This is a genomic window from Bacillus cereus group sp. BceL220, assembly GCF_051776965.1.
GTDB classification, from domain to species: Bacteria; Bacillota; Bacilli; order Bacillales; family Bacillaceae_G; genus Bacillus_A; species Bacillus_A cereus.
The window spans coordinates 1-57,671 of the sequence record NZ_JBPWBC010000008.1; the positions used below are offsets into that span (position 1 = coordinate 1).

Below are 57,671 nucleotides of genomic sequence, written 5' to 3' on the forward strand. Positions count from 1 at the left end.
CGTTCAAATAACGTAGAACGATTTGTATTTTTTCATCAGCTGTAAATTTAGCCATAGAAAAACTGCACCTCCAATTGTTAGACTGTGTCTAACAATTGGGGTGCAGTTCAATAGTCTGCTCTTTTATGATGCCTCCTTATGTTCCGTGGAATGTTTAACACTCCCCAGTCTCTTTAGTTTATTCCACCCTACCGCTACTCCTCGAAGCGATGAGAATATAGATTTAATGACAACATAAGTCATAAATTGACGATAAATAAAACGTTGTAAAATTAACCATGCTAATGGTTTCGGATTCTCATTTTCTAATTTAAATGCAAACAGCGAAGCGAGAAGATCCATTAAAAAGAATACAAAATAAAATCCTAAAACTTTTAGCGGATTACTACTAAATAGTCCTATAATCATTAATATATCTGCAAAAGGAGCAATGAATTGCAGAACATATTGGAATAACCACATATTAGGCAGTGCAATAAATCCTAATGTTTTATGTTTTGAATTACACAACGCTTTTCGATGTTTCCAAAGACACTGAAGTGTACCATATGACCAACGATATCGCTGTTTAATGAGACTTTTCACATCCTCAGGTGATTCCGTAAAAGCATGCGCTTTTTCTTCATATACAATTCTATGCCCTTGACGTAAAAATGTAATAGTAAGATCGGTATCTTCTGCTAATGTATCTTCGCTTAAATATCCAGATTCAACTACATTCTTCTTGCGCCACGCCCCAATAGCTCCTGGAACTACTGTAATACAATTTAACTCATCAAAAGCTCTACGTTCTAAATTAAACCCTGTAATATACTCAACATGTTGCCAAGTAGTTAACAAATTCCGTCTATTCCCCACTTTGACATTACCTGAAACTGCAGCTACATTCTGATCTTCAAAGTGTCTAACCATTAAAGAAATAGCGTCTTGCGCAATAATAGTATCCGCATCTAAAGTGACAATGATTTCTCCTCGCGATTGTTGAAACCCTAGGTTCATTGCCGATGATTTCCCGCCGTTTTCTTTCTGAATGAAACGAACTTTAGGGTGTTTATAAAATGTTTCTTTCATTACTTTTGACGTACCATCTGTCGATCCGTCATCCACAACAATAACTTCAAATTCTCTATAATTACTATCCAAAATTGAGTGAATCGTCTTGGCTATCACCTTTTCTTCATTATATGCCGCTATGACAACACTAACAAAAGGTTGATAAGACGAATTAATATAGCGAGATAACGTTTTTCTTTTCTGCTTCCATGCAAAATAAATTAAGAATAAAAATCGAAAAATCCCTAATCCAATAGCAATATAAAAAATAGTAGTTAATATATGCTTAAAATATCCAGCTCCTGAAAAGACAGCTTTATTGTAAAGTAAATATTGCTTCCCCTCAGAAGAAACAGGAGGCATAATTTCATCTCGTTCTTTATTCATTAAATCTGAAATTGTTACAAAACTATATCCATGCTTTTTTAGGTCTTTAATAATGATCGGGAGTGCCTCTACTGTATGGGTACGATTCCCTCCCGCATCATGGAGAAGAATAATATTTCCCTCTCCCTTATAAATGGGATTAAGAGCACGTCTTACTAATTCATTTGTTGATGGTGTTGCCCAGTCTTCGGGATCAACTTTTTCCGCTACCATTGTATAGTTCATATTTTGTGCACGTAAAATAGGCAATATTTCATTTGATGAATCCGGGTTAGCATCCGCTTCATATGGCGGTCTAAATAAAACCGTAGAATGTCCAGTTACTTCCTGAATTAAACGTTGCGTCGTATTAAGTTCTACTTTCGTTCGTAGTAAAGACGTATCAGCTATGTTAGGATGCTTGAAAGTATGATTGCCAATTTCATGCCCTTCATCGTATATTCTTTTTACAATACTAGTATTTAGTTGTGCGTTTTCACCAAGTACAAAAAAAGCAGCTTTTATTTGATTCTCTTTTAATATATCTAAAATTTCTGGCGTATATTTCGGGTCTGGTCCATCATCAAATGTTAATACTACTTGTTTCCCATTTGGTTTTCCATATCGTTGCACTTCATATGCAGATGGTAAGGATTGATATACTTCATCTGTAAGGTAACCATCTTTGCCTACTTTAAAATCTCTCAATCCATTTTTTCTTTCATTCTCAATCTGTAAAATTTCACCTTGTCCAGAATAATTTACTTCATCTAAACTATTGATTTTATGTAATACATTAGGATTTTTTTGTGCCTCAATCGGATTTTTTAAAACTTTCCATATTGTAGGGTCTTCTGCTCCTAGTCTCCATAACGCAAATCCCTTTGCATTATTGTCCATTGCGATTTTCACTTGATTATAAAGAGTTACACCGTCTAAGAACCAAGCAGTATGTTCTTTCCCTTCTGTTTTATACCTAAAATAAGGGTTTCCACTCATTTTATCCCATTGAATTTTCATATTTGAATCATGAGCCATTGCCATAACTTCTGAGAAAGTTAAAGACTTCGCAGCTTCTTTACTATTTACTTGCCAATCATATCCATAGTTACCGAAAGCAACTATAAGCTTATTAGACGGAATATTCAGTTCTTTCAATGTATGTTGGAACCATTTATTTGAAGCAATTGGTCCTGGTTCCCCGGCTCCATAGTGCTCATCGTACATCATTACAATCATTCGATCTATTATTTTTGCTAACGCACTATAATCAAAAGCCTTATCATTAGCTGGAACATCTTGTGTAACGAGCAAATCATGTTGATGAAATTCCGTAGTAAGTTCTTTCATAAAATTTGTTAAGTTTTCTCTATCACTTTCAGGTACGGCCTCAAAGTCAATATTAATTCCTGAAAAATGATTCTTTTTAACTTGGCTTACTAAATCATTAATAAACTTTGTCTTTACATCATTTGAGGAATTCAGTAACTTATGAATTAGCCCACTATCAGGACCAGAAGCTTCCTCAGTATAGTTAGTAAGCAAAGGCATAATCTTCACTTGATTTTTTTCTGCCAACTTTACTATCTCAGGTTTGATCTCACTTCTAATCGTTAAATCTGCTTTTAAATGATACCACTCTGGTACTAACGTAGTTAAGGAATCGATATTTTCTTTTAAAGAAGCGGTACTATTTTCATCCCAGTTTACATAAAAACCATACACTTCTTTAGGTTGTTTACTATCCTTCGGCGGATTCACCAAATTTTTATTATCCTTCGTTTCGGTATTTGGGTTAAATTCTTCCTTCTTTAACTGCTGATCACTAAGTTTTTGATTAATTGGTACAAGTTTAGTATCTTGTTGTACAGCGGTATTCATATTTGGAATTTCTGGTGTTGAAAAAATACTTTGAAAGAAAAAATAAAATACAACACCTACACTAACTATTGAGGTACATAGAAACCAAATAAAGGCTATGTTTCTCCTTCCTTTCGGATCATAAAAAACAGGTTTTTCTTTATCTTTCTCTTGTTGAATGTTTTTCTCCATTATATTTTTCACATACTCCTTCTTAATAGAACTATAAAATAATAAAGTGCAACTTTAATCAGCCCTCACCAATTGGGCATTTACAAGCAGCCCAACTCCCACCTAACTTCTTTGCTCCAGCCAAATTTTGAGATGGGAGTTTTACTGCCCACAATAGCGAGAGAAATCCTTTTAGCTTTGAAATGAATCTCTCACTTCCATATTCTATTGATTCTTCTTTTCATTCCCTTGCTGGTGGCCTCTATTTTCTTGTTGAGACCCCCTACCATTATTCCCTTGCTCGTTTCCACCATTTTCTTTCTGGGATCCTCTTCCATTGTTCCCTTGCTGATTCCCATTATTTCCTTTTTGAGATTCTCTATCGTTGTTCTCTTGCTGATTCCCATTATTCCCTTGTTGAGACCCTCTTCCGTTGTTCCCTTGCTCGTTCCCATTATTTCCTTGTTGTGATCCTCTTCCGTTGTTCCCTTGCTCGTTCCCATTATTTCCTTGTTGTGATCCTCTTCCGTTGTTCCCTTGCCCATTTCCATTATTCCCTTGTTGTGATCCTCTTCCGTTGCTTCCTTGCCCATTTCCATTATTCCCTTGTTGTGATCCTCTTCCGTTGTTCCCTTGCTGATTCCCATTATTTCCTTGTTGAGCTTCTCTACTTTTATTCTCCTGTTGATTCCCTCTATTTTCTTGCTGAGATCCTCTTCCATTGTTTTCTTTTATTTGCTTCGATGGCTGTTCCTCTGTTTTCTTTTGTTCTTTCTGCTCTTGCTTTTCATATTTTTTTTCGTCTACAGGAGATAAATCCATTGATGCATCAGGAGATGACTCCGGCTGTGATTGCACCTCTTCTTCATTTTCCACCGGATTAGGCGGCGTGGCAGGAGGAGTAAGCGATTTGTTTTTCTCATTCTCTTGCTTTATATAGACACCTGTGCCAATTCCAGCTTTTCTAGCATTCTCTCGTACTTGCATCGTGCTACTTTGATATTCAACTGTAATATGTTTTAACTCATATTCTTTCTTCAATTCTTTCATTGCCTTTTCTAACTGTGGTTCTAGCGCCTTGTCCTTTGCAACAGCTGTTAGCATAACTTGCTTATCATTCGTTAAATACTTATCCTCTTGACTTTGCTTTATAATAGTACGTATTACTTCTTGTAATTGTTTATTTTCCCATTGCTTCAATTCTTTTAAAATACGCCTTCCATCATCATTACAAGCCTGTAAATCTATAACACGAAAATCCTTCGTTACGCTCACCTCTAAACTTGGATTTATATCAACTGAGACGTAAGCAAATACTTTTTCTTCTGGTTGGTTGTAGAAAAACAGCACTGCAAATAGAAAACAAGCAACAAGTATTGATGCAGGTTTTAAAAAGGAAGGGATCGAAAAATGCGATGCTTTTTGTTCTTGCTCATCAAATGAGATTTCCTCCCCAATCATGCAAGAATCCCCTTTTCTTTTACACGTAATAAACTCTCCATTTGGTGTTAAAACAACTACGCTATGCTTTTTTATATCCATCACAATTCCTTTATTCATCATGCTTTTCCCCTCTTATGTAATCCAGAATATATGTATAGTTGTTTGCAAAAATAATACACATTGCAATAATGTATTTTCTATGTCGTTCCAACGTTTTACGACTTACCCTAACACGCGGTTCAATATGTTTAAGCGGTAACTTTTTCTTTCGGAACAGCTCTTCCATCATTTCCTCTTCTTTTATAATAATTTTTACAATTTCTATTAAGTGCTCACGCGTATCACGATGCTTAGGAGATTCTTTAGCAAGCTCTGAGAATGTGATTTTAAACTCAGCTAGCACACTTTGAAAATGAAGAATTTCCTCCTTACGGTTACTATTTTCCATCTCTTTCATATACTCTGTAAGCGACACTTGCATTTCTAACATTTCCTCTTGCTCATCTTCTTTTAAAAAGACAAAGTTATGTTTAGACTCCTTACGTATATAGTCAATTACATCTCTTTTTATAAGAAGATCAGCAAACGCTAAAAAGGATTTTCCTTTTGTATATGAATACTGTTCAATTGCTTCGTTAAACGCAAACAATCCAATGCTATATTCATCATCCTGTTCTGTAATATACCGGCGGCAGACAGATGAGATTGATTTTCTAATAAAAGGCTGATACTGTACGATAAATGCTTCTTTATCTTCTTCGTTGTTTTGTATGTTACATACGATATCTTCTATTTTCGGTTTTCTTAAGATCTTCATTACTAAACTCAACACTTGTAATCTCCCAGCCTCCTTCAAATAGCAAAATGGCCACTACACAAGTGACCATTTAACCAGATTTTCTTGGTACTTTTCTTCGGTCTTGTTTTCTTGCTGTTAGTTATATTTTTAGAGTCTAACGTTTTCTTAATGATTTTTCCTTTTCTCTCGGCACTACAGTTAAGTTTGTATTTTTATCTACTTTCTTATTTTCTACCGTTCGTTTTGCTTCTTCTCTTTCTATTTTATCTGCAATCCTTGAATAACTCTTCTTTATATAATTGGTAATTTCATCCTTCCATTTTGGATGCCCACTTAATCTAGTAATTTTATTAATGCTTCTATATTCTTTCATAGTCATTTTTCTTCTATTTATTTTCTTCACTATACATATTCGGAGGAATACATAGTTTTATGGGGGTCAAAAAATATTTTCATAAAAAAATACATATTTATTTCAAAAATAAAAACCATCAATTTGAAAAAAGATAATCAAATTGATGGTTTTCTTATAATATCTATTAAATTAAGTTGGATTCTCATTATATCTAAAAAAGTACTAGCTATCCTCTGCCTATTTTCTCCATTTTCATCTTTCTTGGTTATCATAATATGTCTTATCTGCGTATTTTCTATCATTTCCTTTTAGATAAGCTAAAATTACTTTTGGATTTTTAAGTAAAGTCCAGTCTCCATATGTATCAAATCTTCTGCATGAAGTTATCATTCCATTTTTAATAGTACCGAATTTCTTATTATTTTTCTTTCCCCACTCTTTTAAACGTTTAGCGAAATCTGCATCTTCTGCCATAAGCATGTTTTCATTAAATCCGTTGATTGCCATAAAGTCTTTTCTATAGCACCAAAAAATCCCTACAGATATAGCTCCGTACTTAAAAAGTAAGGGGATTATGATTAACATTGCGGAGAGAAATATTCCTAAAGATATTCTTTCAAACTTCCCATTTACCCCACCACCAATGTATTTACCTGAAGCTAAATATTTATCTACATTAGACAACATAGACTCTGTCATTATGGTATCAGCGTCTATAGTGACGATTATTTCTCCATTAGCTATTTTAGCCCCTGCATTTCGAATTTTAGATAAGTTTTTATCGTTATTTTTCAATGTAACACAATTATAAGATTTTGCTATTTCCTCTGTTTTATCTGTGCAACGATTTAAAACAACTATAACTTCCGTTTGCTCTTTATATGCCTCTGATGCCTTTGCAATTGAATCTAAACATTTTCTAATGTACTTTTCTTCATTATGCGCAGGAATTATAATAGAAAACTTCACATCTTTTTTCAAATTAACTCCTGAAGATTCGTTTGTCTCAGTCATAATATTCCCCCCTTATTTTATAAGGTAAATATCTACTATACATAAATTATATTAATATTTATTAGGTTATATTATAGAAACTGACGGTAAAGAGGCTCTTACTGTCGACGTTCAAAAGCAAGACGTACAGCAAGCCCCGTTAAAACACTTGCCATAAACCAACGCTGTACTCGTAGCCACGTCGGGCGTGTGCCAAACCATTTTGCAATTTTACTTGCTGTACATACAATTACAAGGTTAACTATAAAGCTAACAGTGATTTGCGTAAGCCCCAAAACTGCACCTTGAAAAAGCAACGATCCCTTCTCTGGATCTTCAAATTGAGGTAGAAGTGATACATACAAAATAGCAATCTTTGGATTCAAAAGTAACCTATCCGTAGAGCTACTAAAACTACTACGAATAAAGCAAAGCAACATGTAATATTTCGAATCCACTTTTGTATATCACCAAAATACCTTTCTATATATAGCGTTGATAGTAAGCATAAGAAATAAAACAAAGAAAGGCAGCGAGGTATAGGTCCATTTTTATCTTCATGGCTGGAATTATACCCCTTACCAAACTTCTAAATGAAATGTATAGCTGAGTAGTTACCTTATTTTCCAAAAAACATTCTGATTATTTCTTTTTCACTTCTTCTACAAATTCCCATGTCTCTCCGTTATCTTTTGATTGATAAAGTGCACTACTATCGCCATTGTAGTCTCCATCTGCCCCTTGTCCAACTAACATATTAAAAACCCCATCTTTCTCATATGGCATACTAGGTGAATCAAAAGGACTTATTGTGGACTGTGTATGATCTAATTTCACTTCATGCGGCGGATATTCTACCTTTTTGAAAGATACTCCCCCATCATCTGTGCGATATAACTCTCCTTCATTACCAGAAGGCCTAATTGCTCCTAAAAACCCAAGTTTATCATTTATAAAAGTGATTCCTGATACACTACCAATCCCCCCATTAAATGGGTCTGGATTGATAACCTCCCATGTTTTCCCTTCATCACTAGTCTTGCTTAATGAATAAAAGGCGCTCCCTAATGCTTTATCTGTCATATTTAGTTTATAACCAACTTCTTTCGATAGGAAAAACTGTTCTTTTTCATTCTTTAAATCTTGTTGTTTCTTCTCTTTAAGCATATCTTCTTTTGGAGGCGTCTTTGATTTACTCCAACTTGCGTCACTTATTAAATTATATCTAGCAGGGACTAGCTCTTGCTCTTTTCCAGGGACAAATATAGATACAGTATATCCAATGATATCAGAAGCTGCTTTTTTAAGACTCTGCCTCTTACCATCCTCAGTAATATTAATAATTCCCTCTGTATTGGATCCCCAATTTCTTTTTCCATAATAAATCAACCCATACTTACTTTCATTCCATTTTCTAACCGTTTGCTTAACTGGAATTGCCTTAACCGTTTCAATTAAAGGTTCTACTAATTTATCATCATTATAATCAGGCTTTGCGTATCCGTCTCGTATTATAGTAATATCTTCTGACTTCTTCTTATTATAAGAGATTAAATAAGTTTCTTCTTTCCCATCATCATTTTTCCCATAAACAAATGTATCAAACGCTGTGATTGTTCCATCTGAATGAAATGTAAGATCAAAATCAGTTGCCATATACAATTTCTTTGGCAAAGGATATTTTTTATTTATATCTTCAAAAATACCTTCTACTCCAGACTTATATATATTATTATGTTTAAGTTTAACTGACCTTTCATGTTTTAACTTTTCTATAAACCATGCCAATTTACCATTGTAATTTATTGCACTTTTATAAATCTGCATCCCATAAAATGATGTAATTGCAACAATAATGATAATAGAAATGGATCTCCATGCTATTGAATTTGTTAATTTTTTAGATTCATATTCTCTATTTTTTATCACCCGCATTGTAGTAAATGTAGTTATGGATATAAAAAGTACTATACATAATAACAAAATGTAAATATTATAATTCATTCTTCCGTACTTACAGTATAAGGCCAACTCATAACAAAAAATCCCGTATACAATTATTAGTATTGGATTTGTTACTAATGACAGAAGTATCCTTTTTGTATTTTCTCTAAATATAGAAACCACCCCTAATTACATGAATTACTGATATTAAGTATACTTTATGAATATTCACCATTTTTATCATCGAATTTATACACATTCAAATAATATTTTCCTTGTTTCGCTACGAATTTTCCCTTTATAGTATTCCCTTCATCTTTACCACAAACTACGTAATTTTACATGTCTGATTCATGATAAAGTACCCATGTCGTCCCAATATTTTGTTCATTTATCACAGAAATATCTACTTCTTTCGGAACTGTAACATCAAACGTATAAACATCTGTCTGATCAGGAGTAATCAGATTCCCTTTTACAAGCCTATGGGGAGTCCTTCTCCTCTTCGAGGGATTCACCTGTTTGCGGATCTTGTTTTACAGTAACTTTTGTTTGTTCTTTACTATCCTCCACTGTTAGTTCCACAGTATATGTTCCTTTTTCTCCATATACGTGGGTAAGATTCGCTTCTGTACTTGTTGTACCATCACTATGAAATTTAATTTCTTCATAAAAAAAGATTTTCAATTTTTTTAGATACTCTTACTGTCGACGTTCAAAAGCTAAACGTACCGCAAGACCTGTCAAGACGCTTGCCATAAGCCAACGCTGCACTCGCAGCCACGTTGGACGTGTGCCAAACCATTTTGCAATTTTACTTGCTGTACATACAATTAGAAGGTTGACTATAAAACTAACAGTGATTTGCGTAAGGCCCAAAACTGCACCTTGAAAAAGCAACGAGCCTTTTTCAGGATCTTCAAATTGAGGCAAAAGTGATACATACAAAATAGCAATCTTTGGATTCAGAAGGTTGGTCATAAGTCCCATCAAAAATAATTTCCGTGGTGGCTCATTAGAAATCGTACGAGGTTCCATAATAGATGTAGCACCAGGTTTTATCGAATTCCAGGCAAGCCAGAGCAAGTAAGCAGCACCCGCCCACTTTACTGCTTCATAGACAGCGGGAACAGCAAGGAAAAGAACTGTAAGTCCAAACATTGTTGCGATTATATAAATTACAAATCCAAGCATGATGCCCAATAAAGAAATAAATCCTGCCATTCGCCCCTGCGTAATGGAACGGGAAATGAGATAAATCATATTAGGCCCAGGTGAACAAACCATGCTAAGCGAAACAATTGCGAACGCTAACAAAGTACTCAAGCTGACCATAAACCTTCCCCCCTTTATGTTACATAAAATTTCCTATTGTACATTTTATCATGATTGAGGAGAGAAAAGATTAATATAAACCGATGCAGCTAAGTAATATTATCGGATCGAATGTAGTGTAATCACATATTTCTCATTCTCTTAAGTAAGGACTAAAAATAACCTATCCATAGAGCTACTAAAACCACTACGAATAAAGCAAAGCAACATGTAATATTTCGAATCCACTTTTGTATATCATCAAAATACTTTTCTATAAATGCAGTGTAAATAGAAAGCATAAGAAGTAGCACAATGAAAGTAAAAGATCCCAATTTATCGTTAAATTTTTCATTAGTAAATGTACTTACATGAAGGAATAGAAAAACAAACGTTACTATGAATAGCTCAAATAATCTTTTTTTATTCAATCTGCCACCACCTTACAGTAATTCCCTTTTATTCCATTTTATCAGAACATACTGTGTAGCAGTATATGAATATTATATTCATTTCAAAAAGGCCAACAATACAAGATCGTTAGCCTCTACTTTCCATATTCGCACCTTTTATCACTTTACTTCCTAACAACCGGAATCCACATTTCACCAAATACTAAGCCATTTCTCTGTCCCATCTCAACCGTTGTATTCGGTCCACCAACATAGGCAAAATCCTTTGCTTCTGGTAAAGCTTGACCGAAGGCGATGCCAGTAAGCTTATTACTTAGCTCTTTAGCCGTTTTGTCTTCCCCTTTCACTACTAAGTATTCTCCCCTCGGAAACTGAATCACTCTAGATTCTTCTTCTATTTGTGCTTCTGTCATGACACCCGCATAATACATCATTTTGTTATTCACCGCTTCGCTCACGGAAAAAATGTATTCATTTGTAGCTAAAGCTTTTAAAGTGTCCAGCCTTCCATCTTCTTTAACAGCCGACCAAAAGTCTTCCTTTTCTTTATTTATTCCAGCAAAGTCTGTGTATTCACTCTTAATTTCAGTTCCAATACCTAACACAATAAAGCTATCTTTTTCTTCTATAGTATAATTTTTCATATTCAAAACCTGCCTCTTTTTTATTAATCAAACGATTTATCTTTTCATCTGATACGTTTATAATACCTTTAAACCATGTCAAAAAATGATACTGTTTAGGAGACTAAAATGAAAAAAGTTGAACGGATTAATACAATTATGCGGTATATCAACAACCGCTCCCACTTTACAATTTCTGAAATCATACAAGAATTTAACATATCACGGTCGACAGCTATTAGAGACATTAGAGAAATCGAAGCTATGGGAATGCCACTTGTCGCTGAAGTTGGGAGGACCGGGGGATATTTTGTTATGCACAACTCTATCCTGCCCGTTGTTCGCTTTACTGATAATGAAGTGAAAGCTCTTTTTATTGCCTTTATGGCTACGAGGAATCAACAACTTCCCTACCTAAAGAGTCGTCAATCTTTAGCCGAAAAACTACTAGGACTCATCTCAGAAACCCAGCAAGATGATCTCGTTCTTTTAAATCAACTCTTGCTTTTCCAAGGGACTAACCCTCATAATCCCGATCTACTTGAGCTTTCTGATCTCCCCCATCCTATGTTAGAAAAACTCATTCAAATCCTTCTTTTGGATAACCATTTATTGATTACTATGAAAGAAGATGAAGAAATTAAGTCTTATCCAATTTATCTATTGCACCTTTATCAAGAAAAAAGCCATTGGATCATTGAAGGATTTGACTTAAAAAAAGAAAAGAAGATGATGTTTCCTGTCGATGATCTCATTAATATCGAACCATACACGACGAACAAAAGGCTAAATAAGAAAAAGATTTTAGAAAAACTAAGTAAGAAGGACGAAGCAATTAACCTTGTATTTGAACTTGGTCCGACAGCAATTGCCCAGTTCAAAAAATACCATCCTTTAAAAATTTCAATATCTTATACTAATCCTTACCAATCCACAGCCATTTTAAAAACTTTTATCAATGTTAACAATCCCGATGAAATGACGGAAATAATAAATTGGCTGCTTTTTCTAGGGAAGGATATTAAAATCAAAGAAATTCCCGATGAAGTATTAGCAGATTTACAAAAACGAGTGTGCTTATACATTCCATAAGCAGTGAGCCTCAAATATTAAGCTTTATGGACAATTATTCTATTTTTAAATACCATTTCATTTACTACAATGAGAGCATGATAAATAATAAAAGCACGGAAAATCTCCCGTGCTTTTCTAAATATATATTATTCCTGAAGGTTTCGTTTATCTCGTTTCTTACCCTAACTGACGTTTAAATGCTTTACTGGCGAAAAAGTAAGAAATAATCATTATACCTACGCACCAAGCGAGTGCAATCCAAATGTCGTTGCCAACAGTTCCTTCATATAAAAGAGCACGAATCGCATTCACGATTGAAGTTACAGGCTGATTCTCTGCAAACGCACGAACAATTTTTGGCATCGTTTCGGTAGGCACAAAGGCCGAACTAATAAATGGAAGAAAAACTAGCGGGTACGAGTAAGCAGTCGCCCCTTCCATAGACCTCGCTTTCAATCCTGGAATGATAGCTAGCCATGTTAGCGCCAGCGTAAACATCCCAAGTATCCCAGCTACCGCGAGCCAATCTAGAATATTAGCACTGGAACGGAAACCCATTAAGAGTGCAACAAGAATAACCACCACGATAGTAAGTACATTAGCAACCAGAGAGGTTAGAACGTGAGCCCACAATATCGATGAGCGCTTAATAGGCATCGTAATGAAACGTGCCATCAGCCCACTCTTTACATCCGTAAAGAGTCGCACGGAAGTGTAAGCTACACCGGATGCGATAGCCATTAGCAAAATTCCCGGCAATAAATAATTAACGTAGTTTTCCGTTCCAGTTTTTATTGCGCCGCCAAACACGTAGACAAATAATAGCATCATCATAATCGGTGTAATCGCTACTGTAATAATTGTATCCGGACTGCGCATAATGTTACGCATTAAACGACCTAGTAATACACCTGTTTTACTTTTCATTTACATCTCCTCCTTTTTGCCAATGATCGCAAGGAATATTTCTTCCAATGTCGGTTGCTTCTCGATATACTCCACTTTTGCTGGTGGGAACATCTCTTTTAGTTCAGCAAGAGTACCTGTCGTAATAATTTTTCCGCCATGCAAAATAGCGATACGGTCTGCCAGTTGTTCTGCTTCCTCCAAGTACTGAGTCGTAAGCAAAATAGTTGTACCGCTACCAGCAAGTTCCTTGACTGTATCCCACACTTCGATTCGCGCTTCAGGATCAAGTCCAGTCGTTGGTTCGTCAAGAAAAATAACTGCTGGCGCCCCAATCAAACTCATCGCGATATCAAGCCGGCGCTTCATCCCGCCTGAATACTGATCTGCCCTTTGGTTTGCTGCATCAGTCAGGCTAAATCTTGCAAGTAGATTGTCAGCAACTTGAGCGGGATTGGAAACACCACGTAACTTAGCGATCATTATCAAGTTTTCCCTCCCAGTGAGCATACCGTCTAAAGCTGCGAACTGCCCTGTCAAACTGATACTTTGACGAACATGATCTGGTTGACGCTGTACATCAAATCCGCAAATACTTACTTCACCGCTATCTTGCTTCATTAGTGTCGAAAGGATGTTGACCGTTGTCGTCTTTCCCGCTCCATTTGAGCCTAGCAGCGCGAAAATTTCTCCACGCTGCACCTCAAAATCTACCCCTTTTAAAACTTCCTTGTCTTTAAAGGATTTTTTCAAGCCTTTTACAGAAATCGCTGCATGACTCATACTTTTTTCCTCCCTATAAAAATGTTTTGCTAAGATAAGTTATTTACCTCTGTCTATTTAGTATCACTGATATTCTGTATTACTTAGTACCGAGTTAAAAATATAACTGAATAGCTATGATGGCAATTCATATGTGTAACCAGCTAATCAGTTGGTATTACTTATTCCATTTATTTTTTTCTCAATTTCTTCATAATACTTTCATTCAAATCTTCACGATACTTGGAGACGTAAGTTTTAGCATTTGCGACTAGTTCGTCAGCAAAGGAAGCCACGTCATCCCCAGTAATGTCAAGCACTTGTCTTCCTTCTGCTGCACCAGCTTCAAACAAATCGATTAATTCATACTGTATGTGTAACATATCCATCCCGTTACCCGCTGAGAAATTCCACATGTAGTTTTGAATTTTCTTAAATACAAATTGGTAGTCCTCTGGCAGAGCCTCAACTCGGGCCATCATCATTTTGTACTCTTTTTTATCACCAATTAACTTTTTAAACATTTCTAACATCTTATTTTCCTCCTTTTTTATAAAACCGAACAAGAAATTTTCAAAGTATCGGCCGGAACATTTTATCTTATGAACCTATTTTGACTTCAAGACATTAATTTTTGACGATACAAAATCCCATTTTTCCCAAAACAATTCAAGCTCCTGGCGGCCTTCTTCATTTAATGAATAAAACTTACGAGGCGGTCCCATATCTGATGGTTTCTTTTCAATATTCACAAGCTTTTTCTTCTCTAATCGTACAAGGATAGTATACACCGTACCTTCCACAACTTCGGTAAACCCAAGATCATTCAGGTGGCGGGTAATCTCATAGCCATACGTTTCACGGCGACTAATGATTTCCAGTACACACCCTTCCAGTGAACCTTTCAGCATTTCAGTTAAATTTTCCATGTCCTGATCCTCCTTTACCCCCTATTCTGTCTGACTTATATTCAGTAACACAGAGTACTAAGGCGAATTTTTTACTGAGTAGCTTTTGAGTAAAACCACACTATTCAGTATTACTTATTACAACTACATTGTATGACTAAGTAGTTGTGGATGTCAACTTTATTTTCAAAAAAATTAAAAATCCGCTTTATCCTAACCGGATACAGCCTCCTTTTTTGTTGTAAGGGCCATCAAACTAGTAAAACAGAGCTGATTCAAAGTGTAATTTAAATCAGCTCTGCTTTATTGTTTTCATACCGTTATATCTTGTTTTTTCACGATACAAATTGTTTCTCACTACCATTCCCATTGCATATAAAGCATAAAGGCAAGTGCGGTCAGAGAAAATTTCCAGAGATTATCCGTACATGATACGAGCCCCTAAAATACAATTCTGTTAGAAATTTGTTCTCTATATTCTCTTTTATTTTATTTCTGATAGTTGATTAGCAACACTATCTAAAAATTTTTCTACCTTTTCTTTTGATGTATCCGGCGCATGATAACCGATCGTAAATGTAAGCCTTCCATTATAAGAGCTTGCTCCCATTGAAAAGAATGGTGCATACATAATAGGTGATGCCATATACCCGTCCTCAGCTTGAATTTGACCAAACTGAATAGGTTCCTCAGCAATCACTCCCAAATTTGTCAGTAATGGCAAAGCCATCCCCATCTGTACAGCCTGTTCATATTGCTGATTATACATTTCCTTCACTGTAGATAGCTTCATTTCTGCCAGTAACTCCATTCCTGCTGCTGAAGAAAGACCTGGATTTTGAGACTTTATTTTATCCATTGATTGTTTAACTCGAACAAGAGTCTGCTTAAATGTTTCATCGTCTTCCATTTTAATCACTGGCATTTCCATACCGGATAAGTTGCAAATAGCACCAGTTGTATTATTAGGCAGATATCGACGTAAATCAATTGTCAAGCCAATCATTTTTTCTGCAGTGCGAGGTTCTGCATACACAGTGAAATGTGATAGAGCTCGGAAGTAAGCAGTCATGATTACATCATTCAAGGTAACCTGTTGTGCTTTTGTCCATTGGGTTAAACGTAGAGTTTGCTTATGGCTCAATCGCCGTACGGACATTTGGGGAAACTTATTTTTGTTAGGTTGAGATGGAAAAGACCATAACGATGCCTGTTGTTCTTGGTTAGGACGATACGCACTTTTTATGTCCGATATTCCAGCGTATTTGAATACATGTGATTGATCTCGACAACTCTCATTTCCCTCATCAAATTCCTTTATAATTTGCTTCTTAGACCGTCCCAATGAAAGGTGAGTATATATTGTTCCAAGCAATTTAATATATTCCTTGACTCCTGCACCATCTGAACATAGATGAGACAATTTCACAACTAACATATCTGTTGTAGTGCCCCGTAATAATTTCGTTTGAACCATAGGCCCCTGAATACGATCACCAGGTTCCTTAATAAAATCTATTGCCATTATTTCAAGTTCTTGATTATTTCCTTCTGCAAAAAAGCAAATAGATGAGTTAGTGTCAGATGAATGTTCCTCCCAGTAAGGAATATCATTTTCTACAAACCGGCTGTTCAAAACTGGTTGCAATTGCAACGTTATCCTTACAGATTCTTCAAGTATTTCCTTTGATATACCTACAGGAAAATAAAGAACTGCATTAATTTGTTGATCTGCAGAATAAAGACCTAATACATAATTCATTCGATCTTGTGGTGTTACTGAATACTTTCTTTTCTCCATAATTCCGTCCCCCTTTAAGACTTTTTGTATAACCCTATTTTCCATATGCTTGTAATTTTTCTTCAAGAGCTAATAACGCTTATTTTTCGAATTTTTAACGAAATCATCTTCTCCGTATTGGTTTCATTCTTTTTGCAGGTGATATATCCATTATTTCGTTGTTATTAACACTACCTAACCTTCCAATAAAACCAAACAAAAATAGACTAAGTTTGTTTATACATAAACATTTTATAATAATGTCTATAAATTATCAATACGGCAAATAAATCATTTTTATGTCTGTCAATAAAAAACAATATATTCAAGGGCCACTTCATAATAAAAGATTGATGTGCATGTATATGTACCCATATCACTTTCAAAATAAAAATGAGAATTTTTGCAATAAAAATATGCTGCAGTTATTGATTTTACAGTAAAAAAAGCCCCTCCATTTTAAAAATGCGCAATCAAAATGAGTAGGGCTTTTGCCGATTTGAATTTTATAAAAGAATGATTACCATAAATAATATTTTACTTTTTAGTCTACCTTATTATTTTCAATCCATTTTCCTAATATATGAATGGATTTTATTCATATAATTTGAGGTGGTATCGTTGGTTTTTAAAAATAGAAAGCTTATTTTCAAATCAAATGAAAAAGAGGTGAAATTATAGATATTCATGTAGAAATTTCGTTTTGGGGATACTTAAAATCTTAAGGTGATGGGCATGTGGTGTTACACTTTAAAAGCTTTATAAAATTATAAAATTTATAGATATAGCAGATTTTCTTTATTAATAATCATTTGTATGTACGTTTACTCACACACATACAAATGATTTATAAAGCTACAATTAAGTGAAAACTTCTTTTCCGTTACGATAACATCATAGCCATATCTTCTGCTGCATTTGTAATTAGTTTTAAACCAAATGTTTCTTGTAATACATCAAGCACGCCAGGTGAAATAAATTCAGGAGCCTTTGGACCAATGCGAATATCTTGAATCCCAAGACTAAATAGCCCGAGTAAAATGGCAACCGCTTTTTGTTCAAACCATGATAGCACAATACTTACTGGCAATTCATTCACTTCACATTGGAAAGCATCAGCTAATGCAGCTGCTATTTTCACTGTAGAAATGGAATTATTACACTGTCCTAAATCAATGTAACGTGGAATTTCCGTACCAGGTACAACACCGTAATCCACATCATTAAAGCGGAATTTCCCGCAAGAAGTTGTTAAAATAACCGTTTCTGGCGGAAGTGACGTTGCTAATTCACGATAATATTCTCCGCCTTTTCCCGGTGCATCACAACCGGCGATAACAAAGAAACGCTTTATTTTCCCCTCTTTTACTGCATCAATAATTTCTGGAGCTAATGATAATACTGTATTATGATGAAACCCTGTCACTAACTGTTCATCCGACTCCATATGTACTTCTGGAAGTTCTAGTGCTTTTTGAATCAATGGTATAAAATCATCATTTTCAATTTTTTGTACACCTTCTAAACCTGCAATATCATATGAAAAGAATCGATCAGAGTATGATCCTTTAATTGGCATAACACAGTTCGTTGTCGCTAATATGGCACCAGTAAATTTTTCAAAAAGGCGTCTTTGATCATACCATGCCTTGCCGATGTTTCCTTTTAAATGTTTATATTTTTTCAGCTGCGGATATCCGTGTGCTGGTAGCATTTCAGAATGTGTATAAATATTAATGTCTTTTCCTTCTGTTTGCTTTAATAGTTCTTCTAGTGCAAATAAATTATGGCCCGTAACTACAATTGCTTTACCTTCTACACGATTTTGTGTAATTTGTACAGGCTCTGGCACACCAAAATGATTCGTATGTGCCTCATCCAATAACTCCATCACCCGTAAAGCTGATTTCCCAACTTTCATAGCCATATCAATATGCTCTTGTTCGTTAAAGTTAGAATTTGTTAATGTCATATATAAAGCTTCTTGTGTTGTAGCATCTACAAATGCATCCGTATACCCTAGCTGAGCAGCATGTGTGCGATAAGCTGCAATTCCTTTTAGCCCAAACACAATCGTATCTTGTAAACTCGCAATCGTTTCATTCTTGCCACAAACCCCCATTACTTTACATCCGCCTGTTGGCGTTTGTTCACATTGATAACAAAACATATCATCCCACCCTCTCCCAATCATTCATTACACCTTAAGCATAATACCCATTGAAAAAAAGTGATGTGATATCAATCACAATAATATATAAAGATTTGTGACAGTTCATATTGTTGACATAATACTTTTATTGACATCCAAAAAATATACATTAGTGTGCACACATCTTTCGATACTTTTAAATAGCTAAATAATTAATTTGGAGAAATATATACAACGAAAAAATTTTTTTGAATCCCTTATACAAATAATTGCAATTCATCACATATGAAAATAGACATACAAATACGCTATTCTTTCTATCATTCAATAGAAAGAATAGCGTATTTTTTATTTTAAGGAACTATCATTTTTTTATTAAAGCCTTCATTGTAAACCTCTTTATTTACAATACATTTACACTATCTTAACATTACTTACATTATTTATATGATATATTTATATAGAAGCTACTTAAGAAATTTCATATACATTTTATCTTTATGATCTCTAATCTAATCAATAAAAAGATCATGTTATATTTTTATAACAGGGGTGAATTACGATGACTGAAACTTTAAAAACACTTATAATGCTTGATGCTACTTACGTTGTTATTGCAATTATGACAGTACTAGTATTTGTATACTTGGAATTAAAATCTCAGTAATATATGCTGACGTAATCGACAGATTCAGCATTTAAATATAGTTAGAAGAAAGAAAGGAGAAAATTATTTCTCCTTTCTTTTGTATTTCTACAATTTCTTATTTTAATAAATCCAATGTATGTAAAAGTAATCCCTTGTCTCCTACTTCTCCATGACCAGGTACTACCGAATTTATATTTCCATATCGCTTCCGCAGATTTTACTAAACAGCCTCCAGCTAAAATTTGATATTGTGGCAACCAAACAACAATATTATCTTCTGTATGTCCTTTCCCTGGATAGAACGTTTCTACTTTTGTATTGCCAAACTTCAAACTCGTAATTGTTTGTAAATCTCCAAGCGGCTCTTCATATCCACTGTTCTTTGCTAGTTCTGCGGTTAATGCTGTACTATGCGCTTTAATGCCTCTTTCTTTCAACGCTGTTATTCCGCCAATTCGATCAGCGTGCGCATGTGTAATAATGACATCTGTTACGCGCTTCTGAAATTTCTTTTCTACCATTTCTATTAGTTCCTTCGTTAATTTGTTATCCCAAGAAGAATCAACAAGTACTAGCCCTTTAGAAGTATTAAGAACTAGACCGTTCGAAGGAACTGCTTCTCCATTAAAATAACCTAACTCCGTATGAACCCATACATTCTTGTTTAACTGAGATATTGAAATGGTTCCCGTCTCATTTTTGATTACTATTTGCTCTACCTTTTGTGATGCTTGTACAGAAGAAATCGTGCTAACAAATTGAGTTGTTCCTAGTAAACTTACACATAATCCTACTTTTAACAACGTATTCTTTTTCATGTTATCAACCCTTTCTTTCAAGCTAAATAGTTATTACCTATATTAGACAATTCATCTCAAATGTTTGTTCCATCTTCATTTGCATACTTTTATGTAATTAACAAAAAAGCGTACACAATTTTGTACGCTTTAAAACTTAATCTTCCATTCCATAATTCTCAAACTCTTCCTCATTCCCATAAAATACATTCAAATCAATATACTTTTCTTTTCCATTATAACCGCTTAATCTCCCGCGGTTCGTGTATTGCCAAAACGTCCATTTTCTCTCATCAGATAAACTCGGTTTTGTAAGAACACTACGAATCCATATATTACATTTTGGATACGCATCCTTTATATATAAATCATACGCCTCTTGCGTTGCATACAATATTACTTTCTTATCGTAATGTTTTTCTAGCATTTCAATCATGACCGCCAACTCTTTCGTAACATCTTCACGCTTAGGCGGATTATCTTTTTTGTTAGCGTAAAACTCAACATCAATCACGGGTGGCAGTGCTTGTTTATATTTTGGAACAGTTCGTATAAATTGCTCTGCTTGTGTTTCACCCTTACTATCGAAACTAAAAAAATGATACGCTCCGATGCGCATATCTGTCTTATTCGCATTCCTCCAATTTTTCGAAAAGTACTCATCCACAAACGAACTTCCTTCAGTCGCCTTTATAAACGCAAACTTCATATTTTGCTTTTCCAACTCTCTCCAATCTATATCCCCTTGATACGATGCGACATCTACACCTTTTATTTCATACTTATCAGCACTTATTTGATTCGGAATGAATATGCCTTGAAAAACTAAGTAAACGACAACACTTATTACACTAATTAAAGTAAAGATTCCTCCTATAAAAAGCTTCTTTTTCATTCATATCACCCATCTTTACAAATTAAAATTCTACTTACCATTCACGCTTTTTATTAATTTTCATTTTTTCTTTAAACGCCTTCTCTAAATCAATATTTAATTTATTTGCTAAATCACATACATTCCAAATTACATCAAACATTTCTAAACCGATTTCTCTTTTCGCATCTTGTATTGTATCACGCTTTAATATGACTTCCGCTAATTCACCTAATTCCGCCATCGTATATATCGTACGCTCTTCAATTGTTGTATCTTGAAATCCTTTTTCTTTACTGAAATTTGATACATACCTCTGAAACTCCACAATATTCATACTTAATCTCCCCTCATTACCAATACTCCATTTTTCTATTACACTTAAAACCAAAATTATATTTTGTTAAATTATAACATTCGGACTATAATTTATTTATAGCCCATTAACGGAGGTGTTTGCAATGACTCTCTTCGCTTCACCAACATTATTTATAGTAGCAATCATTTCATTTGCACTAGCTTATTTCATCGGAGTAAAGCTGTACACTTGGCTCTTATCAGGATTCAACGAACGCCGCGTGCCTGATAAAGTGAAACTATCAGAAATAGTAGGTCTTTATAATTTAATTGCTGGTGTCATTGCGACAATCGGTAGTGTCTTCACTACGCCTAATGTCACAATCGTTATTCCTATCACTCTAATTGGACACTTTATAATCGCGGCTTATGTAAATACACGCATGGTGCAGTGAAAAAGATCACCCAAATGGATGATCTTTTTTATAATTTATCAACATATTGCTTCGCTTCTAGTAAGGAAAAACCAAAAGCTTCTCTTACTCTCTTAACTGCTGTAATTTTTTTGCCTTCTTCTACAAGCTGGCGTAGTTCTTTATTAATTTCAGTTTCTCTTTCTATAATTCCCATTTCTTTCGTAATTAATTGTAATCTATCTTCAATTCTCTTTAAACGCGCATCATTTTTCTTTTCAATTGTAGTTAATTTTTCAGCGATATAAATGAAACCAACAGCTACTATCAGTATAACCATCCAGAATTCCATGAATGTTCCCCCTTACTAACTTTCATTTGCTTTATTCCACTAACTTATGTAAATTTTACCACAATACACATTTAATGTATAATATCACTATATCAAACTGTTAATAAAACCTATTATTTTAGGGGGACACTTTATGAAAAGATTTTTAAATACGTTACTTCAATTTGTAGTTCTTTCAATCGTGCTACATTTGTTATTTGATATAGTTGGTTGGCTTGTTTTCAATGCACCAATTAAAAACAAACAAATCATCATTTCTTTAATAACAATCTCATGGGTTATGTACATGTACCGAGACAAATTTTTTCAAAAGTTCACTTCAAACTAACTAAAAAAGAAAACACTTCATTGGTGAATGACGAAGTGTTTTCTTTTTTTTACTACTGTATAATAAAAATAATATTCTGTCTTTAAAGAAAGGAGTCACCATGAACTTAAAAAGTAGCAATATATACGAGAAAATGAACCAATATTCCGTTGCAGGTTTAAGCCTCGCTGTTATATGTAATGGCAAACTAGATAAAGCGACTGCCTTTGGAACACTTGAAGCTGGAACAACTAGAGCTGTTACTACAAATTCTCTCTTTAATTCTTGTTCTATCAGCAAATTCATCACTACAATGCTCGTACTAATGTTATCAGATCAAGAAATCTTGCATTTAGACGAAGACGTAAATGATAGACTCACATCTTGGAATATTCCTACCAATCTATTTACTTCACAGAAAAAAGTTACGTTGCGGAACTTATTAAGTCACCAATCTGGAATCATTGATCCTCCTAACAGTTTTGAGCATTATACACTTGCACAAGGGCAACCAAACATGTCTGAACTCCTTGCCGGTAAAACATCATATTGCTCCGTACCTATTGAAGTAACTTACAAACCAGAAAGTGAATTTCGCTACTCAGACGCAAACTTTTGTATAATCGAACTACTACTTGAAGATATTACAGGAAGATCATTTAGTCAGTTATTAGAAGAACACATCTTCCAGCCACTACAAATGAAAAATAGTACACTTTTCTCTCCAAAAGACATAGATAAAACCGATGTTTTTGCTTGCGGACATAATAAAGATAGAACTGTAACAAATGAGAAGTATCCATTTTATCCATTCGCAGCTGCTTCAGGTATTTGGACAACACCAACTGACTTATCAGCTTTAGTTATTGAAATCATTCATTCCTTACAAGGAAAGGGCAAACTAAAACTTTCTCAAAAATTAGTAATAGACATGATTTCTCCTCAAGGTTGCTCAAAATGGACTGGATTAGGTGTTTTTCTAGATGATCCTAATGAAGAATTACAGGTGTATTCACTCGGATGGGGCGTTGGATTTCAATGTATGATGGTTTGTTATCCATACTGCGGGAATGGTGCTGTTATTATGACCAATTCCGATTTAGGTGTTCATCAAATGGAAGGGATCATTGGTGAGGTTGTAAAAACGTTACCCTTATAATGAAAATAAAGAAGCTGTTCCTTCCAGCTTCTTTATCTATATAACATTTTTCGCAACAATTTTTATATGTTCTGGTGCGATAATCTCCGTTATACTTTCTTGGAAATCTTCCCGCAACATTTCTTCCAAATGTTCTAACTGCACTTCAACATGAGTGCATTCTAAATTATGTATATTTAACAGTGCATAATGATCTTTTTTCTTAATTACTAAATATTGATTTTCCTCTGTCACAAGTACAGAACCTAATCGGACTCCTAGTAAGCGTTGATCATCAAACTTCATAATTACTTCTCCTTCCCTCATATAAACAAAACTACAATGAAAATAATTACATTTATGGAAAAACACGCTTATTTAGACTATATCATAATTTACTAAAATAGAAATATCTTTTTCTGTTTTAATAAAAACCCCTATTTTTTCATATATTTCGATACAAAAAACTTTCTCAACATTAAATTTGAATTTTCAGTTTTTAATTCCGTGAAAATCTATTATAATAAAGTTAATAAATGTTTGACCTCTCCTAATTCATGTACATATGGATGATCAGTAGTTCTTGCTACTGATCTATTTTTTTGATTTCAGAAAGTACATACGCTGCATCCTTTCCTACACCACAAATAAGTGCGGAACCCCTTTGAGATTGCCACGGTAATCCGATATAATACAATCCTTTTACTGGACTGATTCCCTTTATATGATTAGGAAATCCTTTCTCATTCACTGCCTGTTCAATTTCAATCCAATTATAATTTTGAACAAAACCAGTTGACCATATAACGCTTTCTGCACTATAAATATCACCATTCTGAAACATAATGTTATTTCCTGATGCACTTACTGCTTTTTCTTGCAGTTTAATTGCTCCATTACGAATAAGTTTCTTACCTTCAAAACCGAAAATAGGGTCCTTTCTCTTCTGAAACCATCTTCCCCTCTTTGTATTTATTTCAGCGTACAATAAACCCACTTTTTCTAGCAGATTAAAAATACTTTTCCCAAAAAGTTGTAACGGTAAAAACGTTAAAAGATGACTAATAGACACCGTAACTTCATGCGTTTTTGCAAGTTCTACTGCTATTTGCATTCCTGAATTTCCGCCACCTACTATAAGTACCTTTCCCTGTGGAATTTGCGATGATGATCTATATTGTGATGAATGTATTTGAAAAATATGTGATGATAGATTTGCTGAAACTGAAGGAATAAACGGTTGCTGAAAACCACCTGATGCGATAATAACTTTTTTCGTTTGTAAAATTTCTGTAGGAGTATATAATTCAAATATTTCTTTTTCTTTCTTTATCTTTAAAACTTCCGTTTGTAATTGTACTGGTAATTGAAAATGTCTTGCATATTCTTCTAAATAAGTTGCAATTTCATCTTTATATGGAAATTCATTTTTTTCACCTATTAACGCCATACCCGGCAAGCTACTGTAAGACCTTGGGGTAAAAAGCTGCAAAGAATCATATCGATTTCTCCATGAATCACCAACTTGTTTTCCTACCTCAAGTAATAAAAAATTATACCCTTCTTGCTTTAAGTAATATCCCATTGTTAATCCAGCTTGACCCGCTCCAATAATAATTAGGTCTTTCACTCTAATCCCTCCTTCTCTCAAACGTATGAATACTTGTTCATATATTCATACGTTTCCATAATCATAACATTTTATTTTTATATAATTCAATATCTGCTCAAAATAAAAAAAAGCAGTTTACCATAAAGTAAACGCCTCTTCGTTGTAACCCCCTATTTTGATAAAATATCCCTAAACCCTCTCCTCATAAAATATAATTCTATTTGAAAACGGATCAATCACAGTTAATTCAATTGTACCCCAAGGTGTTTTTTCTATATTTGGCTTCGAATAAGCATATTCTTTACTTAATAATACAGAATGATAATCCTTTACATCATCTATTTTGATCCGAATCGCACCACCTGGTGAGGCATCACCATGATGTTCTGATAAATGTATCACAGCATCCTGTAACGAAATTTGCATATATAATGGCATATGCTCCTCATACCGATGTTCCCAATCCAGTTTAAATCCTAAAAAACCTAAGTAAAATAGCTTTGCTTTTTCAATATCAAAAATTCTAAATATAGGTGTTATCATTTATACTCTCCTCCTATTTATAAACATCCGCAGCCAATTCCCTCAAAACTTCTACATTTACTACTTCAAAACAACCATTGTTTTTCTTGATTATATTTTTATCACAAAAGAGATTCAAAGTACGTAATAAATGTCGATAACTCGTTCCTAACAATTCCGCTATTTCCGTTAAATTCCCACTAAACACAATTCTATTTTCATGCTGAACTGCTCGTTCTCCTGCTGCTAACATGTAACTCGCAAGTCTATTTTCAAGTGGATACAATAAATTAATTGTACTGTTTTTGGAAAGTCGGTTTAATTTATGTGCTAATGATCCGCAAATACATCTTAAAAATTTCGCATCATGAAATAGCTTATTTCTCACCTTTCCTAAAGGTAAACCGACACAGTACGAATCTGCCATCACTTGTACGTTTGAAGTAATCCTTTGGGAATGAATTAACTCCACATCTCCAAGTAACTGCAAACTATCATAAAAACACAGTAATACGGATTTCCCGTTACTTAATGTGTTAAACGCTTTCGCTTTTCCTTCTACAAAGAAATATAAGTAGTCTATTTCTTCATTTTCTCTACAAATAAACTCATTCTTCTTAAAAAATATAAGCTCCATATATGGTTTCATATCATTAGTAAAAAATGAATCAATGTTATTTTGTTTCATATACTCTGCTAATTTAATTGAATTACATATTTTCTTCATAGTCCCCCACCTTTACAACTCATCCCCATTGTAATCAAAATTTTCTTCTTCCACTATGACATATGTCATAGTAATACACAATTTCAGCATGATACAGTCATTACAAATATGAAATATAAAGGGGATATTGCATTGTATAACTTTCTTTCTGTCTTTATTGGTGTGCTCATCGCCGTTATGCTTCCATTGAATGGGATTTTATCTGAGTTAATTGGCAAGTATACAGCAAGTGTTGTCATTCACCTTGTCGGTTTAATTGCAGTTATTTTCGTTTTAATCATAAACAAACATAAAATCCATTTTGATAAAAGCATTCCACTTTTTTTATATAGTGCTGGAGCGATTGGAGTATTCACTGTTCTTTTTAACAATATAAGTTTCTCCGTCCTTGGTGCCTCTATTACGATCGCATTAAGTTTACTCGGTCAATCCATTGCTTCCATAGTTATTGATCATTTCGGTTTATTAGGAATGAAAGTTGCAAAGTTTGAAAGAAAAAAACTAGTTGGATTAGCATTCATCTCTTCTGGGATTATTATCATGACAATATATTAATGGGGGCAAAAATATGTTATATATTACGATCGCTATTTTAGCTGGTGTTTCTATCGTCGTTGCTAGAATTATTAACGCGAATTTAGCAAAGAAAATTGGAAACTGGGAAGGCACGTTTTTCAATTATATTACTGGATTATTTTTCTCTATGTTATTTTTAATTTTCAGTTCAGATTCATTGTATATTCCTATTCATACGTTGCAATCTATTCCTATCGCCGTGTATTTTGGCGGATTAGTAGGCGTTATCGTTATTTCATTATCCAACTATATTACTCCTAAAATATCAGCCTTTTATTTAACATTACTCATCTTTATCGGACAATTATTTGCGGGGACTATTATTGATTTCTTCCTGACAAATGAACTCTCAATCGGTAAAGTTATCGGTGGCATTTTCGTATTAATTGGGCTTACTTACAATTTACTCATAGATCGCCCGATAAAAACTGTGAAGCATAACCAAGTTCAACTATAATACTTTACGCTTACCTATCATATATTAATAGAAAAGCTCTTCACACGAAATAATAGAGAGGAGAAAACCCTATTAAAAAAATTATTTTATTGCTAGGTAGCGTATTGATTATTTCTGGAATTGTATGGTTTATAAACTCGGGGAAATCTATTCAAGATCTCTATACTGCAAATAAACCGAAAAAGAAAGCTACTATTATTTCAAGCTCGCGAGATCCAAATGAGCCTCCTGTTTTTTTAGGTAAACAGGAAATAAAAGATATACATGTAGAATCAATTAAAACAAAAAAGGATATCTTTCTCACAAAAACAGATGAATTAAAAACGTTTATTAACAGTATGAATACCGCAAAAAAAGGCAAATTAACATTAGATGAAGAAGGATCAGACTTAATAGATTGTGATATGTGGATTACTTTCGAAGATGGAACTTATAAAAAATATTTCATATGGGTAGTTGATCATCACAGCAGCGAAGTGATGATTGCTCAGCAAGATACTCCTGATGATGTAAACCTTACGTACTATCAGTTAAACGAAGATAGTTCAAAAAAAGTTTATAATTTATTTAAAAAAATTATTTAAACGAAAAAGTCATGAGCACGCGAACTCATGACTTTTTGCACTATATATACTCCGGGAACACTCTACAACCCTTTTCCTGCTCTATATCATGACCAAAGAAAACAATTGGTTTCTCTTTCGCCACAACTCCTTTTAAACGCTTAATTGAAGATAAAGCTAATTCTGGATCAAATCCTGCGAACGGCACTTCATCTTCAAAATTCTCTTTCGTGTACGATGCATCAATCGTTAATAAAACTGAACCGGATTGCTCCGTCTCAATGAATAGCGACTGATGGCCTGGAGAATGACCTGGCGTATACAATAATTGAACACCTGGTACCACTTCATAATCCCCTTCAATAATTTTGTAGTTCAAATGCGGTAATATACATTCTTTCATATATTCTTCTCTATGAAGTGCTGCCTCATATTCCGTTCGCTGCACAATAATCGGTGTATTTGTAAAAGCACCGTTTCCTCCTGCATGATCAAAATGTAAGTGAGAACTAATAATATATAAAAGGTCGTCCGGCTTATACCCTACACGCTTTAATATATTCACGATTCTATCTTCTTCAGTCATTTTCGGTAAAATCTGTCCTTCAACAAATGTACCGTTAAAAAGCCCTTCATTATTAACTGCACTTTCTGGCATACCTGTGTCTACTAAAATAGGACCTTCTTCCGTCTCCAAAAGATAACACCACACCGGCAAGTTTAATAGTTTCCCCGGTGTTAACGTACTGTTAACAGACGCATGGTCCAACATGCAACGACCTGCTGGGATGAAATAAAGTTTCTTTACTGTCATTATGTATCCACCTTTACATTTAGTTTTGGATAAAGTAATACAGTAAAAAATTCTTCTTTTTAGAAATAAACTCCTTCTAGACTATCAGTACAGCTTGCATAAAAAAGAGTGTATTTTTTTTACATAGCAGTATTTCACCATCTATAATGTAGAAGTAAATGATTCTTACTTTAATGGAGGGATTACAAATGAAAGCAATTGGTTTACATGAATACTTACCTATTGAAGAAGAAAACAGTTTAATTGATCTGGAAGTTGAAAAACCTGTTGCTACAGGAAGAGATATACTCGTAAAAATTAACGCTATTTCCGTTAATCCAGTTGATACAAAAGTCCGCTCCCCGAAAGATAAAAAAGAAGATGCACCAAAAATACTTGGCTGGGATGCTAGTGGTGTTGTTGTACAAGCTGGCGAAAGTTGTACATTATTTAAAGAAGGAGACGAAGTATTTTACGCTGGAAGCATTACGAGACAAGGTACATATAGTGAATATCATTTAGTTGATGAAAGAATTGTCGGTAAGAAACCAAAAACGTTACATGCTGCTGAATCTGCCGCAATTCCTTTAGCAGCGATTACAGCATGGGAAGGTTTATTTGAACGTTTAGGCATTGATCATACTAAAAAAGATACGAACTCATTTAAAAACATTTTAATTATCGGCGGAGCTGGTGGTGTCGGTTCAATCGCAATTCAACTTGCGAAATGGGCTGGACTAAATGTAATCGCAACTGCTTCCCGCGGCGAAACGATAGACTGGGTTAAAAAGCTTGGAGCTGACCATACAATTGACCATCATACCCCTTTAAAAGAGCAATTACAAAGCCTTGGATTCAGCGATGTAGATTATATTTTCTGCTTAAACAATACAGATCAACATTGGCAAGCAATATGTGACCTCATTAAACCACAAGGCAAAATTTGCTCTATCGTAGAAAATGAACACCCTCTTGAAATGAGTATTTTAAAAAGTAAAAGTGCTACACTCGTTTGGGAGTTTATGTTTACAAAAGCGATGTATGAAACTGGCGATATGATTACGCAACACGAACTATTAAATAAAGTAAGCGAACTACTAGATGAAGGCATTTTAAAGACTACCTTAAATGAAACATTAACACCGATTAACGCTGAAAACTTAAAGAAAGCACATGCACTACTTGAAAGCGGGCACACCATTGGGAAAATCGTATTAGAGAAATTTTAATCATGATAGTGACAGATAGTATGTGAAACTATATTAACGATTTTCCGAATATATCTATCATAACGTACAATATATCAACGATTTTTCAAATATATCTATCATAAATCAAATTATATCAACAATTCGACAAGGTATATCGATTTATCGACAAATAGCAACAATATGAAAAGGCTGTTCCAGATGAACAGCCTTTTCTTTATTTACTTCAAATCTCTTGATTATTTTGAACGTCTAACGGAGCTCGCTTCCCTATTCCAAAAGCATAGAAACTAATTGTAACGATAGCTAAGAAAATAATACCTACAACTAGTGAAATACGAGTATCATCGTTAAACCACATTCCGATTAATACCATAATTAAAAAGGCAATCGTTAAATAGTTTGTTACAGGAGCAAATGGCATTTTGAACGGATGATCTCTCATCTCTGCTCCCTTTTCTTTCCTAAAACGAATTTGACTAATTAAAATGACGAACCATGGTACCATACCAGGAAGTACACTCGCGCTATATACATATACGAATAAATTTTTCGGCGCGATATAACTTAATACAACACCAACCGCCAGACCGATAATTACACCAACTGTACCGAATAAAGGTACACCATTTCCAGAAAGTTTCGTGAAATATTTCGGTGCTTGTCCATTTACCCCTAACGTATAAAGCATACGTCCAGCACTATAAATACCACTATTACAACCAGACATTGCCGCTGTAATTACAACGAAGTTAATAAGTCCAGCTGCTGCCGTAATACCAACTTTGGCAAAAGTCGCTACGAACGGGCTACCAATTGTACTTAATTGATCCCACGGATACACAGTTACAATAACGAAAATAGCACCAATATAGAATATTAAAATACGCCAAATTGTACTTTGAATCGCTCTTGTAAGTGTCTTCTTCGGATCTTTCGCTTCACCAGCAGTAATCCCAATTAATTCCACACCTTGGTATGCTCCAACTACAAGTGATAACGCAAAGAAGAATCCTGAAAAACCACCTGTAAAGAAACCGCCATTTGACCAAAGATTTGATATACCAATCGCTTCTCCTCCGTTACCAATTCCGAAGAAAATAAGGCCAAATCCCGCAATAATCATTAATAGAATCGTAACGATTTTAATCATCGCGAACCAAAATTCAAATTCACCAAATGACTTAACTGAAATTAAGTTAGCCGCACCAAGAATAACCATTGCGATTATACCTGGTATCCAAGCTGGTAAATCTGGGAACCAATATTGCATATACGCTCCAACCGCGATAATTTCTGACATCCCAACGATAACCCACTGGAACCAGTTACTCCACGCTGTCATATAACCAGCTAGTGGATGAATATACTTATGACCGAATGTCGCAAATGAGCCTGTACTTGGCTCCATATACAACATTTCTCCCATGGCACGCATGATGAAGAAGATGAAAATACCTGCAATGGCATAAGCAAGCATTACTGACGGACCTGTCCATTTAATTGTGCTGGCTGATCCCATAAACAAACCAACACCAATCGTTCCGCCTAAAGCAATCATTTGAATATGACGTGCTTCTAAACCTCTTTTCAATTCTTTGTTTGCCACTTCACTTCCCCCTCTTAGATGATTCATAGCCGCATTTTAACACAAAATGCTTTCCCCTAATTCCTTTCGGCCCTGAAAATGATGAAGCAAACGTCATTTTACACTAGCTTTAAAGCTATCCTAAAATCGTTTTGTGCTCCTAATAAAATTCTCAAAACCTTTCATCTTCCAATATTCTATAAATCTTAAAATTACTTACCTTATATTAATTCATTAATCTGAAAAATTCAATTATTTTTTCAATAAATTATTATACATAAGTCTGATTAATTTTTAACTAAATTAACAATAAAATACATCTATTCAATATGATTCCGGCATGTATATTATTACAATATAAATAACAGAGGAGAGCATTTCTTCCTCGGTTTCATATGTCAAATACTTCAACCTTTATAGTTGATAACGTAATTTCCCACACATTCGATTTATATACCAATGAGAAATTTAATATATTAATAAACTACTAACTTCTTTACCCCAGCCAAAATATAAAAGAGCCTCATTAAAAAATGAGACTCTTTTACGATTTCATATTTAAACCGATTTCAAAGTTTGCTTACCAAAGATAAACACCCTAGTAAACACTGCCATTATAACTACAATAACTAGAAAATAAAGTGGCATCACTAGTAACGAGCCTGTATGCAGCTGACTCATTCCCCAAATTGTCATCGTTACAATTACATAGTACCCTAAACTAAACAATGCACCTGCTGTACCAATGACATCTTGAAAATCTACTAACGCTAAACTTAAACAGTTAGGTAACGCTACTCCAATCCCTAATAACAATATAAACATTGCTATTAAAAATACAACCATATATATTACATTCGGATTTGATCCAACAAACGTAATAACAGATAAAAGGATAGCTCCTCCTGTCATTACGAGACAACCGATATATATAATTTTCTCTGGTTTATAAGTAGCAAGTAAACGTTTTGAAATTTTCGCTCCAACAATAGAAGCAGACGCAACAACAATTCCTAGAAATCCATACATACTAGGCGATAATTGAAAGTATTCAATAAAGATAAACGGCGCTTCTGCATAATAGCTAAATAAAACACCATTTGCTCCTCCAATTAACAGCCCATATGTTACCACTTTCGGATTTGTAATTAACCTCTTCAAGACTGAAAATACATTTATTTTATTCGTTACTGAGCCCGTTTTTGTTTCAGGAAGAGAAACAAACGTATACAGAAAAATACCGATACTCATAACTACTAAACTTAAAAATACTATTTTAAATCCAAACATTTGATCAAGAAAGCCACCAATTAACGGTCCTATCGCTGGTGTAAAAGCAATGACTGCCGAGATTTGAGCAAACATAACATGCCTCTTATGCCCTTCTACACTTTCACGAAGAATCGTTTGCGTCACAACTGATCCTGCACTTGCTCCAAACGCTTGAATAAAACGACTTATCAATAAAACTTCAATGGAACTTGCAATATAGCATAAGAAACTCCCAGCGCCATATACGACAATTCCAAGTAACATCGCCCGGCGACGGCCAATTATATCTGATAGCCATCCAATAAAAAATACACCTAAAGCAAATCCAGCAAAATACACACTAAGCGTTAACTGCACCTCATTATTACTTACATGTAACGCCTTTGAAATGTCCGGTAAAGACGGTGTGTAAATCGTTTCACTAATTTGCGGAAATGCGACAAGAACAATCATTAACAAAAGTGATGGTACTGAGACTTTTTTCATTTTTCATACCCTCCTATAACTTTGAAAATCTCAGAAGTAAAAAGACTTTCCTAAGCTACGGAACAGGAGGGGCCATTATAGAAATCCGGTCATAAAACAACAAAGAAAACACCTCAATTACGTATGTTAATACTTATAGGAGGGTAATATTAACATTTATTTTTAAATATACTTTTTCAATTATATTACATATTACTTTTATTTTTCTAGTATTAACGTTCAAATGTTCTTTTTATATTAGTGAACAACTAATACACGCCATAGAAGATAACTACTTGATATAACCACCTTATTATGGAATAATTAGAAATAGTTTGAATCTATAAATCTAATTATAAAATGATATACTCATATATTCCTAATGTCATAAAGCTGAACAAGTAGGAGGACTTTCGTAATGATTGAAATTTTAAGGACAGTAGTAAACTTTCTAATTTCTCTATTCTCAGGAGAATTACCATTTGTATATTATGTATGGATTATTACCCTATTCCTAATTCAAATAACCCAATCTACTCTAAACTATAAACTCTTTAACAAGAAAAACAATTTCAGCACTTATATATCGGAAGGATTACTTGCTTTTATTATTTTATTGTTTGGAGGAATATTAGTATCTAAGTTACTTGCTTACATAATAGACGATCCTACTATTAGTATGACGAATTTAACACATTATTTTGTTTCTCTTATCATATTAACTATATTTGTCGTAATAACCTGTGTTAAAGACTTTATAGAGACATCTATAAAGAATAAAAATATATCTCTTTTGAGCTTTTTAGTAATTTCCTTAATAACAAGTATACTTTCATTCAAGTTTTTATCACCTTTAATTGAAGGTTCTTTTTCTCTTTCTAAATCTTTTATAACTACTTTAATCATTCTAGTAACTGTATCCATTCCTCTATTAATTTCTTTAGAGGAAAAATATGCAGGTGAAAAGGAAACGGAAAATTTATAGCTTCTCATTTACATAAAAGAAAGAGGGAGCTCCCCTCTTTCTTTTATATCGTTCTATTTCACAAGACTAAATCATTCCTTTTAATATCAATCCTAAAACTGACATTATTATCGCGCTAATAATAATTCGCAAAATCCAAGTTGTGTTTGTACTTATTTTTTCTAATTGCTTATTGATTGTTGCTATGTCTTTCTCATTAATAGTAGTACGCGTTTCTAAATTTCGAATGTCTCTCATAATTTCTTTTTGCTCCGCCTTGAGACTGTCAATTTTAGCGTAAACATCTTCCATATATTCACACCCTCTGTTCATCTTAATAGAAAAATCTATATATATTATGAGACAACCCTCTTACCTGTGAATACATTGCGTATATCCGCGTACCAAATTATTTGTACAATCTAATTGAATTACTCACATGTTTCCATTCTTCTATTTATAAATTAGCGTTAAGATACATTAAAATTTAAAAAGGAATCCCTTGTTTATTTAACAACAAACAAGGTGCAATCCAACATTCGGGAGCACCTACGATAATTTCTATTGTTTTCATCACCATTTTCATATTTACAACTCAATATAATCAGTATGATTTTCTGAAGAATCCACTTTTTCAGCTGCTTAATGTATACTAATATTAATACGAAATAGCTGTATTGATAAACTCTCTAGAACAATAAATATACTGGCTGAAACGGATCTATATCCGATATTTTTTCCAGTAACATGAATGGTTATTTCTGATAAATGCGTTTGTATATCATTGTTTTCAAAAATTTCATCCTCAACCTTTACAATATCTGCTTCACAATCTACTTCTTTAAAAGTTTTCAATAATTTTGTTTCCAATAAACTACAATCAAAATTCTCATCTTTTATTACGGCAAATTTAACCTTCATATCGATTTCCCCATTTTTAACAAACTAAAATCATTAAATCAATATAAATATATATTATTCTATTAAATAATTCAAAATATACGCTTCTTATATACATTATTAAAAAACAGTTCTAAAGAATTAAATGCAAAAAGAAATTAAATATACAAATCTCCTTCTTCGACCAAGCAATATAAAATTCCCTTATGCCAATGATTAAATTTTTTTGATTTTAAAGCCGTAGATTCTGAGAACTTTTTGTTTTTATATTGATAAGTCATCTCTTGAATTTTGTAGCATCGGAATTAATATTATAGTGAAACAAATTAAATATTAGGCGTTCCACTGACCTTTCGTATAATTCGTCTCTTAATCATTTTACTCATTGCATTTTTTTATTTTTCTCCCTATTTCAACTGAACTTTGTGTAATAATACATATTTCAAATACATTATTTCCTTTCACTCATACTTTTATCATTGAGTTTTTATTCACAAATTCGTAACACATACATATGAGTTATCATGCTAAAATTAGTTTATTCACAAGAAGAAGTTATTCTTAATAAATCAATAATTTTTAATACCCTGTTTAAAGCCTTGCCCCCCTGCAAGGCTTTTTCCTATTTAACTAGAGTAGTAGTTTTCGTTATGCTTCTCTCCCCCCTTGTTCCTTACCCTACAAATAATACTGCATGTTTATTTTAATTTTTCAGCATCCGTACTCGCTCTGTTCGAGAGCTCTTTACCAAATATTCAATCTAATGATAAAATTGACCAAATTAATATTTTCGTCCATAACTGTATCAAAAAGTACACTAAAGAAAAATAGCACTCTCACGATTAAGTAAACGCGAGCTTTTTCTTCTATCTACTTACTATTTAAGGTTAATAGTTTAGTAACAAGATTTAAAAATTCGACTTAAATTCATTGATGAATGGAGAGGTTTATATGAAATTAAAAGACAAAGTAGCAATCATAACTGGTGGTGCAAGTGGAATTGGCGAATCTACTGTTCGTCTTTTTATCGAAGAAGGTGCAAAAGTAGTTATTGCTGACTTTTCTGAACGTGGAAAAGAACTATCAGATGAATTGAATGCACATGGATATGATACGTTATTTATTAAAACCGATGTAACAAAAGAGGCAGATATTAAACAGCTAATTCATGAGACAGTAAGTACATACGGTAAATTAGATATTATGTATGCAAATGCCGGCGTTGCTGATGATGCACCGGCAAACGAATTATCCTATGAAAAATGGAAAAGAACTATTGATATTAATTTGTCTGGGGTATTCCTTTCTGATAAATATTCGATTGAACAATTTCTTAAACAAGGTACAGGTGGTGTCATCGTTAACGCTGGTTCGATTCATAGTTTTGTTTCATTACCTACCCCAACAGCATACTCCTCTGCAAAAGGTGGTGTGAAACTATTAACTCAAAATTTATGTACTGCCTACGCTAAATATGGAATACGTATTAATGCGGTGTGCCCTGGTTATATTGACACCCCTTTACTAGGTAGTGTTAATCCTCAACAAAAAGAATATTTAGCTTCACTTCATCCACAAGGCAGACTTGGAACACCAGAAGAAGTCGCTAAAGCTGTCTTATTTTTAGCAAGTGATGATGCTAGTTTTGTTAACGGTACAACACTTCTTGTTGATGGAGGCTATACTGCACGTTAATTTAAAAATTTTGAAGCACCCTAAGAAATATATAGTCTTCAACAAGAAAAAGCACCATCACAAGTGACGGCGCTTTTTCTATGTAAGAGAAACTAGAAGGTATCCTTCTAGCCTACTCCCATTTATAAGTCCAAAACTGTTCAAGTTGCAGCCATTTTAATGTTGCTGCATCTTTGTTTTTTATTTTTGCATGCGTGTCTTCAAGCATTGCTTCTGTTTGTGAACGGTGCGCACCTAATGCAGTTAATTTATGATCAAATACTTCACTAATGTTATTTACAACATCCGGTTCTCCTAATACTGCTTCACGATTTTTCGTAATCGCAACAGCATGAATAACTGGGCGCTCTTCTTTTGGCATACGTGATACAGCGCGAACGACAGCGCGGCCAAATGCATTATGATCTGGATGTACACCGTGCTCTGGATAAAATGTAATAATTCGAGATGGATTTACTTCTTGAATGATTGCTTCAATTTTGTCAGCAACGAAATCAACATCTTCAAATTCTAACGTTTTATCATGGAAGCCAAGCATTCTTAAATCTTTAATGCCCATCGCTTCACAAGCATCTTTCAATTCTTTCTCACGGATATTTGGAATCGTTTCACGGTTAGCGAATACGTTCTTACCCATGTTACGTCCCATTTGTCCTAGAGTACCACATGCATATGTTACAGGTACTCCTTGATCTGTTAATAAGCGAATTGTTCCTCCCGCAGCATATGCTTCATCATCTGGATGCGGAAATACAACAAGTACATGTCTCTCCATAAGTTTCCCTCCTTCTTACTTAAATGGTGTTAAGCTTAACTCAAGTGCAACTGCTAGACGACCTAAATTATCATGTCCAGCTAGTAATAAACGCTCTTGACCATCTACTTCCCAGTGCGTAATACCTTCAGCATATACCCAACCATGATCCATTTTTAGACCAACTCGGTATGGATTTGTTCCAGTTATCTTCCCGCGTTCAAAACGGATAATTGCATTTCGAATGAAAGCACCAACTGTCATCATCTTTTCATTTATGTGTGATGCATACGCTCCGTTTGTCGTTTCTAAATGAATATATACATCTTTATTTACAAAACGTTCAATTTCATTTTGAATAAGAGAACTATCTTTTACTATTTCCATCGGAATTCACCTCTTTAAACCATTTTACGCAAAAATAATGTAAATTGCTATCTCTATATTAGAGGACAACGCTCACTTTTCCTAATAATTTGCACTGTGTTTTTTATATTTTTTATATGATATGTAAAAAATATATTTTTTCCTTCACTTTGTTAAATAGTTTTCTTTCTTTTTTGAATTTGCTACAATATATTTTATCCCGCATTATTGCAGCGAGATACATTTCGACAATTGAATACATAATTTAAAGAAGGTGACATGATTGGAACAATCAGCACATGAAGTAGCAAATTGGCAATATTATTTTGCAATTGCCGTATTTTTAATCACGTACGGATTTATTATTTCTGAGAAATTGAATCGTGCTGTAATCGCACTATTCGGTGCTGCTATTATGATTATTTTTGGAGTTGTAGATTTACATACTGCTTTCACATCACATATTCAATGGGAAACGATTACCCTTTTAATTGGGATGATGATTCTCGTACATATTACGAGTCAATCAGGCGTCTTTGAATTTGTGGCCATTAAAGCGGCAAAAGCAGCTGGCGGAAAACCGATTCGCATTTTATTATTACTATCCCTATTAACTGCTGTCGGATCAGCATTTTTGGACAATGTAACGACTGTTTTATTAATCGTTCCTGTTACATTATCCATTACACGTATTTTAAAAGTAAATCCTGTGCCTTATTTGATTTCAGAAGTGCTGTTTTCAAATATAGGCGGAACAGCAACATTAATCGGTGATCCACCTAATATTATGATTGGATCAGCAAACAAGCATTTAGACTTTAACGCCTTTTTACTTAACTTAGCTCCAATCGTAATTATTATTTCTATCGTGACACTTGGCATTATTTACTTTATGTATCGTAACAAACTAAAAACAACACCTGAACAAATCGAAAAACTAATGGCATTAAACGAAAAAGATTACATTAAAGATCAAAGCCTCCTTTTAAAATCTATTTCGATTTTAGGACTAACTATTTTAGGCTTCGTACTTCATTCGATTATTCATGTAGACGCTGCTGTTATCGCGATGACAGGCGCTACACTTCTTATGTTAATCGGCGTGAAAGAACATGATATTGAAGATGTATTTGCCCACGTTGAATGGGTAACCATTTTCTTCTTCGCCGGACTATTTGTTCTCGTTGGCGGGTTAATTGATATCGGACTTATCTCTTCACTTGCAAAAGAAGTAATCGGCGTAACAAACGGTGACATCGGATTCGCAGCTATACTTATTTTATGGGTATCTGGCATCGCATCTGCGACAATCGACAACATCCCATTTGTCGCTACGATGATTCCTCTTATTCAAGACTTAGCTACAGGACTCGGACTATCTGTCGATTCTCCGCAAATCGAAGTACTATGGTGGGCGTTATCTCTTGGAGCTTGCTTAGGAGGAAATGGAACGCTAATCGGAGCATCTGCAAACGTAGTCGTTGCTGGTATTGCAAAACGTGAAGGACATGCTTTCTCTTATATGGACTTCTTAAAAATTGGTTTACCATTAACTATTGTTGCACTCTTGTTATCACATGCTTATATATATTTACGTTATTTAATGTAAAAGTTGTATTGCATGAAATTATATCGTCAAATCCAAAAGGTTTGCAGCATCGTGCTGCAAACCTTTTTTCATCACCAAAATATACCGATAATTGCTAACCCACCTAAAATCATACCACCAATTTGTCCGACAATTGTTGGTGATAATTGAACACCTTTTCTCACTTCAACAACTGGTCTTTCGTGCCTTAGTTGCTGCACTTCGCTTTGCAGTTGATGTACACTTCCGTGTAACTCTTTAATTAGTTCCTTTAATTCAGCGACCTCTTCATTTACTGGTTTTGCTTTTTCTAAATTCATTTTACATAACTCCTTATAAATTCAATCAGTTCACTGTAAATTTTCGCCAATTATCATTATATCTCCTGCATACTACATATATAATTTCGAATGTACTTTCTAACCTTGCAGCTCTATCCATTCATCCCGCAATATCCCCATAATTATACGGTCAAAACACTTCCGGTCTCTTTGAACCGCTTCTCTCATACAGCCTTCCATTTGAAAACCCATCTTTTTATACAATGCAATGGCAGATTTATTATACGAAATAACATCGAGACCGATGCGGTGTAAATTCAATTCATAGAAAGCATACTTTAGAATAAGATGTATTGCTTCTTTCCCATATCCTTTTCCCCTATCATTTACATCTCCTATACCAATGGCTAATAAACCTGTTCTGTTATTCCACTCTATGCCATGAATTGCAACAAAACCAATTAAGCGATCATCTTGAACTGTTCTTAGCATGAAAGATATACTATTCGATCTCCGTCCCTTTAATAACCCATCACTTGCTATTTCATTTAAAGATTGCGGGAATGCTACATCTGTATCAACATTCCTTAAATACTCACTATCTTCTTGCCACATAGCCATTACTTCAGCATCTGCTTCTCTAATAGCTGATAATTTAATCGTTTTATTTTGGAAAAGATTCATTGTCATTTCAAACTCCCCCTTTTTTAATAACAGGGATAATTATTAGCCTATTTATCCCCTTATTCTATAAACTGCTTTATACACGGGATACTTACAATAAGCGCTGACATTGGCACATCTCCTCTACACGAAATTAACTTCATTGTATAATTTTTCGTTTATTCTAACAATAATAAAAAGCCCTCCAAATTTAGAGGGCCTTTCCTAATAGCGAAACTATATTATTTCGTAAACATTTTCTCCGCTTCATCCATTGCCATTTTGTTACCTAAAGCAGAATAGTCAAGCCATGGTTGGTCACTAATAATGTATACGTGCTTACCTTTAACAGCTTTTAAGTCTTTCCAAATTGGTGTTTCTTGAAGTTGTTTAAATGCAGCTTTCGCTTTATCATCTCTGTTAACGACAACGAAAATAGCATCTGCATCAAAGTCAGGTAATACTTCTTGTGAAATGACTTCGAAAGGACGGTTTCCATCAATTTTCTCTACACCATTTGCAGGTTGTAATCCTAAGTCTTGGAATAAAATTGGTCCCATCGGTCTTTTTGTACTAAATACACGTAATTCTTTTGCAGTAACGCGAATTGCCATTACTTTTTCGTTATTACCTAGCTCTTTATCTATTAAACTTTTTACTCGTTTTGATTGCTCTTCGTAATCTTGAATATATTTATCTGCTTCTTTCTCACGGTTTACAAGTTTACCAACTTGTTTTAAATGATCTCTCCACGTACCTTCATCTAAATTGAAAGAATGTGTTTTTGCAATTTTTTCGTATTTCGCTACATCTTTACCAGCATATTTTTCATCAACATAAATGTCCGTTGGCTTTAATTGAAGTAACGCTTCCATATTCGGATCTGTTACAACACCAAGCTTCTTCGTATCTTTCAACTTCTCTTTAGCGTGCGGTAAGAAATCTTTTAAATCTCCACCAATAACAGAACCTACTGGTGTAATTCCTAATGCAAGTAAATCATTCGTTAAATGAATAGACATTGAAGCAATTTTTGGGTCATTACTTTTTTCCGTTTTTTTCGTTGCCTCTTCATTAGCTTTCGTTTGACCACATGCTGCTAATACTAAAATACACATCATGCTAAATAAAATAGTAAGTTTCTTTTTCATATGTTCTCCTCTTTGAAGTATTTATTTTGTTTTTGTAAGTAAATAAAGAAAATACGGTGCTCCTAAAGCTGCCACTACTACACCAGCTGGAATGGAGTTTGGCTCAAATATAGAACGACCTATCGTATCTGCTAGCACTAAAATAATCATTCCGATAATGCCAGCTAAAGGAAGAAAGTGTTGATATGTAGTACCTACTAACTTCCTTGCGATATGCGGAGCAACTAAACCGATAAAACCAATCCCTCCTGCCATCGATACACTTGCGCAAGATAATCCAACCGCTGTAGCTAAAAGTAATAACCGTTCTTTTTGAACAGAAACACCAAGTCCTGCCGCTACACTATCACCTAGTGACAATGCATTTAACGTTTTAGATTTTAGCCACGCATAAGGGGTTAGTATGAAAATCCAAGGTAATAATGCAAGGACATGAATCCAATCCCTTCCCCACACGTTACCAACTAGCCATCTAGAAGCGAATGTATACGTCTCATCATTTAACTTGAGAGAGAAAAATAACGAAATTGCACTAAAACCAGCTGAAACTGCAATACCAACGAGAATAAGTCTAATGGGAAGTAAACCTTTTGACCGATCACTCGCAAGTAAAATAATAAGAAATGCAGCTAATACTCCTCCGCCAAATGTAAATAACGGTATTAAAATGGATGCACTTTCATTAATAGAATGAAAGAATGTAACGAATATAATTAGCCCGAAAGATGCACCTGAATGCAGTCCAAGAATACCAGGGTCTGCAAGTGCATTACGGGATAATCCTTGCAAAATCGCACCGGAAATCCCAAGGCCAATACCAGCTAACATTGTGATTATAATTCTTGGCATACGATAATCATATAGCACGGTTGCGCTCTCAAAATCACCATAACCAAAAAGTGTTTGAATTACTTTAAGTGGCTCTATACTCAGTGTCCCTGTATTTAGACTGATTAAAATTACAGCGATACTTACACATCCGAATATTGTAGTTACAGTAATAGCTCTCTTTTTATCCGTGTTAAAAAGATCTTTCACTTATAACTCCCTCCCAACTTTACGTGCTATATAGAGGAAGAACGGAACTCCAACAAGAGCTACCATAATCCCTATCGCAAGTTCCTTAGGAGGATTTACTGTTCTAGCTCCTAGGTCAGCTACAACTAATAACATAGCTCCTAATAATGCTGACATAGGAATAATGAGTCTATAATTCACACCAACTAATTTTCTAGCAATGTGCGGGATAACTAGTCCTACAAATCCAATAGAACCAACAGCTGAAACAGAAACACCTGCTAGAATAACTACTATAATCATCCCTAGTATTCTCGTTCGGTTCGTTTTCACTCCTAAATTTGTAGCAACATCATCCCCCATTGATATGAGTGAAATAGATCTCCCTAACACTATTGCAAAAATAATCGTTATAAGAATAATAGGGACTAAAAATTTCAAGTGTTCCCACTTAACCCCTGCAACACCACCAGCATACCAAAACGCTAAATCTTGGCTTAAATCATAATAAATCGCAACACCTGAACTTAATGAATGTAAAAGCGCTGCCATAACAGCTCCAGCAATCGTTAACCTCATTGGTGTTAACCCACCTGATGTTGCTGATCCAATAACAAAAATAAGTACTGTACTTAAGACTGCTCCAATAAAGGAAACAATCATTAAATAGGAATACGGCATATGCGGAAAAAAAGAAAAACTAAGTGCTACTACAAACATCGCTCCTGCATTTATGCCAAGTACACCTGCATCAGCTAAAGGATTTCGTGTTACTCCTTGCATAACCGCTCCAGCGACCGCAAAAGCTGCCCCTACAACTGCTGCTCCAATTACTCTCGGGAGCCTTAATTCATAAATAATTTGGTGCTGCGTTAATTTCGGATTGTAATCCAAAACCGCAGTCCACACCGTTTGTAAATGAATATCCTTTGCACCAAATGAAATGGCTAAAAATATAGATCCAATTAAACATAAAATTGTTAAGCTCATGAAACATATGAACTTAATATGTATCCAGCGGTTATTACCAGCATGTACAGTAGACTTATGTAACATGTTTCATTTCATCCTTTATATTCAGTTGTTTTTTGTAATTATTTTTTATTTATAATTATTATTGATAATAATTATCATTTTCATTTAGATATTATATCCCCACTTTTTTTAAATAGCAAACTATTTTTTCACTTTTCTACAATATTAAAATACTCATTACAATTCCCTTCTAAAACTTACAAATACATGCAAAATAGACTACTAGCTTATTTTTAAAAGTGTAGTATACTTAATCATTATTTTGAGTTTTCAAATAAAAATATCCAAGGTGATGCAATGTTATATATAAAACAACTACTCTATTTTACTTATGAACAAGCATTATCCTGCTTATTCCCAGTCGTTATTTTCTTAACACTAGCCCTTTCAAAAATCATTTCGATTTCAGGGTTGTACCGATATGATTTCATACTCATCGTATGTCTTCTTATGCAGTGGATCATGTACAAGACTGGACTTGAGACGAAAGATGAATTAAAAGTAATTACTGTCTTCCACCTCATCGGACTCTTGCTAGAAATATATAAAGTACATTTCGGTTCATGGAGTTATCCGGAAGAGGCATATTCAAAAGTTTTTGGAGTTCCGCTTTATAGTGGCTTTATGTATGCAAGTGTTGCAAGTTACATATGCCAGGCGTGGAGAAGATTGCATTTGCAAATGCATCATTGGCCAAAAGCTATTTTGGCAATACCTCTAGGAGCAATGATTTACTTTAATTTTTTTACACATCATTTTCTATATGACTTTAGATGGGTATTAACTGTACTTTTATTCATCGTTTTCTTTCGGACATTTGTAGAATTTTCATTACGAGGCGTTACATATAAAATGCCACTCGTTCTCTCCTTTTTCCTTATCGGATTTTTCATTTGGATTGCAGAGAACATCGCAACATTTTTCGGAGCATGGCAATATCCAAATCAACGGGAAGCATGGAGTCTCGTTCACTTAAGCAAAATTAGTTCATGGTTTTTACTCGTTGTTATTAGCATTATGATTGTCACGCAGCTCAAACATTTGAAGGAATCAAAAAGATAATGCTGATTATGTAAAAACAGTTAGCCCATCACTCATTAGAGAGTGATGGGCTTTTTTTAGTAATATTTTTTAAACCGACCTTATCAAAGGAGTTATAATTTACAAGAGCATAAGCAATTACACATTATGAACTGCTACTAGCAGAAGATGTTGCTACAGATGAAGCGGCAATCGTTGCCATCATGGCTGCCTGTTGTGCTTGTATGAGGACTTCTATCATAGTTTGTAAACCTGTGTTGGTAGCTTTACTTTCCTCACCTTTCTGACTTACGAACAATTGAATAGCAATAAGAATATTTGTATCTGTATGCCAACGGAACAATTTATCCCCCTGCAATTTTTCAATAAATGCTCGAATAGAATGAATCTCTTTTTCTCCATCCTCGAGTAACGCTAGTAGCCCGATAGCTGGGTAATGCATCTGTTTTACTTTTACCTTTTCTTGCTTTAACAAATTCCATATATTTGTGCATTTTGCAACTAATAGTTCTTCCCTGACATCCTTCTTTAGTGAAAGAATATGACTCAAAAATTGAAGATCATTCCCTTTACGCAAACCAGCTGTCGCTAGTTTCTGATAAAGACGTTCCACTCGGTCCATAAGTGTTTCTACATGCTCTGATTGTCCTGCTAATAAAACTGCGAGCGGATAATCATTTGTACTTGTAAGAAAGAGGTGATCCTTTTTCATGCGTTTATATACTTGCATCGAACGCTGAATATGTGTGCCATGCTGTTCATTTTCTTCTGTTAAAAGCACAGCTGCTGCGAGATAAGTAAATATACTCCGGCTAAAGCCACCAGTGACCAATTGTTCATATAAATCTAAAAACGTCCGAAAAGCTTCCTTGTAATCTGTAAAGTGAATATCTAATGTTGCGGCCACTACAAAACGATGATAAGACTTTAAGTATGAAAACATCCCTACCTGATTCTTAATATAACTACTAATTTCTAAAAAACGTCCGAGATCAAACAATTTATCACTACCTGCATACATAGCAGCAATCATCATTCCTGTTCGAGAATCACTCGTTTTCCATTTTAGTTCTCCCTTTAACTGTACATATGTATGTTTATATTGCTCCAACTTTTGCTCTAATGTAATCATAGTATTCACCCCTATTTCTAGTTCTTCTCTATCATTATACGTATATTCCATATTTAGGAATACTATAATTAATAATCACAACATAAAAATTATAAAATTCTCTTATCCTTCTTCATCAGCATCACGATGATAATCCCTAATCCTTCAAGAAGTTATACAAAAAAGGTAGATAATAATTTATCTACCTTTTTTGTATATATTATTTAACATTACACCTGTATTGCTTGTTATATGCAATTAAGACTAAAGAGCTTTAATAATACGTTCCATCGCTTTCATTTGCCCAATATGATCAGCTTCATGATAAAGCATCATACCGTAAAGCTCCCCTACTGTTTCCAATCCTAGGAATGGCTCTGGCAGTTTATTTTCAAATGCTTCTGCTGGAATTTCGTTAATACGTTTTGCTTGTTCTTTTAATTGAGCCGTTAACATTTCTAACGATGGTCCTTCTGTTTTCCATTTAGATGGTCGTGATCCATACCCAAACATACCTGGATATTCAGTTGGTAATTGTTTGAATTCTTTTCCAAACATGAAAACTTCTGCTGCTGTTAACACGTGACCGATATGCCAACGAATTGTATTGTTAAAACCCTCTGGCTGCGTATCCGCAGTTTTATCATCTAACGTTTCCATAAATTTAAGTAACGCCCCGCGCGTTATTTCAAATTGTTTTAAACCCACTAGTCTATTCATGTTATCGTTCCCCTTCTTGATGTACAATTTATTATGAACTAAGAATGTTCAACTTATTAAAGTTTCACCTTGTTTAATCTATCAGAAACAAATAAGAAATACATCTAATATGCTTATTAAAAATAATAAAAAGGTTCACTCCTCGTAAATATAGAATTACTTACTATGTAAATAAAAGAGGAGTGTACTTGCATGTTACATATTTTAAAACAACAATATAATCTTATTGGCTCTACAAGAGAAACTCTATTTTCGTTTTTGGAAGAAATCCCACTAGAAAAATTACATAGCACTGTTCCGAATTTCGGGAGCGGTAGCATTATAAAGACACATATTCATGTAGCCGATTGCTATCGATACTGGCTTGGATCATTCGCATTCAAGCAAAAAAGAGCAGACTTTTCATTTGCTAGCGATTACGAAATTGAGCATGCAGATGTCGCGAAAGTCCGTGCTAGATTTAAATTAGTAGATGAGACTGTACAATGTTTTTTAGATGAATACAATGACCGTTGGCTCGAAAATATTGCAAATGAAGTAAAGTGGCAAAAAGAGCCTTGGAGTACAACTCCGCTATGGCTTTTAACTCATACAGAGACTCATGAGTTTCATCATAAAGGACAAATTGTATCAATGGCTAGGCACCTTGGATATACTCCTCCTGATACAGACCTTAGTTAATACATTCGTGTTCATTTAAAAGCGGAATGAGCAGCAAGAATAATAGTATGATCAAAAAACTCGTTGATACATTTTGTTGTGTATAAAACATTTATTATTTGTTTTAGGTATACCATGCCATTATAAAATTCATGTAACATCGAATTAAGATTCATATTTTTTATGTAACTCATTGAAGAAAATTTAAGTATTTATACATTCAATTACTAACTAAAGGAGAAAATTATAATGAGATTAGAGAGCGAAAGAATTTATTTAAGGCCTCTTTGTCAGCTAGATGCTCCTATTATATTAGAAAGTACAATGGATGATGAAATAAGATATATGACTGGAACTAAGTCCACTTTTTCATTGGAGCAAATTACGAAACATATAGATCATATAAATAATGATTCAAGTCGCTATGATTTCGCTATTTGTTTACAAAGTACTGACGAGATGATTGGAGAGTTGTCGATTTTAGATATCGATGAGGAGAACAAAAGAGCAGGATTCAGAATATCAATGCTTTCAATAGCATTAACAGGACAAGGCTATGGAACTGAAGCTATTAAAATAGTTTTAATTTTTGCTTTTGAACAACTATCATTAAATCGTTTACAGTTAGAAGTATTTAGCCATAATTTACGCGGAATTAAAGCTTATGAAAAAGTTGGTTTTGTAAAAGAAGGAACCTTACGTCAATCTTTATTTTATAACGATACATACTCAGATGAAATTATTATGGCCATACTTAAAAGCGATTATATAGAGACCTTTGTAAATGGATGTACTTAATCTATTAAACAATTTTAAAGAACCTTACCACAATAAAATGCAGTAAGGCTCTTTCATTTTTATATCAAATAACAGCTCTTAAAACATGTATAATCGTATTAATACCAAATTGTCTCCGCATAATTATAAGCATCGCTATTCGGAATGGCATGTTTCCCCTGCGCTTGCGCCTTTCTTGGATCTAAGTCATATACCATTGGCGTATAGCATGATGTTTGCCCTTTATTTACAACACCATTTCCTCCAGCACTTCCACAAGTGTATGCCTTTCCATCTGTTTTTCTAACAATCCTTGCATCAGCTTCGTTATTATAAACTGCTGGACGAGTTACAGTAACTTTTGCCCACGCTGTCTTACACGTCGTGCTAAATTTTAATTCCACATAAGAATTTGAATCAATCCACTTCTTTTCTTTCGTTACTGCAGATTGATCACAGCTGTTATAATAAGGACTTTTCCCATCATATGAATGGTCTTCTGCGTATGCTTTATCGCTATTAGTCGTGCTAAACATACTAGTTACAACGAGTAAAGATAGCAATAAACATGCACTCGTCTTTTTTAAAAGTTTCATATCATTTCACTCCTTTATTAATAACGTGCTGTTTTCCCGTAACCGTTATTAAACGTAACTGCTTCAGCATCTGCTGTGTATCCGAAATCAGCAGTTAAATCAAATACCATTCCTGTATAAGTGCTCGTTTGACCTGTTTTTATTGTGCCGTTCCCCTGATTAGAAGTAACTGATTTTTGGAATACACCATTTTTGTATTTATTCACAACAGCGTACGCGTAGACTCCTCCCGAAACAGCTGGTGCTGGTTGATCTAAAACAAACTTAGCCCATGCTGCATGACATTTATTACTGTAACGTAAATACACTGTCCCTACTTTTTTACTACCTTCATATACAGCTGTAGATTTTGCATTAAATCCATCTGCATCACACGTCGTACTTCCCCCGTATACTTTCGTTGTTGCTGGATTTTTCCCGTCATAATAACTACTTAAATCAGTAGCTGCAAATGTACTTCCTTGAAAACTAAATAATACACCTATACTTGCCGCACTTAACACGCATACTTTCATTAACTTTTTAAACATTTTAAATTCCTCCTCACAATAAGTACGTATACTAAAGACAAGCTATACTGCTATGTAAGTCCTCCTTTCACGCTTCCTAGAGGCATCTTACAGAAACGAATAAACGTTGTAAATTCCCTTATGATTATTGGAATATACGAAGAATTTTACTTATCCTTGTAAGAAAAAAAGTTGAGAAATACACATTTTATAGCATTCTATATTTAAAACATAAAAGAACCGATACTTGTTATATTCAAGCATCGGTTCTTTATACAAAATTGCCATTTTTTCTTTTATATAAAATAAATATTTCTCCACTTAATTCGTTACAAAAAACTCCCTCGTTACATCAATAAATTGCTGCAGTGGTGCTGTCATCCATTTATCTTTATGCCAAGCAATTTGTGTATAAATTGGAGATATTGTTTCGTTTAACATTAACTCCTTTAACGTCCCTTCCCGTATATCTTTTTCTACTACTATCGCTGGTAAAACGGCTATACCTAAATCTGCAATAACACATTGTTTAATTGCTTCAACACTAACAAATTCAATTTTATTTGCTGGATATACATCTTCCCCGCGAAATAGCTCTTCAAATAAAGTCCGATACGAGCAGCCTAATTCTGTTAGTAAAAGTGTTTCACTCTCTAAATCTTTTATAGAAACTGAAGGTTGTTCAAGTAAACGATGCGTAGGAGCAGCTACTACTTTTAATTCTTCTTTCATAAGTGGTTCCACATGTAAAACATCTTCTGTTTTACATTCGTCCAAAATAAATGCAAGATCTACTTTCCCCTCCATCAATTGTTCCTTCGCATCTTTATTGGAGTGTGCTGGTTTAAATATAAGTTTTATTTGAGGAAATTGTGCTTTAAACTTCTTTAATATAGAAGGCAGTCTGTATGTACATTGACTTTCTTGTGCACCAATTATTAACGTACCTGCTATTTCTTCATCATCTTTCACAGCCATTTTCGCTTCGTTACTGAGTACAATCATCTTGTCGGCATATAGTTGAAACTTCCTACCTGCTTCAGTTAAGAAAAGACGTTTTCCTAATCTTTCAAATAACGGTGTACCAAGCTCAGCTTCTAACGTTTTAATTTGCGCTGTCACGCTCGATTGAGCAAAGTTTAATTTCTTCGCAGTTTGTGTAAAGTTCAAAGTATGTGCCGCTACTTTAAATGTAATTAACTGTTTTATTTCCATTTATCATCCCTCTTTTCAATCGATATTTCCGATTGATTCCATCGAAATAATCCTCTTTGTCTATTGATATTTGTATTGTATGATAAAGAACATCTATAAACAATATAAATGGAGGTATTCCATATGAAAGCACTTTGTTTCGAAACATTCGGAGACGCTAATGTTCTACACTATAAAGAAATACACGATCCAATCATAAGTCCAAATGAAATTCTTGTCCGCACGAAAGCAATCGGATTAAACTTCGCTGATATTTATAGACGCCGCGGCGATTATCATCTTGCTGGCAATCCGCCTTATGTATTAGGTTATGAAGGAGCTGGAATTGTTGAAAAAGTAGGAGCTGACGTTACTACTATCAACCTAGGAGACCGTATTGCATTTGCGGACGTCCCATTTGCAAATGCAGAACTAGTTGCCGTTCCATCTGAAAAAGTAATCCCACTACCAGATTCTATTTCTTTTGAAACAGCCGCTTCTGTCTTATTACAAGGATTAACTGCACATTATTTAACGCAAGATAGCTATCAACTAAAACAAGGTGATATAGCTTTAGTACACGCTGCAGCTGGTGGCGTCGGTCAACTTCTTATTCAAATGATTAAACTACAGGGCGGAACAGTAATTGGTCTTACATCATCAAAAGAAAAAGCAAAGATAGCTACATTAGCTGGTGCCGATCACGTATTTTTATATAACGACGAATGGCATACGAAAGTACTTGAAATGACTAATGGAACTGGAGTAAATCTTGTATATGAATCAGTAGGTTCTACATTAGAGGAAAGTTTTAACGCTACTAAAATTGGCGGTACTGTCGTATTTTACGGAATGGCTGGTGGTAATCCTGCTCCAGTTGATCCACGTATGCTTATGGATACTTCAAAAACTTTAACTGGCGGAGACCTTTGGAACGTTCTTACCACTTATGAAGAACGTAAAAAACGATCTACTCAATTATTCGATTGGATCGCAACTGGAAAATTAAACATTTCAAATCCTACTACATTCTCTTTACAAGACGGTGCTCTTGCTCATGAATTATTAGAGAGCCGTAAAAGCACAGGGAAGATTTTATTAATCCCATAATTCACAAAATGAAAAGGAAGCTAGATTTCTCTACCTTCCTTTTCTTATTTCTATTTGAGATTTAATTATATTTCCACACTTTCTTTCCCTTTTGCAACATAACTCATATCTCCAACCGACTCGACTGTATATGTTCCATCTTGGTATACAATCTTCGTCACACTAGCATTTTCCACCCCAAGTTTTGTTTTGCTACTGTCTAACATTTCTATTAAGGTAGTAATCAAAAGCCCATGAACGACAACTAAAACGTTACCGCCACCATTTCCAGCAGCTTCTTCACTAATTTTATCTATCTCAGCTTTTATACGAGTAGAAAATAATTCCCAATCTTCCGCCTGTTTTGTAGGATCTGCTACTCTAATAAGATTAATCACTTCTTGAATAGAAAACTTCATAAGTTCTTCTGGTGATGCAACGCCTGCAGCTTTTCCAACCACATCCCACATATTCTCAAGTTTTTCACCTTCAAAAATACCGAAATTTAATTCTCGCAAATCTTTTCTTTGCTCAAGTTTTAATTTTGATTGCTCACTATATTTTAATACTAAATTAGCAGTTTCAATCGCTCGGCCGCTATCACTACTATACGCATTCATAAAATGAATATCTTTTAATCCTGTTCCTAAATTTGTGGCAACTTCAACACCTTTTTCTACTAATGGAGAATCAGCCCAACCTTGCGCGCGATGATTCGTATTTAATATTGTTTTACCGTGTCTTGTAACATATAACGTAACTGCATTCTCATTGCTATCTGTTTCTCGCTTATTCATTTCATTCTCTCCCTTTACGTTTCTATATCAATTTTACCACCTCAATTATTCATTGAGCAAAATATACGTCAGTAGATCCGCTTAATAAAAAAAGCTATCTTTCTGTATATCCATACAAAAAGATAGCATCTTTTATGATTACATTTCTTAACCGTTACTCCTACTCAGCAAAAGCACTCGAATATTGTACAATTCCTTCTACACCTCGAAGAGAATTTTCTGTTAATTCCATTATCATAAATACCTCTTCAGGCACTTCAAACGGTGCTTTTATATTCCACTCACTTGCTTTCTTAAAACCAAATTTCGGGTAGTACTCTGGATGTCCCAATACTACAACTGATCCGTATCCAAGTTCTTTCGCTTTTTCTAATGCAGCTACAATCAGGTTTCCACCAATTCCTTTTTTCTGATGACCCCTAGCAACTGAAACTGGTGCAAGTGCTAACGATTCTACAGAAGTTCCATCTTGTTCTATTGTAATTTTCGATAACATAATGTGACCAACTATATCTTCATCTACCGCAACAATTGATAACTCTGGAACAAACGCGTCACATTCTCTAATACGTTTTACAAGTTCATGTTCTGTTTTATCACTAAATTCTTCCTTTAAAAATGCTTCTTTTATGACTTCTTCTGTTTTTCTATAATCATTTTTTTGTTCTTGTCTAATCGTTACCATTTTAACTTATCCTCTATTCTTTCTTATTTCTTTTTGAATTTTACGCAGTGCTTTTTTCGATCCGCGCTCAATATCGTGTTGCATTTTTCTTTCTTTATAATCAACAAATAGTGTATTTAAATCGTATCCTTCTGGATATAACTCCTTCGCTGCTACTTCTAAAGTAATACGTTTTACATTTACTTCAACGAATTCACCGTTATAATATACAACAACGTTATAAAAATTATCTTTTTCCTTATAGATGATACCAAAATCATCATGATCCAATAAATTAACACGATCGCCGATTTTGTACTCATAATGAGATTCTCTTTTTTCTTGTACAAATTTCGGTTTTCTAATTTTACTTTCATTCACTTTTTCTAAAGCGTACTCTTTATTTCCCATATACTCTTTCGCTCTTTTCAGTACATGTTCTTTTACGCTCATTTTATTCGCAATCCAAAGTGCATTACTTTCTCCTGATTTTCCGATAACTAATTTATAAAGCGGCTCTAGCGTTTCACTATTAAACTGCATCGCTGCATTCATAAAGTCATCATGCATTTCTGAGAATCGTTTAATTTCTCCGTAATGCGTACTCGCAACGGTAATACATCCCGCAAAGTACAACTCTTCTAAAATAGAAATTGCAAGTGCTGCACCTTCATTTGGTTCTGTACCGCTCCCTATTTCATCAAATAAAAGTAACGTATTATTATTTGACATCCTCATAATCTCAGAAAGATTTTTCATATGAGACGAAAATGTACTTAGTGCATTTTCAATACTTTGATTATCACCAATATCTACGAATACATTTTCGAAAATAGCGATTTCTGTACCTTTATCTCCTGCAATATGAAGACCTGACATTGTAGCTAATGTTAACAATCCAATCGTTTTTAACACAATTGTCTTTCCGCCCGCATTCGGCCCTGTAATAATTAAACTACGATACTCTTGACCAATTTTAAAATGTAACGGTACAACTTGCCCTGTTAAAAGCGGATGCTTACAATTCACTAAATGAATGTAGCCATGATCGTTTAACTTCGGTTCTATTCCATCAATCGATTTACTAAACTTCGCTTTCGCAAATACCATATCATACTGACTAATTAGCTCCATGTTAATCTTTATACTATATATGTTTTCTAACACCATTCCTGATAAAGTCGCTAAAATCTGATACTCTTCAACCGCTTCTTCTGCTTTCAAACCTGCTAATTCTGCATTCAATTTCGTAACCGTATGCGGTTCTATAAATACAGTAGAACCTTTTGCCGAGGCTTCAATAATACTTCCAGCAACTTGATTTTTATAGGAAGATTTAATTGGAATCGTATAACGGTCATCCTTTTTACTAATAAAGAATTCCTGAATGAATTTCTTATTTGCACTACTATTTAAAAACTTCGTTAAACGTTCTTTTATTTTCCCATCTACAGAATCGATATTATTTCGAATTCGTTTTAACTCTTTACTTGCAGCTACATCAATACTATTTCCTTTAATTGAAAAGTTAATTTCCTCTTCAATACTTTTATATTCAGTCATTGAATTTGCATAAGAAGCTAATACTGGTGCAAAAAATTCTTTATCTAACATAAACTTTTTAATCTTTCTACACCCACGTAAAAAGTCTGAAACACTTACTAATTCTTCTGGATCTAAAATCATTCCTTTTTCTAATTTTTGAATTGTACTAGCAATATTAGAAATGCCGAAGAAAGGAACATGCCCTTCTGCATCTAATATAGCTCGTGCTTCTGTCGTTTCATTCAAGCGATTTCTCACTACTTTTATACTCGTACTCGGCTCTAATTTGTTTACTAATTCCTTACCTAATCCACTTACACAATAAGATTTCACTATATCCTTTAATTCGTTATATTGTAACTTTTCAAAAGTCATCGTATTCATTTTGTTTCTCCTCACTATGATTGATTTTTATCATAAATGAAGATACCTACTCATTAGATTCCAATGAGCTCTACATTATTTAATTACCATTTTTATACATTAAAAATATATACAAAAAAGCTGCGGGGATACCGCAGCTTTTACATTTACAAGGCATGTGTAATAACGTATGAGGAAATAAGCCATAAAAATAGATGGCAGTCCCTTATTACACGCTTTATAAAGTATTGTAGGTATCTTCATAGGTTTTGAAATAAATGCATGACAAAATTAGGGGTATGATGTACATAAAAATCCCCTGGTCTTATCCGATTTATTTCATTAAATTTTTCCTATTTAATACCTACCGCACTCACAAAAAGCACCTCTCATTAATTTATATTATAGTCATTGAAATCTAATTTATTGAAATCATCATACTATATGTTACGTGAGAAGTAAAGGTGCCATACTTCAGTAGTACGCAACTCTACACTTCAATATTTCTTAAATTAGACCTATATTCGCTGAGGAGAAATTATAAGAAGCGCCTCCGCTATTGCGAATGTCATTTCCTTCCCCTGATACATTTAATAATTATGACAAGCAATAATAGGAGGTTTACTATATGAGTGAAGAATATAGTATTTTACATGGAACTGCTCTAGAACCAAATTTAATCGGTCCCACACTACCATCAATTCCACCATTTACATTACCCACCGGACCTACTGGAATCACAGGTCCTACCGGTGCGACAGGTTTTACCGGAATTGGAATAACTGGTCCTACTGGGGGTACAGGTCCTACCGGAATCGGAATAACTGGTCCTACTGGGGGTACAGGTCCTACCGGAATCGGAATAACTGGTCCTACTGGGGGTACAGGTTCTACCGGAATCGGAATAACTGGTCCTACTGGCGCAACCGGTTTAGGGATTCTTCCCATATTTGGAACAATAACTTCTGAAGTAGGAATCGGTTTTTCAGCAGTAGTTAATACAAATATTAATTTTACCATTCCAGGACCTGCTAGTGGAACTACCCTAAATCCATTAAATAATTCTATTACAATTGATACCACTGGCGTGTACTCTGTATCCTTTTCAATTGTATTTGTAATACAAGCTATATCGTCTAGTATATTAAATCTTACAATAAACGATTCCATTCAATTCGCAATTGAAACGCGAGTTGGTGGTGCTTCTGGGGTGAGAGCTACATCCGCCAGAACTGATTTACTACCTTTAAATCAAGGGGATGTTCTTCGAGTACGAATAAGAGAAGCCACGGGTGACATTATATATTCCAATGCCTCTCTTGTTGTTATAAAGGTCGACTAACTCTTTTATTACAATAAAGATTCAGGAAAAATAAAGTGAAACTTTAATAAGCCCTCACCAATCGGACTGACCACAAATAGCGGGATAAATATGCACAATATAAAAAGAAGAGGTAGACTTATATTTCAGTCTACCTCTTCTTTTTCATCACCAAATTACTGCTGAACATATATGGAGACTGATCCTCCACTTACTTGGAATTGTCCCCAACCATCCTTATTAATTGTTACAGTATTTGTTTGATTACCCGTAATATCGTACCATACTTCCCCTGCGTTATTCTTCCCAACATCCATCCACTTTGACCCTCCTGGTCCATCAGAGATTAATGTGGCTAAACCAGAATTAGCATGTACACTATCACCTTCTCTTGTCCAGCCAATTACATCTGGATGATCAAAATAATCCCGCTGCGTACCATATGCAAAGTTTTTTCGTGCCGTCAAAATCGGATCAATTTTGTCCTTTAACGCTGGAATTTCATAGTTACTATTTCCTTTTGTACCATAGTAATCACCATAGAAAACAGAAGGATATCCCTCTGCACGCGTTAAAATAAATGCATATGCCAACGGTTTGAACCAAGGGCTCACTACAGATTCCAATGACTGACCAGGCTGTGAATCATGATTTTCAACTAGAGTAACCGCAAGTGTAGGATGATTCGCAACTACCGTTCCTTTTAAAATATTTCTCATATCATAATTCCCATTTCCTGTTGAAGCATAATGAAAATTATAATGCAGTGGTGCATCGAACACAGATTGATTATAATTGACTTTCGCTAAATAATTATTTAAAGTCTGGATATCATTTTGCCAATATTCAGCTACTGTAAACATTTCTTTCCCCGTTTGCTGTCTAACATGATTTACCCAATCGCGCAAATATTCATGGTCAATATGTTTAACAGCATCTAAACGAAACCCATCTAAATTTAATTCCTTCGCATACCACGTTCCCCATTTTTTCATTTCATTCGCAACATCTGGATGATCAAAATCAAGATCCGCGTACATCAAATAATCATAATTCCCTTTCTCGCTAGACACTTCCCAGTCCCACGCTTTACCTATGCCCCTAAATTTATAAATTCGGTTTAATTTCTTTCCTTCATCCCAATCTGTTCCGTCAAAATGATACCATTTCCATTTGAAATTAGAATAAGAATCTCCACGCCCTGGAAAGTTAAAGCCTGTCCACGCACTAATTTCATAATCACCTGATACTTCAACATTTCGATTGCTTGGGTCTACCTCAACTGCTGTGACAGTTTCTGTATAATCAGCCCCACCTTTATGATTCATAACTACATCACCGTAT

General features: G+C 34.3%; 59 protein-coding genes and 4 pseudogenes (1 of these 63 running past the window's edge). 16 read left to right on the forward strand and 47 right to left on the reverse strand.

Annotated elements, in window-relative coordinates:
- Positions 1-123 precede the first annotated feature (123 nt).
- The 12 genes and pseudogenes from ACS2FK_RS20125 to ACS2FK_RS20180 form a co-directional block, all read right to left on the reverse strand.
- Positions 124-3,471, reverse strand: coding sequence for a glycosyltransferase (locus tag ACS2FK_RS20125; RefSeq protein ID WP_063548128.1), 3,348 nt, complete (start codon positions 3,469-3,471; stop codon positions 124-126).
- 204 nt (positions 3,472-3,675) lie between these two features.
- Entirely contained in the window at positions 3,676-5,013 is a 1,338-nt protein-coding gene (locus tag ACS2FK_RS20130; protein WP_063548130.1) for an anti-sigma factor domain-containing protein, read from the reverse strand.
- The gene (gene sigI / locus ACS2FK_RS20135; protein WP_002082432.1) at positions 5,003-5,725 is read right to left on the reverse strand and encodes an RNA polymerase sigma factor SigI; all 723 of its coding nucleotides are present in this window, start codon (positions 5,723-5,725) and stop codon (positions 5,003-5,005) included. Before sigI ends, ACS2FK_RS20130 begins: the two co-directional genes overlap by 11 nt.
- 121 nt (positions 5,726-5,846) lie before the next feature.
- Positions 5,847-6,065 carry a hypothetical protein gene (locus ACS2FK_RS20140; protein WP_063548132.1) on the reverse strand — a complete coding sequence of 73 codons (219 nt, stop codon included), beginning with the start codon at positions 6,063-6,065 and terminating at the stop codon, positions 5,847-5,849.
- Positions 6,066-6,299: 234 nt separating this feature from the next.
- Positions 6,300-7,061, reverse strand: a complete 762-nt coding sequence (locus tag ACS2FK_RS20145) for a glycosyltransferase (RefSeq protein WP_000141006.1) — start codon at positions 7,059-7,061, stop codon at positions 6,300-6,302.
- A gap of 98 nt (positions 7,062-7,159) precedes the next feature.
- A pseudogene (locus ACS2FK_RS20150) lies at positions 7,160-7,429 on the reverse strand (LysE family translocator); the annotation flags it as partial.
- Positions 7,423-7,576 (reverse strand): annotated as a pseudogene (locus ACS2FK_RS20155) (DUF3963 domain-containing protein); the annotation flags it as partial. The pseudogenes ACS2FK_RS20150 and ACS2FK_RS20155, both read right to left, overlap by 7 nt.
- A 106-nt stretch (positions 7,577-7,682) precedes the next feature.
- On the reverse strand, positions 7,683-9,167 hold the full coding sequence (locus ACS2FK_RS20160; protein ID WP_080469857.1) for a WD40/YVTN/BNR-like repeat-containing protein: 1,485 nt from the start codon (positions 9,165-9,167) through the stop codon (positions 7,683-7,685).
- Between the two features lie 35 nt (positions 9,168-9,202).
- Positions 9,203-9,653 (reverse strand): annotated as a pseudogene (locus tag ACS2FK_RS20165) (pre-peptidase C-terminal domain-containing protein); the annotation flags it as partial.
- A 33-nt stretch (positions 9,654-9,686) separates the two neighbouring features.
- Entirely contained in the window at positions 9,687-10,319 is a 633-nt protein-coding gene (locus tag ACS2FK_RS20170; RefSeq protein WP_063548136.1) for a LysE family translocator, read from the reverse strand.
- A gap of 152 nt (positions 10,320-10,471) precedes the next feature.
- Positions 10,472-10,729 (reverse strand): DUF3963 domain-containing protein, encoded by a 258-nt coding sequence (locus ACS2FK_RS20175; RefSeq protein WP_001036208.1) that lies wholly within the window; start codon positions 10,727-10,729, stop codon positions 10,472-10,474.
- Between the two features lie 146 nt (positions 10,730-10,875).
- Positions 10,876-11,355 carry a GyrI-like domain-containing protein gene (locus tag ACS2FK_RS20180; protein ID WP_002195671.1) on the reverse strand — a complete coding sequence of 160 codons (480 nt, stop codon included), beginning with the start codon at positions 11,353-11,355 and terminating at the stop codon, positions 10,876-10,878.
- A gap of 108 nt (positions 11,356-11,463) precedes the next feature.
- Here ACS2FK_RS20180 and ACS2FK_RS20185 point away from each other — a divergent pair, with 108 nt between their 5' ends.
- Complete coding sequence (locus tag ACS2FK_RS20185) at positions 11,464-12,426, forward strand: helix-turn-helix transcriptional regulator (RefSeq protein WP_063548138.1); 963 nt, start codon at positions 11,464-11,466, stop codon at positions 12,424-12,426.
- Positions 12,427-12,585: 159 nt separating this feature from the next.
- On the opposite strand, the gene ACS2FK_RS20190 is transcribed toward ACS2FK_RS20185, so the two are convergent.
- The 9 genes and pseudogenes from ACS2FK_RS20190 to ACS2FK_RS20230 form a co-directional block, all read right to left on the reverse strand.
- Positions 12,586-13,335 (reverse strand): ABC transporter permease, encoded by a 750-nt coding sequence (locus ACS2FK_RS20190; protein WP_000837815.1) that lies wholly within the window; start codon positions 13,333-13,335, stop codon positions 12,586-12,588.
- Positions 13,336-14,097, reverse strand: coding sequence for an ABC transporter ATP-binding protein (locus tag ACS2FK_RS20195; RefSeq protein ID WP_000017471.1), 762 nt, complete (start codon positions 14,095-14,097; stop codon positions 13,336-13,338).
- A 170-nt stretch (positions 14,098-14,267) separates the two neighbouring features.
- Positions 14,268-14,609, reverse strand: a complete 342-nt coding sequence (locus ACS2FK_RS20200) for a DUF1048 domain-containing protein (protein ID WP_000891986.1) — start codon at positions 14,607-14,609, stop codon at positions 14,268-14,270.
- A 75-nt stretch (positions 14,610-14,684) separates the two neighbouring features.
- Entirely contained in the window at positions 14,685-15,005 is a 321-nt protein-coding gene (locus tag ACS2FK_RS20205; RefSeq protein WP_000429487.1) for a PadR family transcriptional regulator, read from the reverse strand.
- A 463-nt stretch (positions 15,006-15,468) separates the two neighbouring features.
- Positions 15,469-16,785: a condensation domain-containing protein gene (locus ACS2FK_RS20210; RefSeq protein WP_063548140.1), complete on the reverse strand. Its 1,317-nt coding sequence runs from the start codon at positions 16,783-16,785 to the stop codon at positions 15,469-15,471.
- 862 nt (positions 16,786-17,647) lie between these two features.
- Positions 17,648-18,934: a hydroxylamine reductase gene (hcp, locus tag ACS2FK_RS20215; protein ID WP_063549348.1), complete on the reverse strand. Its 1,287-nt coding sequence runs from the start codon at positions 18,932-18,934 to the stop codon at positions 17,648-17,650.
- Positions 18,935-19,680: 746 nt separating this feature from the next.
- A pseudogene (gene bla / locus ACS2FK_RS20220) lies at positions 19,681-20,383 on the reverse strand (subclass B1 metallo-beta-lactamase).
- 136 nt (positions 20,384-20,519) lie between these two features.
- Complete coding sequence (locus tag ACS2FK_RS20225) at positions 20,520-21,257, reverse strand: glycoside hydrolase family 25 protein (protein ID WP_000727664.1); 738 nt, start codon at positions 21,255-21,257, stop codon at positions 20,520-20,522.
- A gap of 34 nt (positions 21,258-21,291) precedes the next feature.
- Complete coding sequence (locus ACS2FK_RS20230) at positions 21,292-21,573, reverse strand: MazG nucleotide pyrophosphohydrolase domain-containing protein (protein ID WP_001028132.1); 282 nt, start codon at positions 21,571-21,573, stop codon at positions 21,292-21,294.
- A 124-nt stretch (positions 21,574-21,697) separates the two neighbouring features.
- Here ACS2FK_RS20230 and ACS2FK_RS20235 point away from each other — a divergent pair, with 124 nt between their 5' ends.
- Positions 21,698-21,988, forward strand: a complete 291-nt coding sequence (locus tag ACS2FK_RS20235) for a DUF3784 domain-containing protein (RefSeq protein WP_063548142.1) — start codon at positions 21,698-21,700, stop codon at positions 21,986-21,988.
- Between the two features lie 28 nt (positions 21,989-22,016).
- On the opposite strand, the gene ACS2FK_RS20240 is transcribed toward ACS2FK_RS20235, so the two are convergent.
- Positions 22,017-22,298 (reverse strand): hypothetical protein, encoded by a 282-nt coding sequence (locus tag ACS2FK_RS20240; protein ID WP_063548144.1) that lies wholly within the window; start codon positions 22,296-22,298, stop codon positions 22,017-22,019.
- Positions 22,299-22,431: 133 nt separating this feature from the next.
- Between ACS2FK_RS20240 and ACS2FK_RS20245 the strand changes: the two genes are divergently transcribed.
- Together ACS2FK_RS20245 and ACS2FK_RS20250 are read left to right on the forward strand one after the other, a co-directional pair.
- Positions 22,432-22,626: a hypothetical protein gene (locus tag ACS2FK_RS20245; RefSeq protein ID WP_000819660.1), complete on the forward strand. Its 195-nt coding sequence runs from the start codon at positions 22,432-22,434 to the stop codon at positions 22,624-22,626.
- A 100-nt stretch (positions 22,627-22,726) separates the two neighbouring features.
- Positions 22,727-23,764 carry a serine hydrolase domain-containing protein gene (locus tag ACS2FK_RS20250; protein ID WP_063548145.1) on the forward strand — a complete coding sequence of 346 codons (1,038 nt, stop codon included), beginning with the start codon at positions 22,727-22,729 and terminating at the stop codon, positions 23,762-23,764.
- Positions 23,765-23,800: 36 nt separating this feature from the next.
- Here the strand turns inward: ACS2FK_RS20250 and ACS2FK_RS20255 are convergent, their stop codons facing one another.
- The 4 genes from ACS2FK_RS20255 to ACS2FK_RS20270 all read right to left on the reverse strand — a co-directional run bounded on the left by ACS2FK_RS20255 (position 23,801) and on the right by ACS2FK_RS20270 (position 26,604).
- Positions 23,801-24,049, reverse strand: a complete 249-nt coding sequence (locus ACS2FK_RS20255; RefSeq protein ID WP_000666948.1) for a hypothetical protein — start codon at positions 24,047-24,049, stop codon at positions 23,801-23,803.
- 280 nt (positions 24,050-24,329) lie between these two features.
- Positions 24,330-25,373, reverse strand: a complete 1,044-nt coding sequence (locus ACS2FK_RS20260; protein WP_063548146.1) for a flavin-containing monooxygenase — start codon at positions 25,371-25,373, stop codon at positions 24,330-24,332.
- A gap of 171 nt (positions 25,374-25,544) precedes the next feature.
- Positions 25,545-25,898, reverse strand: a complete 354-nt coding sequence (locus ACS2FK_RS20265; RefSeq protein WP_063548148.1) for a glyoxalase superfamily protein — start codon at positions 25,896-25,898, stop codon at positions 25,545-25,547.
- Positions 25,899-25,911: 13 nt separating this feature from the next.
- Entirely contained in the window at positions 25,912-26,604 is a 693-nt protein-coding gene (locus ACS2FK_RS20270; RefSeq protein WP_063548150.1) for a cyclic nucleotide-binding domain-containing protein, read from the reverse strand.
- Between the two features lie 108 nt (positions 26,605-26,712).
- On the opposite strand from ACS2FK_RS20270, the gene ACS2FK_RS20275 reads away from it, so the two are divergent.
- The 3 genes from ACS2FK_RS20275 (at position 26,713) to ACS2FK_RS20285 (ending at position 28,221) form a co-directional block, all read left to right on the forward strand.
- Positions 26,713-27,159, forward strand: a complete 447-nt coding sequence (locus tag ACS2FK_RS20275) for a DMT family transporter (RefSeq protein WP_063548152.1) — start codon at positions 26,713-26,715, stop codon at positions 27,157-27,159.
- Between the two features lie 13 nt (positions 27,160-27,172).
- Positions 27,173-27,637, forward strand: a complete 465-nt coding sequence (locus ACS2FK_RS20280) for a DMT family transporter (RefSeq protein WP_063548154.1) — start codon at positions 27,173-27,175, stop codon at positions 27,635-27,637.
- A gap of 89 nt (positions 27,638-27,726) precedes the next feature.
- Entirely contained in the window at positions 27,727-28,221 is a 495-nt protein-coding gene (locus tag ACS2FK_RS20285) for a hypothetical protein (RefSeq protein WP_046945726.1), read from the forward strand.
- A 40-nt stretch (positions 28,222-28,261) separates the two neighbouring features.
- On the opposite strand, the gene aiiA is transcribed toward ACS2FK_RS20285, so the two are convergent.
- Positions 28,262-29,014, reverse strand: coding sequence for a quorum-quenching N-acyl homoserine lactonase AiiA (gene aiiA / locus ACS2FK_RS20290; RefSeq protein ID WP_063548156.1), 753 nt, complete (start codon positions 29,012-29,014; stop codon positions 28,262-28,264).
- Positions 29,015-29,202: 188 nt separating this feature from the next.
- Here aiiA and ACS2FK_RS20295 point away from each other — a divergent pair, with 188 nt between their 5' ends.
- Positions 29,203-30,222 carry a zinc-binding alcohol dehydrogenase family protein gene (locus ACS2FK_RS20295; RefSeq protein WP_063548158.1) on the forward strand — a complete coding sequence of 340 codons (1,020 nt, stop codon included), beginning with the start codon at positions 29,203-29,205 and terminating at the stop codon, positions 30,220-30,222.
- Between the two features lie 205 nt (positions 30,223-30,427).
- On the opposite strand, the gene ACS2FK_RS20300 is transcribed toward ACS2FK_RS20295, so the two are convergent.
- Together ACS2FK_RS20300 and ACS2FK_RS20305 are read right to left on the reverse strand one after the other, a co-directional pair.
- On the reverse strand, positions 30,428-31,810 hold the full coding sequence (locus tag ACS2FK_RS20300) for an amino acid permease (RefSeq protein WP_063548160.1): 1,383 nt from the start codon (positions 31,808-31,810) through the stop codon (positions 30,428-30,430).
- A 537-nt stretch (positions 31,811-32,347) separates the two neighbouring features.
- Complete coding sequence (locus tag ACS2FK_RS20305; protein WP_063548162.1) at positions 32,348-33,547, reverse strand: multidrug effflux MFS transporter; 1,200 nt, start codon at positions 33,545-33,547, stop codon at positions 32,348-32,350.
- Positions 33,548-33,944: 397 nt separating this feature from the next.
- Between ACS2FK_RS20305 and ACS2FK_RS20310 the strand changes: the two genes are divergently transcribed.
- The gene (locus tag ACS2FK_RS20310) at positions 33,945-34,511 is read left to right on the forward strand and encodes a DUF5823 family protein (protein WP_063548164.1); all 567 of its coding nucleotides are present in this window, start codon (positions 33,945-33,947) and stop codon (positions 34,509-34,511) included.
- Between the two features lie 66 nt (positions 34,512-34,577).
- Here the strand turns inward: ACS2FK_RS20310 and ACS2FK_RS20315 are convergent, their stop codons facing one another.
- Both ACS2FK_RS20315 and ACS2FK_RS20320 read right to left on the reverse strand, forming a co-directional pair.
- Positions 34,578-34,802 carry a hemolysin XhlA family protein gene (locus tag ACS2FK_RS20315; protein ID WP_000390462.1) on the reverse strand — a complete coding sequence of 75 codons (225 nt, stop codon included), beginning with the start codon at positions 34,800-34,802 and terminating at the stop codon, positions 34,578-34,580.
- 330 nt (positions 34,803-35,132) lie between these two features.
- Positions 35,133-35,411 carry a hypothetical protein gene (locus ACS2FK_RS20320; protein ID WP_063548166.1) on the reverse strand — a complete coding sequence of 93 codons (279 nt, stop codon included), beginning with the start codon at positions 35,409-35,411 and terminating at the stop codon, positions 35,133-35,135.
- A gap of 930 nt (positions 35,412-36,341) precedes the next feature.
- Between ACS2FK_RS20320 and ACS2FK_RS20325 the strand changes: the two genes are divergently transcribed.
- Positions 36,342-37,085, forward strand: coding sequence for an SDR family NAD(P)-dependent oxidoreductase (locus ACS2FK_RS20325; RefSeq protein ID WP_000768013.1), 744 nt, complete (start codon positions 36,342-36,344; stop codon positions 37,083-37,085).
- A 112-nt stretch (positions 37,086-37,197) separates the two neighbouring features.
- Here the strand turns inward: ACS2FK_RS20325 and bshB2 are convergent, their stop codons facing one another.
- Complete coding sequence (gene bshB2, locus ACS2FK_RS20330) at positions 37,198-37,860, reverse strand: bacillithiol biosynthesis deacetylase BshB2 (protein ID WP_000439487.1); 663 nt, start codon at positions 37,858-37,860, stop codon at positions 37,198-37,200.
- Between the two features lie 15 nt (positions 37,861-37,875).
- A complete protein-coding gene (locus ACS2FK_RS20335; RefSeq protein ID WP_000407046.1) occupies positions 37,876-38,226 on the reverse strand; it encodes a YojF family protein in 351 nt (116 codons plus the stop codon).
- 262 nt (positions 38,227-38,488) lie between these two features.
- Between ACS2FK_RS20335 and ACS2FK_RS20340 the strand changes: the two genes are divergently transcribed.
- The gene (locus tag ACS2FK_RS20340) at positions 38,489-39,814 is read left to right on the forward strand and encodes an ArsB/NhaD family transporter (RefSeq protein ID WP_000437988.1); all 1,326 of its coding nucleotides are present in this window, start codon (positions 38,489-38,491) and stop codon (positions 39,812-39,814) included.
- Positions 39,815-39,885: 71 nt separating this feature from the next.
- Here the strand turns inward: ACS2FK_RS20340 and ACS2FK_RS20345 are convergent, their stop codons facing one another.
- The 5 genes from ACS2FK_RS20345 to ACS2FK_RS20365 form a co-directional block, all read right to left on the reverse strand.
- Complete coding sequence (locus ACS2FK_RS20345) at positions 39,886-40,113, reverse strand: hypothetical protein (RefSeq protein ID WP_001047304.1); 228 nt, start codon at positions 40,111-40,113, stop codon at positions 39,886-39,888.
- 99 nt (positions 40,114-40,212) lie between these two features.
- Complete coding sequence (locus tag ACS2FK_RS20350; RefSeq protein ID WP_063548168.1) at positions 40,213-40,764, reverse strand: GNAT family N-acetyltransferase; 552 nt, start codon at positions 40,762-40,764, stop codon at positions 40,213-40,215.
- A gap of 215 nt (positions 40,765-40,979) precedes the next feature.
- Positions 40,980-41,888 (reverse strand): iron-hydroxamate ABC transporter substrate-binding protein, encoded by a 909-nt coding sequence (locus ACS2FK_RS20355; protein WP_063548170.1) that lies wholly within the window; start codon positions 41,886-41,888, stop codon positions 40,980-40,982.
- A gap of 21 nt (positions 41,889-41,909) precedes the next feature.
- Positions 41,910-42,926: a FecCD family ABC transporter permease gene (locus tag ACS2FK_RS20360; RefSeq protein WP_063548172.1), complete on the reverse strand. Its 1,017-nt coding sequence runs from the start codon at positions 42,924-42,926 to the stop codon at positions 41,910-41,912.
- Positions 42,927-43,961 (reverse strand): FecCD family ABC transporter permease, encoded by a 1,035-nt coding sequence (locus ACS2FK_RS20365; RefSeq protein WP_063548174.1) that lies wholly within the window; start codon positions 43,959-43,961, stop codon positions 42,927-42,929. It lies immediately after the preceding gene.
- Positions 43,962-44,237: 276 nt separating this feature from the next.
- On the opposite strand from ACS2FK_RS20365, the gene ACS2FK_RS20370 reads away from it, so the two are divergent.
- On the forward strand, positions 44,238-45,002 hold the full coding sequence (locus ACS2FK_RS20370; RefSeq protein WP_063548176.1) for a DUF817 domain-containing protein: 765 nt from the start codon (positions 44,238-44,240) through the stop codon (positions 45,000-45,002).
- A 124-nt stretch (positions 45,003-45,126) separates the two neighbouring features.
- On the opposite strand, the gene ACS2FK_RS20375 is transcribed toward ACS2FK_RS20370, so the two are convergent.
- Both ACS2FK_RS20375 and ACS2FK_RS20380 read right to left on the reverse strand, forming a co-directional pair.
- Positions 45,127-46,164: a DUF4003 domain-containing protein gene (locus ACS2FK_RS20375; RefSeq protein ID WP_140157188.1), complete on the reverse strand. Its 1,038-nt coding sequence runs from the start codon at positions 46,162-46,164 to the stop codon at positions 45,127-45,129.
- A gap of 192 nt (positions 46,165-46,356) precedes the next feature.
- Entirely contained in the window at positions 46,357-46,812 is a 456-nt protein-coding gene (locus ACS2FK_RS20380) for a DinB family protein (RefSeq protein ID WP_061666704.1), read from the reverse strand.
- A gap of 192 nt (positions 46,813-47,004) precedes the next feature.
- Here ACS2FK_RS20380 and ACS2FK_RS20385 point away from each other — a divergent pair, with 192 nt between their 5' ends.
- On the forward strand, positions 47,005-47,493 hold the full coding sequence (locus ACS2FK_RS20385; RefSeq protein WP_063548180.1) for a DinB family protein: 489 nt from the start codon (positions 47,005-47,007) through the stop codon (positions 47,491-47,493).
- A 228-nt stretch (positions 47,494-47,721) separates the two neighbouring features.
- On the forward strand, positions 47,722-48,270 hold the full coding sequence (locus tag ACS2FK_RS20390) for a GNAT family N-acetyltransferase (protein ID WP_063548182.1): 549 nt from the start codon (positions 47,722-47,724) through the stop codon (positions 48,268-48,270).
- 98 nt (positions 48,271-48,368) lie between these two features.
- Here ACS2FK_RS20390 and ACS2FK_RS20395 read toward each other — a convergent pair whose 3' ends face one another.
- The 3 genes from ACS2FK_RS20395 to ACS2FK_RS20405 all read right to left on the reverse strand — a co-directional run bounded on the left by ACS2FK_RS20395 (position 48,369) and on the right by ACS2FK_RS20405 (position 50,569).
- A complete protein-coding gene (locus ACS2FK_RS20395; RefSeq protein ID WP_063548184.1) occupies positions 48,369-48,845 on the reverse strand; it encodes a DUF2690 domain-containing protein in 477 nt (158 codons plus the stop codon).
- 17 nt (positions 48,846-48,862) lie between these two features.
- Complete coding sequence (locus ACS2FK_RS20400) at positions 48,863-49,375, reverse strand: YjfA family protein (protein WP_000473732.1); 513 nt, start codon at positions 49,373-49,375, stop codon at positions 48,863-48,865.
- 300 nt (positions 49,376-49,675) lie between these two features.
- Positions 49,676-50,569: a LysR family transcriptional regulator gene (locus ACS2FK_RS20405; protein WP_063548186.1), complete on the reverse strand. Its 894-nt coding sequence runs from the start codon at positions 50,567-50,569 to the stop codon at positions 49,676-49,678.
- Positions 50,570-50,692: 123 nt separating this feature from the next.
- Between ACS2FK_RS20405 and ACS2FK_RS20410 the strand changes: the two genes are divergently transcribed.
- A complete protein-coding gene (locus ACS2FK_RS20410) occupies positions 50,693-51,658 on the forward strand; it encodes a quinone oxidoreductase family protein (RefSeq protein WP_063548188.1) in 966 nt (321 codons plus the stop codon).
- 65 nt (positions 51,659-51,723) lie between these two features.
- On the opposite strand, the gene ACS2FK_RS20415 is transcribed toward ACS2FK_RS20410, so the two are convergent.
- The 3 genes from ACS2FK_RS20415 to ACS2FK_RS20425 all read right to left on the reverse strand — a co-directional run bounded on the left by ACS2FK_RS20415 (position 51,724) and on the right by ACS2FK_RS20425 (position 55,027).
- Positions 51,724-52,434 carry a histidine phosphatase family protein gene (locus ACS2FK_RS20415; protein WP_001042044.1) on the reverse strand — a complete coding sequence of 237 codons (711 nt, stop codon included), beginning with the start codon at positions 52,432-52,434 and terminating at the stop codon, positions 51,724-51,726.
- Between the two features lie 160 nt (positions 52,435-52,594).
- Complete coding sequence (locus ACS2FK_RS20420; RefSeq protein ID WP_000256462.1) at positions 52,595-53,119, reverse strand: GNAT family N-acetyltransferase; 525 nt, start codon at positions 53,117-53,119, stop codon at positions 52,595-52,597.
- A gap of 6 nt (positions 53,120-53,125) precedes the next feature.
- Positions 53,126-55,027, reverse strand: a complete 1,902-nt coding sequence (locus tag ACS2FK_RS20425) for an endonuclease MutS2 (RefSeq protein WP_001095203.1) — start codon at positions 55,025-55,027, stop codon at positions 53,126-53,128.
- Between the two features lie 607 nt (positions 55,028-55,634).
- On the opposite strand from ACS2FK_RS20425, the gene ACS2FK_RS20430 reads away from it, so the two are divergent.
- Positions 55,635-56,348 (forward strand): exosporium leader peptide-containing protein, encoded by a 714-nt coding sequence (locus tag ACS2FK_RS20430; protein ID WP_161518256.1) that lies wholly within the window; start codon positions 55,635-55,637, stop codon positions 56,346-56,348.
- Positions 56,349-56,503: 155 nt separating this feature from the next.
- Here ACS2FK_RS20430 and amyS read toward each other — a convergent pair whose 3' ends face one another.
- Positions 56,504-57,671, reverse strand: the 3' portion of a protein-coding gene (gene amyS / locus ACS2FK_RS20435; protein WP_063548192.1) for an alpha-amylase. It continues 374 nt past the right edge of the window; 1,168 of the gene's 1,542 nt are visible here — the last part of the coding sequence; its start codon lies beyond the right edge, outside the window; it ends in the stop codon at positions 56,504-56,506.

What these genes read in the sequence shown, in the direction of transcription:
- ACS2FK_RS20355 (WP_063548170.1), bottom strand. Translation starts at nt 41,888, where the DNA reads ATGAAAAAGAAACTTACTATTTTATTTAGCATGATGTGTATTTTAGTA.
- ACS2FK_RS20145 (WP_000141006.1), bottom strand. Translation starts at nt 7,061, where the DNA reads ATGACTGAGACAAACGAATCTTCAGGAGTTAATTTGAAAAAAGATGTG.
- ACS2FK_RS20130 (WP_063548130.1), bottom strand. Translation starts at nt 5,013, where the DNA reads ATGATGAATAAAGGAATTGTGATGGATATAAAAAAGCATAGCGTAGTT.
- ACS2FK_RS20240 (WP_063548144.1), bottom strand. Translation starts at nt 22,298, where the DNA reads ATGGAATTCTGGATGGTTATACTGATAGTAGCTGTTGGTTTCATTTAT.
- ACS2FK_RS20390 (WP_063548182.1), top strand. Translation starts at nt 47,722, where the DNA reads ATGAGATTAGAGAGCGAAAGAATTTATTTAAGGCCTCTTTGTCAGCTA.
- ACS2FK_RS20125 (WP_063548128.1), bottom strand. Translation starts at nt 3,471, where the DNA reads ATGGAGAAAAACATTCAACAAGAGAAAGATAAAGAAAAACCTGTTTTT.
- ACS2FK_RS20345 (WP_001047304.1), bottom strand. Translation starts at nt 40,113, where the DNA reads ATGAATTTAGAAAAAGCAAAACCAGTAAATGAAGAGGTCGCTGAATTA.
- ACS2FK_RS20245 (WP_000819660.1), top strand. Translation starts at nt 22,432, where the DNA reads ATGAAAAGATTTTTAAATACGTTACTTCAATTTGTAGTTCTTTCAATC.
- ACS2FK_RS20280 (WP_063548154.1), top strand. Translation starts at nt 27,173, where the DNA reads ATGTTATATATTACGATCGCTATTTTAGCTGGTGTTTCTATCGTCGTT.
- ACS2FK_RS20205 (WP_000429487.1), bottom strand. Translation starts at nt 15,005, where the DNA reads ATGGAAAATTTAACTGAAATGCTGAAAGGTTCACTGGAAGGGTGTGTA.
- ACS2FK_RS20180 (WP_002195671.1), bottom strand. Translation starts at nt 11,355, where the DNA reads ATGAAAAATTATACTATAGAAGAAAAAGATAGCTTTATTGTGTTAGGT.
- ACS2FK_RS20365 (WP_063548174.1), bottom strand. Translation starts at nt 43,961, where the DNA reads ATGTTACATAAGTCTACTGTACATGCTGGTAATAACCGCTGGATACAT.
- ACS2FK_RS20405 (WP_063548186.1), bottom strand. Translation starts at nt 50,569, where the DNA reads ATGGAAATAAAACAGTTAATTACATTTAAAGTAGCGGCACATACTTTG.
- ACS2FK_RS20275 (WP_063548152.1), top strand. Translation starts at nt 26,713, where the DNA reads ATGAAATATAAAGGGGATATTGCATTGTATAACTTTCTTTCTGTCTTT.
- ACS2FK_RS20255 (WP_000666948.1), bottom strand. Translation starts at nt 24,049, where the DNA reads ATGAAGTTTGATGATCAACGCTTACTAGGAGTCCGATTAGGTTCTGTA.
- ACS2FK_RS20415 (WP_001042044.1), bottom strand. Translation starts at nt 52,434, where the DNA reads ATGAATAAGCGAGAAACAGATAGCAATGAGAATGCAGTTACGTTATAT.
- aiiA (WP_063548156.1), bottom strand. Translation starts at nt 29,014, where the DNA reads ATGACAGTAAAGAAACTTTATTTCATCCCAGCAGGTCGTTGCATGTTG.
- ACS2FK_RS20270 (WP_063548150.1), bottom strand. Translation starts at nt 26,604, where the DNA reads ATGAAGAAAATATGTAATTCAATTAAATTAGCAGAGTATATGAAACAA.
- ACS2FK_RS20350 (WP_063548168.1), bottom strand. Translation starts at nt 40,764, where the DNA reads ATGACAATGAATCTTTTCCAAAATAAAACGATTAAATTATCAGCTATT.
- ACS2FK_RS20395 (WP_063548184.1), bottom strand. Translation starts at nt 48,845, where the DNA reads ATGAAACTTTTAAAAAAGACGAGTGCATGTTTATTGCTATCTTTACTC.
- ACS2FK_RS20190 (WP_000837815.1), bottom strand. Translation starts at nt 13,335, where the DNA reads ATGAAAAGTAAAACAGGTGTATTACTAGGTCGTTTAATGCGTAACATT.
- ACS2FK_RS20315 (WP_000390462.1), bottom strand. Translation starts at nt 34,802, where the DNA reads ATGGAAGATGTTTACGCTAAAATTGACAGTCTCAAGGCGGAGCAAAAA.
- ACS2FK_RS20230 (WP_001028132.1), bottom strand. Translation starts at nt 21,573, where the DNA reads ATGAATATTGTGGAGTTTCAGAGGTATGTATCAAATTTCAGTAAAGAA.
- ACS2FK_RS20370 (WP_063548176.1), top strand. Translation starts at nt 44,238, where the DNA reads ATGTTATATATAAAACAACTACTCTATTTTACTTATGAACAAGCATTA.
- ACS2FK_RS20410 (WP_063548188.1), top strand. Translation starts at nt 50,693, where the DNA reads ATGAAAGCACTTTGTTTCGAAACATTCGGAGACGCTAATGTTCTACAC.
- ACS2FK_RS20195 (WP_000017471.1), bottom strand. Translation starts at nt 14,097, where the DNA reads ATGAGTCATGCAGCGATTTCTGTAAAAGGCTTGAAAAAATCCTTTAAA.
- ACS2FK_RS20425 (WP_001095203.1), bottom strand. Translation starts at nt 55,027, where the DNA reads ATGAATACGATGACTTTTGAAAAGTTACAATATAACGAATTAAAGGAT.
- ACS2FK_RS20420 (WP_000256462.1), bottom strand. Translation starts at nt 53,119, where the DNA reads ATGGTAACGATTAGACAAGAACAAAAAAATGATTATAGAAAAACAGAA.
- ACS2FK_RS20210 (WP_063548140.1), bottom strand. Translation starts at nt 16,785, where the DNA reads ATGGAGAAAAGAAAGTATTCAGTAACACCACAAGATCGAATGAATTAT.
- ACS2FK_RS20325 (WP_000768013.1), top strand. Translation starts at nt 36,342, where the DNA reads ATGAAATTAAAAGACAAAGTAGCAATCATAACTGGTGGTGCAAGTGGA.
- ACS2FK_RS20200 (WP_000891986.1), bottom strand. Translation starts at nt 14,609, where the DNA reads ATGTTAGAAATGTTTAAAAAGTTAATTGGTGATAAAAAAGAGTACAAA.
- ACS2FK_RS20375 (WP_140157188.1), bottom strand. Translation starts at nt 46,164, where the DNA reads ATGGAATATACGTATAATGATAGAGAAGAACTAGAAATAGGGGTGAAT.
- ACS2FK_RS20305 (WP_063548162.1), bottom strand. Translation starts at nt 33,547, where the DNA reads ATGAAAAAAGTCTCAGTACCATCACTTTTGTTAATGATTGTTCTTGTC.
- ACS2FK_RS20235 (WP_063548142.1), top strand. Translation starts at nt 21,698, where the DNA reads ATGACTCTCTTCGCTTCACCAACATTATTTATAGTAGCAATCATTTCA.
- ACS2FK_RS20385 (WP_063548180.1), top strand. Translation starts at nt 47,005, where the DNA reads ATGTTACATATTTTAAAACAACAATATAATCTTATTGGCTCTACAAGA.
- ACS2FK_RS20250 (WP_063548145.1), top strand. Translation starts at nt 22,727, where the DNA reads ATGAACTTAAAAAGTAGCAATATATACGAGAAAATGAACCAATATTCC.
- ACS2FK_RS20185 (WP_063548138.1), top strand. Translation starts at nt 11,464, where the DNA reads ATGAAAAAAGTTGAACGGATTAATACAATTATGCGGTATATCAACAAC.
- ACS2FK_RS20295 (WP_063548158.1), top strand. Translation starts at nt 29,203, where the DNA reads ATGAAAGCAATTGGTTTACATGAATACTTACCTATTGAAGAAGAAAAC.
- ACS2FK_RS20170 (WP_063548136.1), bottom strand. Translation starts at nt 10,319, where the DNA reads ATGGTCAGCTTGAGTACTTTGTTAGCGTTCGCAATTGTTTCGCTTAGC.
- bshB2 (WP_000439487.1), bottom strand. Translation starts at nt 37,860, where the DNA reads ATGGAGAGACATGTACTTGTTGTATTTCCGCATCCAGATGATGAAGCA.
- ACS2FK_RS20225 (WP_000727664.1), bottom strand. Translation starts at nt 21,257, where the DNA reads ATGAAAAAGAAGCTTTTTATAGGAGGAATCTTTACTTTAATTAGTGTA.
- ACS2FK_RS20265 (WP_063548148.1), bottom strand. Translation starts at nt 25,898, where the DNA reads ATGATAACACCTATATTTAGAATTTTTGATATTGAAAAAGCAAAGCTA.
- ACS2FK_RS20430 (WP_161518256.1), top strand. Translation starts at nt 55,635, where the DNA reads ATGAGTGAAGAATATAGTATTTTACATGGAACTGCTCTAGAACCAAAT.
- ACS2FK_RS20380 (WP_061666704.1), bottom strand. Translation starts at nt 46,812, where the DNA reads ATGAATAGACTAGTGGGTTTAAAACAATTTGAAATAACGCGCGGGGCG.
- ACS2FK_RS20320 (WP_063548166.1), bottom strand. Translation starts at nt 35,411, where the DNA reads ATGAAGGTTAAATTTGCCGTAATAAAAGATGAGAATTTTGATTGTAGT.
- ACS2FK_RS20310 (WP_063548164.1), top strand. Translation starts at nt 33,945, where the DNA reads ATGATTGAAATTTTAAGGACAGTAGTAAACTTTCTAATTTCTCTATTC.
- ACS2FK_RS20400 (WP_000473732.1), bottom strand. Translation starts at nt 49,375, where the DNA reads ATGTTTAAAAAGTTAATGAAAGTATGCGTGTTAAGTGCGGCAAGTATA.
- hcp (WP_063549348.1), bottom strand. Translation starts at nt 18,934, where the DNA reads ATGTTTTGTTATCAATGTGAACAAACGCCAACAGGCGGATGTAAAGTA.
- ACS2FK_RS20335 (WP_000407046.1), bottom strand. Translation starts at nt 38,226, where the DNA reads ATGGAAATAGTAAAAGATAGTTCTCTTATTCAAAATGAAATTGAACGT.
- ACS2FK_RS20140 (WP_063548132.1), bottom strand. Translation starts at nt 6,065, where the DNA reads ATGAAAGAATATAGAAGCATTAATAAAATTACTAGATTAAGTGGGCAT.